The sequence below is a fragment of the Streptomyces sp. WAC03905 genome (assembly GCF_057371075.1).
The window spans coordinates 167,076-223,035 of the sequence record NZ_JBXYDZ010000003.1 but is presented as its reverse complement, the minus strand read 5'-3'; the positions used below and the strand labels follow the sequence as shown (position 1 = coordinate 223,035).

Annotated in this window: 48 protein-coding genes and 2 pseudogenes (2 of these 50 only partly in view); 27 read left to right on the top strand and 23 right to left on the bottom strand. The window is 72.7% G+C overall.

The features are described from left to right. A protein-coding gene (locus AC2RP6_RS03940) for a serine hydrolase domain-containing protein (protein WP_486444840.1) crosses the window boundary here: on the top strand, window positions 1–928 show its 3' portion. Its footprint begins 182 nt before the window's first position; the window shows 928 of its 1,110 coding nt (coding positions 183–1,110); its start codon lies beyond the left edge, outside the window; the stop codon is at window positions 926–928. Window positions 929–994: 66 nt separating this feature from the next. On the opposite strand, the gene AC2RP6_RS03935 is transcribed toward AC2RP6_RS03940, so the two are convergent. Beyond that, complete coding sequence (locus AC2RP6_RS03935) at window positions 995–4,468, bottom strand: M28 family peptidase (protein WP_486450218.1); 3,474 nt, start codon at window positions 4,466–4,468, stop codon at window positions 995–997. Between the two features lie 183 nt (window positions 4,469–4,651). Between AC2RP6_RS03935 and AC2RP6_RS03930 the strand changes: the two genes are divergently transcribed. Then, window positions 4,652–5,611, top strand: coding sequence for a LysR family transcriptional regulator (locus AC2RP6_RS03930; protein ID WP_486444839.1), 960 nt, complete (start codon window positions 4,652–4,654; stop codon window positions 5,609–5,611). 29 nt (window positions 5,612–5,640) lie between these two features. Here AC2RP6_RS03930 and AC2RP6_RS03925 read toward each other — a convergent pair whose 3' ends face one another. The 5 genes from AC2RP6_RS03925 to AC2RP6_RS03905 form a co-directional block, all read right to left on the bottom strand. After that, the gene (locus tag AC2RP6_RS03925; protein ID WP_486444838.1) at window positions 5,641–6,471 is read right to left on the bottom strand and encodes a class I SAM-dependent methyltransferase; all 831 of its coding nucleotides are present in this window, start codon (window positions 6,469–6,471) and stop codon (window positions 5,641–5,643) included. 108 nt (window positions 6,472–6,579) lie between these two features. After that, window positions 6,580–6,810, bottom strand: coding sequence for an antitoxin MazE7 (locus AC2RP6_RS03920; protein WP_486444837.1), 231 nt, complete (start codon window positions 6,808–6,810; stop codon window positions 6,580–6,582). Between the two features lie 87 nt (window positions 6,811–6,897). Further along, on the bottom strand, window positions 6,898–8,133 hold the full coding sequence (locus tag AC2RP6_RS03915; protein ID WP_486444836.1) for a mannosyltransferase family protein: 1,236 nt from the start codon (window positions 8,131–8,133) through the stop codon (window positions 6,898–6,900). 150 nt (window positions 8,134–8,283) lie between these two features. Next, window positions 8,284–8,763 carry a hypothetical protein gene (locus tag AC2RP6_RS03910; protein ID WP_486444835.1) on the bottom strand — a complete coding sequence of 160 codons (480 nt, stop codon included), beginning with the start codon at window positions 8,761–8,763 and terminating at the stop codon, window positions 8,284–8,286. Continuing rightward, window positions 8,756–9,292, bottom strand: a complete 537-nt coding sequence (locus AC2RP6_RS03905; RefSeq protein WP_486444834.1) for a SigE family RNA polymerase sigma factor — start codon at window positions 9,290–9,292, stop codon at window positions 8,756–8,758. Before AC2RP6_RS03905 ends, AC2RP6_RS03910 begins: the two co-directional genes overlap by 8 nt. Before the next feature lie 426 nt (window positions 9,293–9,718). Between AC2RP6_RS03905 and AC2RP6_RS03900 the strand changes: the two genes are divergently transcribed. From AC2RP6_RS03900 to AC2RP6_RS03890, 3 genes are all read left to right on the top strand, one after another. Continuing rightward, the gene (locus tag AC2RP6_RS03900; protein WP_030036890.1) at window positions 9,719–9,922 is read left to right on the top strand and encodes a cold-shock protein; all 204 of its coding nucleotides are present in this window, start codon (window positions 9,719–9,721) and stop codon (window positions 9,920–9,922) included. A gap of 393 nt (window positions 9,923–10,315) precedes the next feature. Beyond that, entirely contained in the window at window positions 10,316–11,677 is a 1,362-nt protein-coding gene (locus AC2RP6_RS03895; RefSeq protein WP_486444833.1) for a hypothetical protein, read from the top strand. A 257-nt stretch (window positions 11,678–11,934) separates the two neighbouring features. Continuing rightward, on the top strand, window positions 11,935–12,627 hold the full coding sequence (locus tag AC2RP6_RS03890) for a ribonuclease H family protein (protein ID WP_486444832.1): 693 nt from the start codon (window positions 11,935–11,937) through the stop codon (window positions 12,625–12,627). On the opposite strand, the gene AC2RP6_RS03885 is transcribed toward AC2RP6_RS03890, so the two are convergent. Then, the gene (locus AC2RP6_RS03885; protein WP_486444831.1) at window positions 12,624–13,427 is read right to left on the bottom strand and encodes a beta-glucanase; all 804 of its coding nucleotides are present in this window, start codon (window positions 13,425–13,427) and stop codon (window positions 12,624–12,626) included. The two genes, AC2RP6_RS03890 and AC2RP6_RS03885, sit on opposite strands and share 4 nt — an antisense overlap. A gap of 202 nt (window positions 13,428–13,629) precedes the next feature. Between AC2RP6_RS03885 and AC2RP6_RS03880 the strand changes: the two genes are divergently transcribed. From AC2RP6_RS03880 to AC2RP6_RS03865, 4 genes are all read left to right on the top strand, one after another. Then, window positions 13,630–14,073, top strand: coding sequence for a GNAT family N-acetyltransferase (locus AC2RP6_RS03880; RefSeq protein ID WP_486444830.1), 444 nt, complete (start codon window positions 13,630–13,632; stop codon window positions 14,071–14,073). Window positions 14,074–14,322: 249 nt separating this feature from the next. Continuing rightward, complete coding sequence (locus AC2RP6_RS03875) at window positions 14,323–14,976, top strand: hypothetical protein (RefSeq protein WP_486444829.1); 654 nt, start codon at window positions 14,323–14,325, stop codon at window positions 14,974–14,976. Further along, complete coding sequence (locus tag AC2RP6_RS03870; RefSeq protein WP_486444828.1) at window positions 14,976–17,135, top strand: bifunctional serine/threonine-protein kinase/ABC transporter substrate-binding protein; 2,160 nt, start codon at window positions 14,976–14,978, stop codon at window positions 17,133–17,135. Before AC2RP6_RS03875 ends, AC2RP6_RS03870 begins: the two co-directional genes overlap by 1 nt. A gap of 6 nt (window positions 17,136–17,141) precedes the next feature. Further along, entirely contained in the window at window positions 17,142–19,295 is a 2,154-nt protein-coding gene (locus AC2RP6_RS03865; RefSeq protein ID WP_486444827.1) for a bifunctional serine/threonine-protein kinase/ABC transporter substrate-binding protein, read from the top strand. A gap of 5 nt (window positions 19,296–19,300) precedes the next feature. Here the strand turns inward: AC2RP6_RS03865 and AC2RP6_RS03860 are convergent, their stop codons facing one another. Further along, entirely contained in the window at window positions 19,301–19,921 is a 621-nt protein-coding gene (locus tag AC2RP6_RS03860; protein WP_486444826.1) for an L-threonylcarbamoyladenylate synthase, read from the bottom strand. 185 nt (window positions 19,922–20,106) lie between these two features. Between AC2RP6_RS03860 and AC2RP6_RS03855 the strand changes: the two genes are divergently transcribed. The 5 genes from AC2RP6_RS03855 to AC2RP6_RS03835 all read left to right on the top strand — a co-directional run bounded on the left by AC2RP6_RS03855 (window position 20,107) and on the right by AC2RP6_RS03835 (window position 25,611). After that, the gene (locus tag AC2RP6_RS03855) at window positions 20,107–22,239 is read left to right on the top strand and encodes a SpoIIE family protein phosphatase (protein WP_486444825.1); all 2,133 of its coding nucleotides are present in this window, start codon (window positions 20,107–20,109) and stop codon (window positions 22,237–22,239) included. Window positions 22,240–22,282: 43 nt separating this feature from the next. Then, window positions 22,283–23,518, top strand: coding sequence for a serine hydrolase domain-containing protein (locus AC2RP6_RS03850; RefSeq protein ID WP_486444824.1), 1,236 nt, complete (start codon window positions 22,283–22,285; stop codon window positions 23,516–23,518). A 35-nt stretch (window positions 23,519–23,553) separates the two neighbouring features. Next, entirely contained in the window at window positions 23,554–24,078 is a 525-nt protein-coding gene (locus tag AC2RP6_RS03845) for a GNAT family N-acetyltransferase (RefSeq protein ID WP_486444823.1), read from the top strand. A 78-nt stretch (window positions 24,079–24,156) separates the two neighbouring features. Beyond that, complete coding sequence (locus AC2RP6_RS03840; protein ID WP_486444822.1) at window positions 24,157–24,555, top strand: Cif family virulence factor; 399 nt, start codon at window positions 24,157–24,159, stop codon at window positions 24,553–24,555. Window positions 24,556–24,720: 165 nt separating this feature from the next. Then, complete coding sequence (locus tag AC2RP6_RS03835; protein ID WP_486450217.1) at window positions 24,721–25,611, top strand: aminoglycoside phosphotransferase family protein; 891 nt, start codon at window positions 24,721–24,723, stop codon at window positions 25,609–25,611. Window positions 25,612–25,639: 28 nt separating this feature from the next. On the opposite strand, the gene AC2RP6_RS03830 is transcribed toward AC2RP6_RS03835, so the two are convergent. Then, window positions 25,640–26,254 carry a sigma-70 family RNA polymerase sigma factor gene (locus AC2RP6_RS03830; protein WP_486444821.1) on the bottom strand — a complete coding sequence of 205 codons (615 nt, stop codon included), beginning with the start codon at window positions 26,252–26,254 and terminating at the stop codon, window positions 25,640–25,642. A gap of 77 nt (window positions 26,255–26,331) precedes the next feature. Between AC2RP6_RS03830 and AC2RP6_RS03825 the strand changes: the two genes are divergently transcribed. Then, window positions 26,332–27,165 (top strand): alpha/beta fold hydrolase, encoded by an 834-nt coding sequence (locus AC2RP6_RS03825; RefSeq protein ID WP_486444820.1) that lies wholly within the window; start codon window positions 26,332–26,334, stop codon window positions 27,163–27,165. A gap of 145 nt (window positions 27,166–27,310) precedes the next feature. Here the strand turns inward: AC2RP6_RS03825 and AC2RP6_RS03820 are convergent, their stop codons facing one another. Both AC2RP6_RS03820 and AC2RP6_RS03815 read right to left on the bottom strand, forming a co-directional pair. Then, window positions 27,311–28,495, bottom strand: a complete 1,185-nt coding sequence (locus tag AC2RP6_RS03820; RefSeq protein WP_486444819.1) for a cytochrome P450 — start codon at window positions 28,493–28,495, stop codon at window positions 27,311–27,313. Beyond that, entirely contained in the window at window positions 28,485–29,192 is a 708-nt protein-coding gene (locus tag AC2RP6_RS03815) for a cyclodityrosine synthase (protein WP_486444818.1), read from the bottom strand. The genes AC2RP6_RS03820 and AC2RP6_RS03815 overlap by 11 nt, the downstream gene beginning before the upstream one ends. A gap of 341 nt (window positions 29,193–29,533) precedes the next feature. Between AC2RP6_RS03815 and AC2RP6_RS03810 the strand changes: the two genes are divergently transcribed. Then, a complete protein-coding gene (locus AC2RP6_RS03810; protein WP_486444817.1) occupies window positions 29,534–30,490 on the top strand; it encodes a TAXI family TRAP transporter solute-binding subunit in 957 nt (318 codons plus the stop codon). Here AC2RP6_RS03810 and AC2RP6_RS03805 read toward each other — a convergent pair. From AC2RP6_RS03805 to AC2RP6_RS03790, 4 genes and pseudogenes are all read right to left on the bottom strand, one after another. Beyond that, complete coding sequence (locus tag AC2RP6_RS03805; protein WP_486444816.1) at window positions 30,469–31,860, bottom strand: HAMP domain-containing sensor histidine kinase; 1,392 nt, start codon at window positions 31,858–31,860, stop codon at window positions 30,469–30,471. The two genes, AC2RP6_RS03810 and AC2RP6_RS03805, sit on opposite strands and share 22 nt — an antisense overlap. After that, a complete protein-coding gene (locus AC2RP6_RS03800; RefSeq protein ID WP_486444815.1) occupies window positions 31,857–32,531 on the bottom strand; it encodes a response regulator transcription factor in 675 nt (224 codons plus the stop codon). The genes AC2RP6_RS03805 and AC2RP6_RS03800 overlap by 4 nt, the downstream gene beginning before the upstream one ends. 64 nt (window positions 32,532–32,595) lie before the next feature. Further along, window positions 32,596–34,035, bottom strand: a complete 1,440-nt coding sequence (locus AC2RP6_RS03795) for an MFS transporter (RefSeq protein ID WP_486444814.1) — start codon at window positions 34,033–34,035, stop codon at window positions 32,596–32,598. Window positions 34,036–34,302: 267 nt separating this feature from the next. After that, window positions 34,303–34,424, bottom strand: a pseudogene (locus tag AC2RP6_RS03790) (Hsp20/alpha crystallin family protein); the annotation flags it as partial. 123 nt (window positions 34,425–34,547) lie between these two features. On the opposite strand from AC2RP6_RS03790, the gene AC2RP6_RS03785 reads away from it, so the two are divergent. The 4 genes and pseudogenes from AC2RP6_RS03785 to AC2RP6_RS03770 form a co-directional block, all read left to right on the top strand. After that, a complete protein-coding gene (locus AC2RP6_RS03785) occupies window positions 34,548–35,198 on the top strand; it encodes a type III effector protein (protein ID WP_486444813.1) in 651 nt (216 codons plus the stop codon). 103 nt (window positions 35,199–35,301) lie between these two features. Beyond that, window positions 35,302–37,221 (top strand): molecular chaperone HtpG, encoded by a 1,920-nt coding sequence (gene htpG / locus AC2RP6_RS03780; RefSeq protein ID WP_486444812.1) that lies wholly within the window; start codon window positions 35,302–35,304, stop codon window positions 37,219–37,221. A 372-nt stretch (window positions 37,222–37,593) separates the two neighbouring features. Next, a complete protein-coding gene (locus AC2RP6_RS03775) occupies window positions 37,594–38,934 on the top strand; it encodes a phytase (protein WP_486444811.1) in 1,341 nt (446 codons plus the stop codon). Window positions 38,935–39,094: 160 nt separating this feature from the next. Next, window positions 39,095–39,148 (top strand): annotated as a pseudogene (locus AC2RP6_RS03770) (hypothetical protein); the annotation flags it as partial. Between the two features lie 228 nt (window positions 39,149–39,376). Here the strand turns inward: AC2RP6_RS03770 and katG are convergent. Further along, on the bottom strand, window positions 39,377–41,593 hold the full coding sequence (gene katG / locus AC2RP6_RS03765; protein WP_486444810.1) for a catalase/peroxidase HPI: 2,217 nt from the start codon (window positions 41,591–41,593) through the stop codon (window positions 39,377–39,379). A 215-nt stretch (window positions 41,594–41,808) separates the two neighbouring features. On the opposite strand from katG, the gene AC2RP6_RS03760 reads away from it, so the two are divergent. The 3 genes from AC2RP6_RS03760 to AC2RP6_RS03750 all read left to right on the top strand — a co-directional run bounded on the left by AC2RP6_RS03760 (window position 41,809) and on the right by AC2RP6_RS03750 (window position 43,260). Beyond that, entirely contained in the window at window positions 41,809–42,219 is a 411-nt protein-coding gene (locus tag AC2RP6_RS03760) for a Fur family transcriptional regulator (protein WP_486444809.1), read from the top strand. 148 nt (window positions 42,220–42,367) lie between these two features. After that, on the top strand, window positions 42,368–42,802 hold the full coding sequence (locus AC2RP6_RS03755; protein WP_486444808.1) for an STAS domain-containing protein: 435 nt from the start codon (window positions 42,368–42,370) through the stop codon (window positions 42,800–42,802). Window positions 42,803–42,816: 14 nt separating this feature from the next. Then, the gene (locus AC2RP6_RS03750) at window positions 42,817–43,260 is read left to right on the top strand and encodes an ATP-binding protein (RefSeq protein WP_486444807.1); all 444 of its coding nucleotides are present in this window, start codon (window positions 42,817–42,819) and stop codon (window positions 43,258–43,260) included. 54 nt (window positions 43,261–43,314) lie between these two features. On the opposite strand, the gene AC2RP6_RS03745 is transcribed toward AC2RP6_RS03750, so the two are convergent. From AC2RP6_RS03745 to AC2RP6_RS03730, 4 genes are all read right to left on the bottom strand, one after another. After that, on the bottom strand, window positions 43,315–44,208 hold the full coding sequence (locus AC2RP6_RS03745; protein ID WP_486444806.1) for a SigB/SigF/SigG family RNA polymerase sigma factor: 894 nt from the start codon (window positions 44,206–44,208) through the stop codon (window positions 43,315–43,317). A 119-nt stretch (window positions 44,209–44,327) separates the two neighbouring features. Beyond that, window positions 44,328–45,056, bottom strand: a complete 729-nt coding sequence (locus AC2RP6_RS03740) for a metallophosphoesterase family protein (protein WP_486444805.1) — start codon at window positions 45,054–45,056, stop codon at window positions 44,328–44,330. Next, entirely contained in the window at window positions 45,053–45,307 is a 255-nt protein-coding gene (locus tag AC2RP6_RS03735) for a hypothetical protein (protein ID WP_486444804.1), read from the bottom strand. Before AC2RP6_RS03735 ends, AC2RP6_RS03740 begins: the two co-directional genes overlap by 4 nt. After that, entirely contained in the window at window positions 45,304–45,894 is a 591-nt protein-coding gene (locus tag AC2RP6_RS03730; RefSeq protein WP_486444803.1) for a nucleotidyltransferase family protein, read from the bottom strand. The genes AC2RP6_RS03735 and AC2RP6_RS03730 overlap by 4 nt, the downstream gene beginning before the upstream one ends. Window positions 45,895–46,157: 263 nt before the next feature. Between AC2RP6_RS03730 and AC2RP6_RS03725 the strand changes: the two genes are divergently transcribed. The 4 genes from AC2RP6_RS03725 to AC2RP6_RS03710 all read left to right on the top strand — a co-directional run bounded on the left by AC2RP6_RS03725 (window position 46,158) and on the right by AC2RP6_RS03710 (window position 52,987). Beyond that, complete coding sequence (locus AC2RP6_RS03725) at window positions 46,158–46,838, top strand: HAD family hydrolase (RefSeq protein WP_486444802.1); 681 nt, start codon at window positions 46,158–46,160, stop codon at window positions 46,836–46,838. Between the two features lie 60 nt (window positions 46,839–46,898). After that, window positions 46,899–47,393, top strand: coding sequence for a DUF6328 family protein (locus AC2RP6_RS03720; RefSeq protein WP_486444801.1), 495 nt, complete (start codon window positions 46,899–46,901; stop codon window positions 47,391–47,393). Between the two features lie 217 nt (window positions 47,394–47,610). Then, entirely contained in the window at window positions 47,611–51,567 is a 3,957-nt protein-coding gene (locus tag AC2RP6_RS03715) for a Pls/PosA family non-ribosomal peptide synthetase (RefSeq protein ID WP_486444800.1), read from the top strand. A gap of 97 nt (window positions 51,568–51,664) precedes the next feature. Next, window positions 51,665–52,987 carry a M1 family metallopeptidase gene (locus AC2RP6_RS03710; RefSeq protein WP_486444799.1) on the top strand — a complete coding sequence of 441 codons (1,323 nt, stop codon included), beginning with the start codon at window positions 51,665–51,667 and terminating at the stop codon, window positions 52,985–52,987. A 74-nt stretch (window positions 52,988–53,061) separates the two neighbouring features. On the opposite strand, the gene AC2RP6_RS03705 is transcribed toward AC2RP6_RS03710, so the two are convergent. From AC2RP6_RS03705 to AC2RP6_RS03695, 3 genes are all read right to left on the bottom strand, one after another. Then, window positions 53,062–54,714, bottom strand: a complete 1,653-nt coding sequence (locus AC2RP6_RS03705; RefSeq protein ID WP_486444798.1) for a hypothetical protein — start codon at window positions 54,712–54,714, stop codon at window positions 53,062–53,064. A gap of 103 nt (window positions 54,715–54,817) precedes the next feature. Next, window positions 54,818–55,378, bottom strand: coding sequence for a hypothetical protein (locus AC2RP6_RS03700; RefSeq protein WP_486444797.1), 561 nt, complete (start codon window positions 55,376–55,378; stop codon window positions 54,818–54,820). Between the two features lie 31 nt (window positions 55,379–55,409). Beyond that, window positions 55,410–55,960: the end of a serine/threonine-protein kinase gene (locus tag AC2RP6_RS03695; RefSeq protein WP_486444796.1), read on the bottom strand. 1,348 nt of this gene lie beyond the right edge of the window; only the last 551 of its 1,899 coding nucleotides appear in the window; its start codon lies off the right edge, out of view; it ends in the stop codon at window positions 55,410–55,412.

Here is a 55,960-nt window from a genome sequence, read left to right as displayed (position 1 = left end):
GCAGTACCGCATCGGGAGCACCACCAAGACCTTCACGGCCACCCTCGCCCTGCTGCTCGCAGCCGAGCGCAAGCTCTCCCTGGACGACACCGTCGAGCACTGGCTCCCCGGCCTGGTCGAGGGCAACGGCAACGACGCGGGCGCGATCACCGTCCGGCACCTGCTCGGCATGACCAGCGGGCTCTTCAACTACTCCGTGGACGAGGGGCTGCTGTCCCGCCACTACGGCCCGGCCTTCCTGGAGCACCGCTACGACCGCTTCAGCCCCGAGCAGCTGGTGGCGACCGCCACCGCCCACGCCCCGGACTTCGCACCGGGCGAGGGCTGGACGTACAGCAACACCGGCTACGTCCTGATCGGCCTCATCATCGAGCGGGCGACCGGCCGGACCTTCGCCCACCAGGTGGAGCAGCGCATCGCCCGCCCGCTGGAGCTGACCGGCACCTACGTGCCGGGTCCCGCCGAGCACGGGCTGCGCGGACCGCACGCCCGGCTCTACAGCAAGAACTTCCTCACCACGCCCGACGCCGAGATCCACGACGTGACCGAGCTGGACGCCAGCTTCGCCTGGTCGGCCGGCGGGATGGTGTCCACGGCCGGCGACCTGAACCGGTTCTTCGCCGAGCTGCTGGGCGGCCGGCTGCTGCCGCCCGCCCAGCAGGAGGAGATGTTCGCCGCCCGCCCGACGCCCGAGGGCAAGTGGATCCCCGGCGCCTCCTACGGCCTGGGCATGTCGTCGATGACGGTGTCCTCGGGCGCGACGGTCTGGGGCATGGGCGGCGCCATCAACGGCTCGTTCTGCTACACCTACGGCACCCGTGACGGCGAGCACCTCGTCGCCCAGAGCGTCAACGGCGACTGGGGCGACCCGATCGGTCTGTTCACGCAGGTCCTCGACGCCGAGTTCGCCGACGGGAGCCCCGTGTGAGGTCAGGCGTCCGGCCCGGCCCCGTGGGACGGGGGCCGGGCCGGACCCGGGCGGTTCAGGCGGGCATCAGCTCACCTGGAGGGTGACGTCGTCCACGACGAAGGAGGTCTGCAGGGACTGGTCCTCCACGCCGTTGAACTTCAGGGTGACGGTCTGACCGGCGTACGCCGACAGGTCGTAGGACTTCTCGACGTAGCCGGTGTTCGCGTCCAGGTTGGAGAAGGACGCCAGCGTCTGGCCCGCCACGGACACGGTGAACCGGTCGTAGACGACGTTCTCGTCCTCGTCCGTGTCGATGTGCAGGAAGAAGCCGAGGCGGTACGAGGCGCAGCCCGAGGGGACGGTCAGCGTCTGGGAGGCGCTGTCCGTGTGGGTGGACCCGTACCCGGCGAGCCAGGCCTTGTAGCTGCCGCCGTGCGGGGCCTGACCGGACTGGTTGGTGATGACGCCCGCGGTGGCGCTCCACGGGCTGGAGCCGTTCTCGAAGCCGCCGTTGACCACCACCTGGCGCGGGGTGCAGGAGCCGCCGCCGGTGACGGTGAGGGTGTACGTGGTGGTGTGGCTGACGGTGCCGGAGCCGGTGATGGTGAGGGTGTATGTGCCGGGGGCGGTGCTCGCCCCGACCTGTACGGACAGGGCGGAGGAGCTGCCGGACTGGACGGAGGACGGGCTCAGCGTCGCCGTCACGCCGTTCGGCGCGCCGGAGACGGAGAGCGCGACGGTCTGGGCCGCGCCGCTCACGGTCGCGGTGTTCACCGTCGCCGAGGCGGAGCCGCCGGGGGCCGCGCTGCCCGCGGACGGGTTGACGGCGACGGAGAAGTCCTGCGCCGGTGTCTCACCGCCGACGGCCTGCTTCCAGACGGCGTAGGCGACGCCGTCGGCGCTGCGGTTCAGCACGGTGGCGTTGATGTTGTTCGTCGTGTCGCAGGAGCTGTGGTAGCAGGGGTCGTACGCGGCGTTCGCGGTGCCGCCCCACTTCGAGGCCTGCGCCGAGGTCTTGCGGGCGCTGGCTCCGGCCGCGTAGCCGGAGGTGGGGATGCCGCCCTGCTGGAAGGAGTAGTCGTCGCTGCGGCCCTGGCCCTCGGTGTTCTCCTCCGGTGCCAGGTTCAGCGAGGTCCAGTACGCCTTGAGGGGCGCGGCGGTGGCGGAGTTGAGGTTGTTGATGAAGTAGCCGCCGTTGGTCGAGCCGACCATGTCGAAGTTGTAGTAGCCCTTGATCGCCGCGCGCTGGGCGCTGCTGAGCTGGTTGACGTAGAACTCGGAGCCGTTGAGGCCCTGCTCCTCGTCGGTCCACCAGGCGAAGCGCACGTGCTTGGTCATCGTCGGGTTCTTCTGGGCGAGGACGAGGGCGTTCTCCAGCAGGGTCGCGGAGCCCGAACCGTTGTCGTTGATGCCGGGGCCGGCGGAGACGCCGTCCAGGTGGGCGCCGAACATGACGGTCTGGTCGGCGGGGCCGCCCGGCCAGTCGGCGATCAGGTTGTTGGAGGGGTAGGTGCACGTGGTGCAGTTCTGCTCGGTGACCGTGTACCCGGCGGCCTGGAGCTTGCCCTTCACGTAGGCCAGCGACTGGGTGTAGCCGGCGCTGCCCGCGCGGCGGTGGCCGCCGTTCTGGCCGGCGATGGTGTTGAACTGCGCCAGGTGCGCCTGCACCTTGGCGACGTCGATGTCCGGCGGGTCGTTGCCCGGCTGGGTCCCGCCGACGTTCAGCGTGTAGTCGACGGTGTGGGACAGGGTCGTGCCCTGGCCCTTGACGACGACGGTGGACGTGCCGGGCGCGGCGTTGGACGTGGCGGTCAGGGTCAGCACGGAGGACTGGCCGGACTGCACGGTCGCCGGGTTGAAGGAGGCGCTCACCCCGGCGGGCAGGCCCGAGGCGGTCAGCGTCACCGACTGGGCGGTGCCGGTGGTGACGGTGGTGCCGACGGTGGTGGTGACCGTACCGCCCTGCTGGACGGTGCCCGAGGACGGGCTCAGCGACATCGAGAAGTCGTTGTTCTGGCCGCTCGGGGTGCAGGTCGGGTCGGCGCTCTGGGCGGGCACGCTGATGCCGTCCCAGGCCGCCTTGGTCCTGGTGAAGAGGTCACAGGTGGCGTCCAGCGACTTGGCCGCGTTGAGCGTCGCCGTACGGTACTTCTTGTACGACATGCTGCTGGTCTTGAGCAGCATGCCGCCGTAGAAGATCTTGCCCGCGTTCTGCACGCCGACACCGGTGAGCGAGGTGCCGTTGCAGGTACTGCTGTTGGGCTTGCCGCCGCCGGGGCTCGTGCCCTCGGCCAGCAGGTAGAACCAGTGGTTCAGGGGTCCGGCGGCCGCGTGGACCTCCGTGCCGGGTATCGCGGAGCTGTAGCAGGCCGGGTCGTTGTTGACGGCCGGCGGGTTGTACATGTTGCGGATCGGGCCGCGCCCCTGGAGGTTGATCACCTCGCCGACGGTGTAGTCCGGGGTGTCGTACGGGGCCGGTTCGTTGGCGAAGGCCTCGGTCAGCGCGCCGAAGATGTCGCCGGTGGCCTCGCCCAGCCCGGACTCCTGGCCGCTGGTGCCGCCGGGGGTGTTGGAGTCGATGGCGTGCCCGTACTCGTGGGCCACCACGTCGATGCCGGCGATCCACTCGTTGGCGCTGTTGCGCCCGATGGTGACCGAGCTGCCGTCCCAGTAGGCGTTGAGGTCGCTGAGGCCGACCTTGGCGGGGAAGCTGCGGCCGTTGCCGCTGACGCCGTTGCGGCCCAGCCACTGCGAGAGCATGTCCCACTGCTTCTGCGCGGCGAACATCAGGTCGACGCAGCCGGTCTCCTTGCTCGTGGGGTTGCCGGTGCCCCAGGAGTCGGAGGACTTGGTGAAGACCGTGCCCGTGCTGTAGTCGGCGCAGCTCAGGCCGGTGCGGTTCGGGTCCCGCAGGGTGTAGGTGGAGCCCGAGTTGGTGGTGTCGATGGTGATCGGGCCGGGACCGTTCCACTTGCTGTTGCCGGTGCCCGCCACCACGTCGTCGTAGCTGTCGACGAAGGCGCCGGTTCGCGCGTCGACGAAGACGTGGAGCTTGCTGGGCGCACTCCGGGTACGGCCGCTCAGCACGGTCTCCCAGGCCAGCACCGGCTTGTCGTCCTTGAGCCGGACGACGAGCCGGCTGCTCTCGACCTTGTCGACCGCGGCGAGTTTCGTCCGCGACGTGGCCTCGGCGTCCTTCGCGGACACCGACGGCCGGGTCGCGACGTCGATGCGGACGGAGGAGGCCGATTGGAGGGCGCGGACCTTCCCGGCGCCGTCCGCGAGGACGACCGCGTCGCCGCCGACGACCGGCAGACCGCGGTAGCTGCGCTCGTACGACACCGAATAGAGGTCCTTCACCCAGGGGGTGACGAGTCGTCGCTCGTACTGCTCCTGCGAGGAGTTGACCAGGGAGTCGAGACCGCTGTCGACGGCCTGGTCGGCGGCCGCGACCGCGCGTGCGGCGGGGGTGTCCTGCTGGGACGGTCCGGGCTGCGCCTGCTGCGCTGCCGATGCCGTCCCGGCCAGGGCGCCGGCGAGGCTCGCGGTCAGCGCCATCGCTGCCACGGCCGCCGTCCATCTGGTGGGCTGCAACGTCCACTCCGATCGTGGGGGGTGCGGGGATGAGTGGGTGTTCGTTCGCGGCCGAGTATGAGCGTGGACATGACGAGAATGGGACATCTCGGCAGGCATAAGGTCCGCGTTATGGTGCGGTCGCGGCGGCCTGCGTACGCTGCCCGGATGCAGCTGGAGTTGAGGCATCTGCAAGCCGTCCTCCGGATAGCGGAGGCGGGCAGTCTGGGGGGCGCGGCGCGGCGGCTGGGAGTCTCGCAGCCGGCCCTGTCCGCCCAGCTGAGGCGCATCGAACGGGTCACCGGGGGCGACCTGTTCGTACGGGGACGCGGCGGCGTGGAGCCCACGGCGCTGGGGCAGTTCGTCCTGGCGAAGGCGCGGCGCGTACTGAGCGAGATGGACGCCCTGGGAGCGGAGGCGCGCGCCATCTCCGCCGGCGGCCCGCTGCGCCTCGGCTGCATCCTGCTCGTGCTGCTCGACGGTCTCCTGGCTCAGACGGACCTGTCGATGTCGGGCCGGGAGATCGCCGTGGACCTGGAGGACTCGGTCACCGCTCTGGCCCGGATGCTCGGCGCGGGACGCTACGACGCGATCGTCTACGGCGAGGTCAACGACCACGAAGTGCCGTTACCGGAGGGGACTTTGGCCAGGACGCTGATTCCGAAGGAGCCGTTCGGGATCCGGCTGTCCGCGCGGCATCCGCTGGCCGGCCTGGACCGTGTCGACCTGGCCGACCTCGCGGGGGAGTCGTGGATGACCCCCGTGGAGGACGACGACGGCGGTCCCGAGGCCCTGGTCGCGGCCTGCGCGGCGGCCGGGTTCAGCCCCTCACTGCGTTACCGGATCACCGACCGCAAGATGCACTACGACCTGGTCGCGGCCGGCCGGGCGGTCTCGCTGTGCCAGCCGACGGCCCCGACGGCGGAGGGTACGGTGATGCGCCCGCTCGTCGGCAGCCCCATCACCGGACGCATCCGCCTCGCCTGGAACCGCTCTGCCCTCTCGGCCGGGCAGGCGGGCCGGCTCTACGGCGCGGCGGCCCGCGCCTACCTGGCCAACGTCGACAACAACCGCTTCCACCGCGAGTGGTGGGACGCGCACCCGGAGGTGCACCCGGTCATCGACTGACCGGCCGGGTGCCCCGGGCCGGGGTGCCGTCAGCCGCGGCGGTGGGCGGTCAGCAGCAGGTACTCCCACTCCATGACGCCGTCCGTGGTGTGCTCGGCGGCGAGGGCGTCGAGCGCCGCGTCCAGGGCCGCGACCTTCTCCGGATCGTCGCCCACCGCGCGGTACACGGCGATGGTCGGCCCGTAGCAGGCCTTGAAGAACTCCCGGAAGTCCGAAGGGTTCTTGAACATGGTCACGGGGATCGTCCGGCGGCGCGCGACCACGTCGGTGACCGCGTCGCCGAGCAGCTCGTGGACGTACTCCTCGCTGCCCCACAGCGGCGGCGGCTGCACCCCGGGCGGGGGCGGCGGGGCGTACGGCTTCATCGTGGCGAACAGCCGGCCGACGAACCCCTCGGGCGTCCAGTTGACCAGCCCGACCGTCCCGCCCGCCCGGCAGACGCGCAGCATCTCCTCGGCGGCGGTGCGGTGGTGCGGGGCGAACATGATGCCGATGCAGGACATGACCACGTCGAACTCGCCGTCGGCGAAGGGCAGGTCCTCCGCGTCGGCCTCCTGCCACTCCAGCCGCGCGCCCTGTACGGCGGCCAGGTGACGTCCGACCTCCAGCAGTTCGGGGGTCAGGTCGGTCGCGACGACGTCCGCGCCCGCCTGCGCCGCCGGGATGGCGGCGTTGCCGGACCCAGCGGCGATGTCGAGGACCCGGTCACCGATCTGGATCCCGCACTCCTTCACCAGCAGGGGGCCCAGCCGGGAGACGACGTGGGAGGCCACGGACGGGTAGTCGCCCATGGCCCACATCGCCCGGTGCTTGGCCTTCAGGGTGCGGTCGGCCTGCCGCGCCTCGCTCGCATCGGTCATGACAGCCGTCCTCCAGCGCTCGAAGCGGTCCTTCCCCGAGCCTAGGGACGTTCGCGCGGACCGGCTCGTCGGCGGAGCCACCCGGGTGGCTCCGCCGCGTCGGCCGGGTCAGCCACGGTCCGTGGGGCCGCCGAAGTCACGCGCGAAGCCCTCGCGGAAACCGGGGCGGTCCAGCGCGTCCTCGAAGGCCCGGGCGGCGCGTGCGAGCGCCGTCGCGTTCTCCTGGGCGGCGGTGAGTTCGGCGAGGTACGCGCGCAGGCTCAGTCCGCGGTCGGCGGCGAGCGCGGCGAGCCGGTCGCGCACGTCGGTGTCGACCTCGACGGTGGTGGTGTCGGCCATCCTCCGAGTATGCGCGTCCGGCGCCCGCCCGTGGGCCCGTTCGCTCCCGCCCGCCCCCCCGCACCCGCCCTCTCCCGGCTGTCCGGGCTATCCGGCCCAGCGTCCGGTGAGAAAGGTGACGGCCACCGTCGTGCACAGCGGCCCCGCGACGTACAGGTAGGCGCTGCGCACCCGGGGGCGGCGCATGCTCCAGCCCGCCAGGGCGATCCACAGCGGCCACCAGAGCAGGGTGGAACGGGGTACCGAGGTGTACCAGTAGGACGTACCCAGGGCCCACAGGGTGAGGGCGATGTACAGGGCCTCCGGCCAGCGGCGGCCCCGTACCAGCACGGCCAGGAGGACCAGGCCGGTCACCATGGCCAGCAGCTCCGCCTGCGACATCAGCGCGTAGCCCGTGGGCTGGGTGTGCCCGAAGGCGGCCGTCCAGGTGTGCGACCAGGCCTCCCACGGCAGGTGGAAATCCCGGTACCAGCCCCGCTCCTGGGAGTGCTTCCAGGCCATCCAGTCACCGGTCCGGCTGTGCAGGTACCAGCTGTGCAGCACGGGTGCGAGGGCCGGCAGGAACAGCCAGGGGGCGGACCGCCAGGCGGCCCGGGTGCGGGCCGTCAGGAAGAAGTGGAGGGCGAGCGCGGCGGCGAGGAACAGGCCCGTGACCCGCACCGAGCAGGCCAGGCAGGCCAGGACCGAGGCCGCGGCCCAGTTCCGGCGCTGTGCCGCCAGCCAGGCGGGCAGGGCCAGGGCCAGGAAGAGCGCCTCGGTGTAGCCGGCGGCGAGGAACACCGCACACGGCGAGACCAGCAGGAAGGTCACCGCGCGCCGGCCCGCCTCCTGGTCGCCCAGCAGACCGCGGGCGATGCGGGCCAGGGCCACGACGGCGACGCCCCCGGCGATGAAGGAGACCAGGGCCCCGGACGCGGCCCAGGACGGGACGACCGTGTGCACGGCGCGCAGGACGAGGGGGAAACCGGGCAGGAAGGCCTCCCTGTTGTCCCAGCCGATCGTCCAGGGCCCGGCCCCGTCGGGGAAGTAGCCGTCCTCGGCTATGCGGAGGTAGAACGTCCAGTCCCATTGCTGCCATGGCGCGAGCAGAGACGGGGGCCGGCGGCTCTCCCCGTCCGGCGGGAACAGCATGCCGACGGCGCAGGCGGTGGACCAGATGCCGACGCGCGTCACCAGGTACAGCCACAGCACCTCCCGGTCGGCCGGGCCGGGCCACCGCGGGGCGGGGAACGTCCGGCGGGGCCGAGGAGAGGCGGGACGGCCCGCGGGGGCGGGCCGCGAGCGGGGGGTCGGGGACGGCCGAGGCGGGGACGAAACGGGCATAAGAGATCTCCTGGGCCGTCTGAGGGTGTGCGGAACCGCCGGCCGGGGAGAGCCGGGGCCGGTGCCCGCGGGCGGCGGGTACGGGCTGTGGTGCGGGCTGTGGTGAAGGCGGGCGGGGAGTGCCGGGCCGGTGCGGCGGGCGGGACGCCGCTACGGAGGCGGCTGCGTCGTCGCCGTGGGCGCGCCCGGGTACCTCGTTCCCTGGGGCGGGCGGGGGCTCATCGTCCCGGTGGGGTCGGGGTCACCCGTGCCCGCGGTCGCGGAGGGCGGCGGACTCAGGGCCGTGGCGGTGCTGCCCGCCGTCGAGGTGCTCTGCGCCGTCGACGTGCTCTGAGCGGAGGGCGCAGGGGAGGTCGGGGCGGAGGTCGGCAGGCCGGACGGGGCGACCGGAGAGGGGGTCGTCGCCGGGAGCGTCGGCCGGCCGGAGTCCTGCGGCAGGAACGCGGCCAGCGCCGCGCCGGATCCGCCGAGGAGCAGGCAGCAGGCGGCGGCGATGCCCACGATGCGGCGCCGTCGGACCACGTCGCCGCGCTCTTCGATCGCGGCGACGGGCGGAAGGGTGCTCGCGGACTGTCCGGCGGCGGCCGCGGCGCGGAAGGCCGACCGCAGCGGGTCGTGGGACTCAGGCATCGGGAGCCTCCTCGGTGCGCGGATCCTGCAGGTGACGGGAGAGGGCGGCGCGGCCGCGGGAGAGGTGCGTCTTGACCGTGCTCGCGGACAGCGAGGTCTCGGCGGCGATCTGTTCGACGGTCAGGTCGCACAGATAGTGCAGCGCCATCGTGCGGCGCTGCTTCAGGGGCAGTTGCCGCAGCGCCCCGACGAGGGCCACGGCCTCGGGTCCGGGCCCCTCCACGTGCGGCGCGGGAGCGGTGCGCCGCCAGGCCTCGGCGCTGCGTCGGCGCACCCGCCAGCGGCTGACCGCGAGCCGCCACGCGACGGTACGGATCCAGGCCTCGGGGCGGCCGTCCCGGTCCAGCTGGCGCCGGTGGCCCCAGCCGCGGACGAAGGCCTCCTGCACCACGTCCTGCGCCTCGTGGTGGTCACCGAGCATCACGTACAGCTGTCCTGTGAGCCTTCCCGCCGCTTGTGCGTAGAACGCTTCGAACTCCTCGACGGTCAAAAATCGCTCCCGAATCCATGTGTCCCTCTCACCGGGCATACGCCCGGCGCACCGCGTCCGGTCGACATCGGACGACAGGAAATTCTGTGACTGCGGTCACATGGGACCCGGGCGACTCGTCGTCGCGTCGGTCGCGGTGGGCCCGGAACGGCGGAAGGGCCCGGTTCCACCAGGATCCGGGCCCTTCCGAGCGCGGCGTCCGGGGGACCCCCCTTCGGCGGATTTTCCGGTGAGGGCCGCCCGGCAAGTCCGTACAAGGGCGAATTCCCGCCGCGCAGGCGTGATCATTCCCCCTGGTGACCGTGCGTGCAGGCGTGTACCTTCTCCGGTAGCTGTCGTGGTTCCAAGTGCCTTGCCCGCGCCTTCTGGTGTGGGCAGTTTTGCTGTGTTGTGCCGTAGGACCAGGGCGATCACCTCCGTCCTCCACGCCGTGTGGGGGACGTACGTCAACGGGAAGGCATGAACATGGCTACGGGAACCGTGAAGTGGTTCAACTCCGAGAAGGGCTTCGGCTTCATCGCCCAGGACGGTGGCGGCCCGGACGTCTTCGCCCACTACTCGGCGATCAACGCCACGGGCTACCGTGAGCTCCAGGAGGGTCAGGCCGTGACCTTCGACATCACCCAGGGCCAGAAGGGCCCGCAGGCGGAGAACATCACCCCCGCCTGATCCCCGGCCGGCCCGGGCTGCTGTCCGGACCCCGGAGAACCGTTTCCTCCCCTGGTGTGAACCGGGGGAGTGGACGATCAGGGCCGTGCGGCACCGCCGCACGGCCCTGATGCGTGCACGGCCCGGGAGGCCCGCCGGCGCGAGCTCCCCGATCCGCACGGCCGCGCCGACGACGCCGAGCGCGACCGTCGCGACCCCCGACGCCGCCAGCACGCACCGGCAGCCCTGACCGGGCCGGGGCGCTGCTCTCCTGCTCGGGTCGGCAAAGGCTGAAAGCGGGTGACCGAGGCGGGTGAGGCATCGGAGTGGCGCTGCGTGTACCGGGGGCGTGTCGTGAGCGGGGCAGCCTGGTGGCGCCTATCTTGCTCGTGATCCCTCGGATGTGGAGATGAGATGAGAATCGTTTCAAGAGCAGGCGGCGCCTGCGCTCTCCTTGCGCTGGGCCTCGTCATCGTACCGAGCACCGCACAGGCCGACGCTTCCACGCTGCCCGCCGCGCTCGCCTGTGATGCTGAGGTTCTCAAGGACGCCATCGATGCCGCCAACGCCGTCGGCGGCGGCACCATTCGCTTGGCTCCCCGCTGCACCTACACCCTCACGGCCGTGGACAACACCGGCCCCAGCGGCGATGCCAACGGCCTGCCGTTGATCACCACTCCGATCGCTCTTGTCGGCGGCCGAGGCACGGTCATCGAACGCTCCGCTGCCGCCCCCAGGTTTCGCATCTTCGAAGTCACCGGCCCGGCAGGTGCCCTCACCCTGGAGGGCATCGGTCGCGACCGGGAACACGGTAACGGCCGGGACCACCGTGATGACGGCCATGGGTCCGCCACCGCGCTCCAGAGCGGCACGGACCGCAAAGACCGCCGGAGCTGCCGGGACGGATCGGAGCTGACCATCCGAGGCGGCAGCAGCACGGACGACGGGGGCGCCGTCTTCGTCGCGGCCGGCCAGAGGCTGGCTCTCGAATGTGCCGCACTCACCGGCAACCACGCTGACGACGACGGCGGTGCCATCTTCAATGAAGGCATCACCACAAGCCGCAGCAGCACCTTCAGCGGTAACACCGCCGACGGCGACGGCGGCGCCGTCCACAACACCGGGCGGCTGGACATCGGCGTCTCGGAACTCGCCCGCAACAGAGCCGCCGTCGGGGGCGCCATCCGCAACGACAGCGGCGGTTCGGTGAAGCTCGCCAAGAGTGTGATCAGCCGCAACTCCACCACCAGCGGCAGCGGCGGCGGCGTCTTCTCATCCGGAACGCTGGACGTCGAGGACAGCAGCGTCACCCACAACATGTCGGCGAATGACGGCGGCGGCATCTTCCACAACCCCGGCACTCTGTCCCTGCGCATGAGCACCATCAGCGACAACACCACGGCCGACGACGGCGGCGGTCTCGATCTCAATGGCAACGCCGTGATCGAGGACAGCAAGATCACGAACAACAGGTCCGGTGACGACGGGGGCGGCATGTTCATCCCCTCCGGCGGCAATCATGTCGCGGTCCGTGACTCAAAGATCCTCCGCAACCGGGCCGTAGGCAGTGACAGCCAGGGGGGCGGCATCATCCTCTTCAGCGGCAGCTTCCTCACCCTCACGGACACCGACGTGCAGAACAACACCGCCGTGCTGCCCGCCGGCGGCATCCAGAACAGCGGCACGGTCACTCCTTACGGCAGAGTCCGCGTCACCGGCAACCAACCCACCAACTGCCAAGGGAGTTCGGTGCCCGTCCCCGGCTGCCTGGGCTGACGCGCCCCGCCGAGCCGAGCCGGTCGGCACGCGCACGCCACGTACACGGGCGACTCGGGGGCAAGAGCCCGTCCCGCAGTGGCCCTGCCATGGCAGGGCCACTGCCATGTCCGGCCAGACCCATCGAAGCGTGCCCGCAGTGAAGACGGCGCTGGGGAGCGCGCATGCGGCGAGCGCGTTGCCCACGGAGCAGGCCCGAACGGCCGGGAGGACGGACCGGGGGCGGTGCGGCCCCGCGCATGAGGCATGATCGGGGGATGTCTGATCGCATCATTGCCGCCTGTGACGGAGCGGCGAAGGGTAACCCCGGGCCCGCCGGCTGGGGATGGGTCATCGCCGACGCCGAAGGACGCCCGGAGCGCTGGGAGGCCGGTCCGCTGGGCCGGGCCACCAACAACATCGGCGAGCTGACCGCCCTCCAGCGGCTGCTGGAGGCGCTGGCGCCCGGTACGTCCGTCGAGGTGCGGATGGATTCGCAGTACGCGATGAAGGCCGTCACGCAGTGGCTGCCCGGCTGGAAGCGCAACGGCTGGAAGACCTCTTCCGGCCAGCCCGTCGCCAACCGCGAACTCGTCGAGGAGATCGACCGGCTGCTGGCCGACCGCGACGTGACGTTCCGGTACGTCCCCGCGCACCGCGAGGACGGCGACCACCTGAACGCGATCGCCGACCAGGCCGCCAGCGATGCCGCCCTGCGGCAGGAGGCCGCGGGCACGGCCCTCGGTCACGCCGACATGCCCGTCCCGGCGCCCGCCGCGCCCGCCCGGAGCAAGTCCGGTACGGCGAAGAAGCGAGCGGCGTCCGCCGGTTCCGCGACGGCCCGGGCCGGCCGGGCCATCAAGGCGAAGTTCCCGGGCAGCTGCCCCTGCGGCAAGCCGTACGCGGCCGGCGACATGATCGCCAAGAACGGCGCCCGCTGGGGCCACGAGAGCTGCGCGACCACCCCCTAGGGGCGGATGACGCGGAGGTAGGCCACCTCGTAGGACATCTCGGAGACGTCCCGGTCGGGGGCCGGGTGGTAGCGGCCGGCGCACACCGAGAGGTTGACGATGAGGTAGGCGCGCCAGCGGCGTCCCACCCCGCGGCGGTCGGCGAAGACCTGCTTGCCGTTGACCCACCACACCACCGACCGGGAGCCGAACTCCACCTTGAGATCCACCCAGCGCCCGGGGCCGATCGCCGCGTCGCGGTGGTAGCGGGAGCCGCCCTTGACGTGGTTGGACAGTTCGAGGAGGTCGGGGTTGTCCGGGTGGTACTCGAAGACGTCGATCTCGTTGTCGCCGTCCAGCCAGGTCCAGATCGCGGGCCACGCGCCCATTTCTGCGGGCAGGCGGACCCGGGACTCCAGGATGTCCCCGGTCCGCACCATGAACCCTTCGTCGCTGCCCTCGGTGGTCAACAGGCCGGCGTTCCACTTGCCGTCGGGGCGGCGGGCCGCCCGGAAGGTGCCGCTGCGGCTGAAGGAGGCGTCGGGCACCAGGTAGTCGAGCTTGTTGTCGCCGGAGTTGGTGGGGCCGCCGTTCGGATAGGCCCAGGAACGGCCCGCGACCCACTGGCGGGTCGAGCCGAAGTCGGCCGTGAAGACCGGGGCGCGGGCGCTCGCCCGGCCGGTGGCGTCACGTTCGGGAGCGGACGCGGATGCGGAAGCCGCGGCGGAGTCGGATGCGGAAGCGGAAGCGGATGCGGAGGTCGCAGGGGAGGTGGGGCGTCCGAAGAGCCGTCGGATCCGGTCGAGAACCTGAGTGAGCACATCGCTCCTTCCCGAGAACGCGAGCCCTTGCAGCATGCCCGCCTGCCCGCCGATACATACCGGTCCACCGGTTTGTATTTCGACCTCGCCGACGTGTAATAATCCCGGTGCGGTTTCGGCTATTACTTGCGAGCCTGGGTCCTCCGGCGGCGCCACGCCTGCGGGCCGCCGACTCGAAGAGCAGAGAGGGAGTTGCGGGGGTATGTGGACGTGTGAGCGGGTCATCGGCGCCGACCTCGACGTCGAGGAGGTGCTCGGCGTCTACCGCGCCTCCACCCTCGCCGAGCGGCGCCCCGTGCACGACGTCGAGCGGTTCGCCCGCATGCTGGCCGGAGCCAACCTGGTCGTCGTCGCCCGCGACGAGGACGGAGCCCTCATCGGCATCGCCCGCTCCCTCACCGACGGCGCCTACTCCACCTACCTCGCCGACCTGGCCGTCGACGTCGCCCACCAGGGCCGCGGCGTGGGCCGCGAGCTCATCCGGGTCACCCGGGAGGCGGCCCCCGAGGCCAAGGTGGTCCTGCTCTCCGCGCCGGCCGCGGTCGACTACTACCCGCACGTCGGCTTCACCCGCCACGACTCCGCCTGGACGATGGACCGCCTGTCCCCGAACTCCGGTTCGCCCTCCAACAACGTTTGCCCATAACCCAGTTGCGCACCTCCACGGCGCGGTACCATCCGTGCCGTGGGGGGAACTGTGACACGACGTGATGTCGCGCTGCGCGCCTGCGGCTGCGCGGCGGCGGGCTTGTTCTTCATGGCCACGGCCGGGTGCACGGCCGACGGAGCAGCCGGGGGTGCGGCGACGAGCCGTGCCCCGGCCGCGTCATCACCATCACCCGCCTCACCCGCACCGCCTCCGTCCACCGCCCCGCCCTCGCCCGGCGCCTCACCCGTGTCCCTCGTACCGGAGCTGGACGAGTCCAAGCAGCCGAGGACGGCCGCCGAGGCCCGGGCCCTCCTGGCCCGGATCGTCATCACCGAGGACGCCTTCGGCCCGGACGTCGTGCGCCAGGCGCCCTTCGAGAGCCGGCCCGGCCGCTGGCCCGTACTCGACGAGCAGTGCGTGTGGCAGACCGGTGACCTGCCGCCGGACGTACTCGCCACCAACACCCGCTACTTCGAGATCCCGGCGGGGAACGGCCACGGCCGCGTCCGGATCAACGCCACGGTGACCGTCCACCACGACCGCGCGGAATCGGGCTGGGAGACGGCCCGCGCCATGGAAGAGGTCGTGCGCTGCCCCGACCAGAAGCTGCGCGAGGGCGAGGACCTCAAGGGGCTGCTGGGGACCGCGAACCACCAGGGCGAGCAGATGAACAACTGGAGCGAGGACGCCTTCAGCGAGTTCGGCACGTACGTCGGCCCCGAGGGCGGCGAGCCCCAGCGCTACTTCTGGTACCAGGCGCAGTTCGGCCCCGTCACGGTGGCCATCGCCGGCAAGGGGGCCGAGGGCTTCAAGCAGGAGACCCTCACCCAGCTCGTCGTGCAGGGCAACAGCCGCATGATCGCGCAGGCCAAGCAGGCCCTCGGAAAGGCGGCCGGCTGATGGAGCAGCTGCACCCCTCGGACCCGTCCCGGATCGGCGGCCACCGCCTCCTCGGACGGCTCGGCGCCGGCGGCATGGGCGTCGTCTACCTCGGCCGCACCGACGACGGCGGGCTCGCCGCGGTCAAGGTCATCCGCGCCGAGTACGCCGAAGAGGCCGACTTCCGGGCCCGGTTCCGCCGCGAGGCCGCGATCGCCGCCCAGGTCGACACCCCGTGGGCCGTCCGGATCACCGGCGCCGACCCCGACGCCCGCGAACCATGGCTGGCCACCGCCTTCGTCGCCGGGCCCTCCCTGGCCGAGGCCGTCTCCGCCCACGGCCCGCTCCCGCTGAGGGCCGTACGCATCCTCGGCAAGGCCCTGGCCCGAGCCCTCCAGGTGATGCACGCGCAGGGCCTGGTCCACCGCGACGTCAAACCCGGCAACGTACTCCTCGGCATGGACCGGCCCCGGCTGATCGACTTCGGCATCGCCCGCGGCGGCGAGCACACCGCCCTGACCTCGGCCGACGCCGTCCTCGGCACGCCCGGCTTCATTCCGCCCGAACAGGCCGAGGGCGGCCCCGCGGAACCGTCCGGCGACGTCTTCTCCCTCGGCTGCCTGCTCGCCTACGCCGCCACCGGGCGGCTTCCTTTCGGTGCCGGGACCGTGGAGGCCGTGCTCTACCGCACCGTCCACGACGAGCCCGACCTCGGCCCCGAACTCCTGGCCGACCCCGAACTCACCGCCCTGCTGCGGACCTGCCTCGCCAAGCACCCCGACGTCCGCCCCACCGCCGCCGGACTTGACGAGGCCCTCACCGAGGACGCCCCGGGCGAAGGCACCGACTGGCTGCCCGACCCCGTCGTCGCCACCATCGCCGAACGGGCCGCCGCCCTGCTGGCCCTGCCCGGCATCGAGGAGACCGTCGCCGACCCGAAGGCCGCCCCCGCACCCGGCGGCACCGGCGCGGCGCCGTCCCGCAGGCGGATCCTCGGCCTCGCCGCCGGCGCCGTGCTCGCGGTCGGCGGCGGCACCGCCGCCTGGTGGGCCCTGCGCGAGGACGACGACCCCGAAGGCAGACCGGCAGCCGCTGCCCGGCCCTGGGTGATCGGCGTGCAGGCCGACCTCTCCGGGCCGCAGAAAGCCGCCGGACTCGCCCAGGAACGCGGGGTGCGGCTCGCCGTCGACGCCTTCAACGCCCGCAAGGACAAGCCGTTCTCGCTCACCGTCGTCACCGCCGACGACGCGGGCGCGGCCGACCGCGCCCCGGCCGCCGCCACCGGCCTCATCGCGAACCCGGACGTGCTCGCCGTCATCGGCCCGACCGGCAACGCCACGGTCACTCCCTGCCTGGAGCTGTACGGAGAGGCTGCGCTGCCGCTGCTCACCGTCTCGGCCCTGGCGAGCGCCTTCAGCGTCGCCGACCGCCGCAGCTTCTTCCAGCTCGGCCCCGTCTCCTTCGTCCAGGGCTCGGCCCTCAACAAGGCGCTGGCCCGCCAGCAGGGGATGACCAGGCTGGGCGTCCTGTGCGACCGGGACGGCGACGGAGAGGGCTGGCAGGCGATCCTGCACGCGAGCCGCACCATCGCCGGCTTCGTCCCCGGAGCCACCGTCTACCCGCGGGTCGTCCCGCGCGGCACCCGGGACCTGGCCCCGGTCGTCACCGACATGCTGGCGCACGGCGTCGACGCCTTCTTCTACTCCGGCACCCCGCAGGGCGCGGCCAGGACCGCCACCCTCCTCGCCGCCGCCGGCTACCGTGGGCACCGGACCGCCGACTACGTCTCCATGGGACCCGACTTCCTCGCCGCGGCGGGCCCGGCGGCCGAGGGCTGGCAGTTCGTCGCCCCGTACACCGGCCCCGACGCCCCGGAGACCGCCGAGCTGGCCCGCGCGCACCAGGCCGCCTACGGCACCGCACCGGACGTCTGGACGGCGGAGGCCTACGACGCGGCCGGCCTCGTCATCGACCGGCTCGTCACGGCGGCCCGCGGCGGCGGCCACCCGGCCCGCGCCGCACTGCTGACCGCCCTCGCCCAGAGCACCTTCCGTGGCCTGACCAGGGAGTACGCCTTCGGCGAGGACCGGATGGTGAAGGGCAACACCTACTTCCTCCACCGGGTGGAAGGCGGCCGGATCCGCTACGTGGGCCCGGCCGCCGACCCCGCGGCGGGATAGCGGCCCATGCGCCCCCTCCTCCCCGCCGATCCGGCCGCGATCGGCGGGAACCGGCTGCTGGGCCGCCTCGGCTCGGGCGGCATGGGCACCGTTTACCTGGGCCGTTCCCCCGAGGGCGTCCTCGTCGCCGTCAAGGTGATCCGCGCCGACCACGCGGCGGACCCCGCCTTCCGGACGCGGTTCCGCCGCGAGGCGCAGGCTGCCGGCGGGCTGACCGGACGCTGGGTCGTCCCGGTGATCGCCGCCGATCCCGAGGCCCGTGAACCGTGGCTGGCCACCCCGTTCGTCCCCGGTCCCTCACTGGCCGAAGCGGTGGGCGGGTACGGTCCGCTGCCCGCCCGGACCGTACGGATCCTGGGTACACGCCTCGCCGAGGCCCTGACCGAGGTGCACACGGCCGGGCTGATCCACCGCGACGTCAAGCCCGGCAACGTCCTGCTGGCACCCGACGGGCCGCGCCTGATCGACTTCGGGATCGCGCGGGCGGCCGGCGCGACCACGCTCACGGCCGTGGACGCCGTCGTCGGCACCCCCGGCTACCTGGCCCCCGAGCTGGCCCGCGCGGGCGGCCCGCTCGCCGGCCCGGCCAGCGACGTGTTCTCCCTCGGCTGCGTGCTGGCGTACGCGGCGACCGGAAGCGGCCCGTTCGGCGGCGGGCACGCGGCCGCGGTGGTCTTCCGTACCGTCCACGAGGAGCCGGAACTCGGCTCGCTGCCCCCGGAGTTGCGGGAGGCGGTCGGCGGCTGCCTGGCGAAGGAACCGGCCGGCCGGCCGACCCTCGCCGAGCTCGCCGCCCTCCTCGGGTCCGACCCGGCCACGGCGGGTTCCGCGGCGACCGCGGACTGGCTGCCCGCCCCCCTGCCGAGGATCATCGCCGAACGCTCCACCCGGGCCCTGGACCTGCCCGCGCCCGAACCGACCCGCATCGACGCTCCGGCGCCCGCCCGCCCCTTCACCCGCCGACGGCTGCTCGCGGCCGGCGGAGCCCTGGTCGCCGCCGCCGCGCCGATCGCCTGGGTCACCACCCGGGGGTCGGGCGGCCGCGGGGCACCGCCCGGCGGCACCGCCCGGGACCTGCCGGTCCTGACCCTCGGTCTGCAGGCCGACCTGACCGGTCCCGGCCGGGCGACCGGCCAGGCGCACGAGCGCGGCATGCGGCTGGCCGTGGACCGGCACAACGCCCGGGCCGACGCCGCCTTCCGGCTGGCCCTGCGCGTCGCCGACGACGGCGGTGACGCGCAGCGCGCCGCACAGGCCGTCAAGGAGCTGGCCGCCGATCCGGCCGTGCTCGCCCTCGTCGGCCCCACCTGGGACGCGGCCCTGCCGGAGCTGGCCGGCGCCTGCCTCGCCGCGGACCTCGCCCTGGTGCTCGTGTCGGTGAACAGCCCGGAGAACGCCACGACGCTCTGGCGCACGGTGTGCGCCACCCGCCCGAGCGACGAGGGCCTCGGCCTCCCGGCCCTGCACTACCTTTCCCAGGTGCGGATCTCGCGCCGCACGGCGGTCGTGGAGGACGCCGAGGGATCACCGCCGTGGCAGGTCACCAGGGTGTTCCAGCAGAGCCCCCCGGCACGGGGCACGGTGAGCGTCCACCGCGTCCCCGAGGGCGCCCCCGACTTCGCGGACACCGTACGCGCCCTGACCGAGGCCCGCGCCGAGGGCGTGGTGTACGTCGGCGCCTCGCCGCGGCGCGCCGCCGAACTGGCCCGCGCGCTGACCGACGCCGGCTTCCCGGGACCGCGCGTCGGCCTCCAGCACGCCATGGAACCGACGTTCCTCACCGCGGCCGGCCCGGCGGCCGAGGGCTGGGTGTTCAGCACCCTCTACACCGACCCCCTGGCCACGCAGGCCGCCGCGGAATTCGTCGCGGCCCACCGGAGCGCGTACGGTGAACCGCCCGCCCGCTGGGCCACCGAGGCGTACGACGCGGTGGGCCTGCTGGCCACCGCCCTGACCGGGCTGGAGGGGGAGGGGCGCGACCGGGCGGGACTCTCCCGCCGGATCTTCCGCACGACCTACCAGGGCCTCGCCAAGACCGTCGCCTTCGACTCGGGGACCCATGCCCTGTCCGGAGACTCCCTCGCCCACCTCTACCAGAGCGAGAAGGGAGCGTTCCGGTACCTGGGCCACTACGCGGACGTGGCGCGCGCCCGTCCGTGAGCGGCCTACTCGAACCGTGACACGTCCCCGGCGCCCCGGCGCACGATCTCGACGTCACCGCCGGAGAAGTCGATCACCGTGGTCGGTTCGGTGCCGCAGTCACCCGAATCCAGGACGGCGTCCACTTCGTGGTCGAGCCGCTCCTTGATCTCCCAGCCCTGCGTCATCGGCTCCGCCTCGTCCGGCAGCAGCAGCGTGCTGGACAGCAGCGGCTCGCCCAGCTCCGCGAGCAGGGCCTGGGTGACCACGTGGTCGGGGATCCGGACGCCCACGGTCTTCTTCTTCGGGTGCAGCAGCTGGCGCGGCACCTCCGAGGTCGCCGGCAGGATGAAGGTGTAACTCCCGGGCGTGGCCGCCTTGATGGCCCGGAACACGTTGTTGTCGATCTGCACGAACTGCCCCAGCTGGGCGAAGTTCTGGCACACCAGGGTGAAGTGGTGACGGTCGTCGAGGTTGCGGATCGAGCGGATCCGGCCGATGCCGTCCCGGTTGCCCAGCTGGCATCCCAGCGCGAAGCAGGAGTCCGTGGGGTACGCGACGAGCTTGCCCGAGCGGATCATGTCGACCACGTTGTCGATGGTGCGCCGCTGGGGGTTCTCGGGGTGCACGTCGAAGTATTTCGCCATTCGCCGAGCCTACGCCGTCCCGGCGGGGCCCGGTCACGGCCGCTCGGGACGCTTCCCGGCGGTTTCGGGGGGACGATGAGAGGTAACCGTGCGCCTCGGACCGGCCCGGACCGCCCCGGACAGGGGCCGGAGCGGCCCGGGGCGGGTGGCCGCGGGGCCGACGGTGCCGGAAGGGAGCATCGCCGATGGGTGCGATCGACGGGTCGGGGGGCAACGGGAGGCGGCCCGCCGCGGCCGGGCTCGCCCCGCCGAGCGGGCTGCTCGACGTACTGAACGTGGCCGCCGTCGTCCTCGACGCCGAAGGCCGGGTCGCCCTGTGGAGCCCGCAGGCCGAGCAGCTGTTCGGCTGGACCGCGGCCGAGGCCCTGGGCCGGCCCGCGGCACGGCTGCTCGCCGCGCCCCAGCACGTGGGCCTGGTGTCGGAGCTGTTCGCCCGCGTCATGGGCGGCGCCGGTGACTGGGCGGGCGCCTTCCCCGTACGGCACAAGGACGGCAGCACCCGCCTGGTGGAGTTCCGCAACATGCGGCTGCTCGACGAACGCGGCGACCTCTACGCCCTGGGCATCGCCACCGACCGCACCACACTGCGGCAGCTGGAACGCGACCTCGCCCTGTCCGCCCGCCTGGTGGCCCAGTCCCCGATCGGCCTCGCGGTCCTGGACACCGAGCTGCGCTACGTCCTGGTCAACCCCACGCTGGAGCGGATCAACGGGCTGCCCGCCTCCGAGCACATCGGCCGCGGCGTCCGGGAGGCGCTGTCCTTCCTCGACGACACCGAAGCCGCCGAATCGGCGATGCGGCAGGTCCTGGCCACCGGAACGCCGCTGCTGGAGCAGTTCACGGCCGGCCGCACCCACGGCGGTCACCGCGCCGAACACGCCTGGTCGGTGTCCTACTACCGGCTGGAGGACGCCACCGGCCGGGTCCTGGGCCTGGCCACGTCCGTCGTGGACGTCACCCAGAGTCACCAGGCGGCCCTGGAGATCGCCCGCAGCCGCCGCCGCCTCGCCCTGATCGCCGACGCCACCGTCCGCATCGGCACCACCCTCGACCTCGACCAGACCGCACGCGAGCTCGCCGACGTCGTCGTGCCCGAGCTCGCGGACATCGCCGCCGTCGACATCCTCGACTCGGTCCTCGAAGGCCGGCCCACCCTCAGGTCCTCGGCCCACGAGCCCGCGGTGTTCCGCGCCCTCGCCGTCGCCGCCGCCTACCCGAGCGAAGCCGTCCGCGCCGCGGACCCCCCGGGCGACATCGCCCGCTACGCCGCCGACCGGCTGGTCACCCAGTCCGTGACCACCGGCCACCCCGTCCTCGTCGCCCATGTGCAGGCCCGCGACATCTCCCGGATCGCCCGCGACAGCAATGCCGCCTCCCTCCTGAGCCGCGCCGGGCTGCGCTCCTACCTCGCCGTGCCGCTCATCGCGCGCGGCGAGGTGCTCGGCGCCCTCGACCTCAAACGCACCCGCAACCCCCTGCCCTTCAACGACGACGACATCGTGCTGGCCGGCGAACTGGCCGCGCGCGCCGCCGTCTGCATCGACAACGCCCGCTGGTACCGCAACGCGCACCACACCGCCCTCGCGCTCCAGCACCACCTGCTGCCCCACCATCCGCCGCCGACCCCCGGCCTGGAGGTCGCCTCCCGCTACCGCCCGGCGGCCGCCAGCAGCGAGATCGGCGGCGACTGGTTCGACGCCATCGCGGGACCGGACGACACCACCGTCCTCGTCATCGGAGACGTCATGGGCAGCGGGATCAACGCCGCGGCCAGCATGGGACAGTTGCGCACCGCGACCCGCACCCTCGCCGAACTCGCCCTCGACCCGCCCCAGGTGCTCCAGCAGCTGGACCGCACCACCGCCGCCCTCGAAGAGACCATCGCCACCTGCGTGTACGTCGTCCACGACCCGCACCGCGCGCAGTGCCGCATCGCCGTCGCCGGCCACCTGCCTCCCGTGCTCATCCGCTCCGGCCGGGCACCCCGGCTGCTCGACCTGCCCACCGGCGCACCCCTGGGCGTGGGCGGCATCCCCTTCGAGGCCACCACGGTAGCCATGGCGCCGGGGGACCAACTGGTCCTCTACACCGACGGCTTGGTGGAGACCCGGAACCAGCCCATCGACGAGCGGCTCGACCTCCTCCTGGAGCTGCTCGCCGACACCGGGCGCCCACTGGAGGAGACCTGCGACCGGCTCCTGGACTCCCTGCGCCGCCCCGACGACCACGACGACGTCGCCCTGGTCATCGCCCGCGCCCGCTCCCTGACACCGGACGACGGCTCGCCTCGCGGCCCCACCGGTACGGGCCTACGCTGACCGTGCATGCCCTGCCCTGGTCCCCGTACCGCAGGAGGCATTGGTGAACAGGACGCATTCACGGCTCCGCCGGGCCTGCGCGGCCACCGCCGCGGCGGGCCTCCTCCTCACCGGGGCCGTCACGGCCACCGCGTACGGGGCGGCGCCGACCCCCGGACCGTCCGCCCCCGCCACACCCTCCCCGGACACGGGCGGGGAGTTCAAGCAGCTCACCCCGGCCGTCGCGCGCCAACTGGACGCGGCGGTCCGGCAGGTCATGCGCGAGGCCGGGGTGCCCGGCGTGATCGTGGGCCTGTGGGCACCGGGCAAGGGCAGCTACGTCAAGGCCTTCGGCGTCGCCGACAAGGCGACGGGCGCGCCCATGCGGACCGACTTCAACACGCGCATCGGCAGCCAGACCAAGACGTTCACGGTGACGGCCCTCCTCCAGCTGGTCGACCAGGGCAGGGTCGGCCTCGACGACCCCATCGGCGACTATGTCTCCGGGGTGCCGAACGGCGACCGCATCACGCTGCGCGAACTGGCCGGCATGCGCAGCGGGCTGTTCAACTACAGCGAGGACCCGGCCTTCGACAAGGCGTTCACCACCGACCCCGACCGCCGTTTCACCCCGCAGGAGTTGCTCGGCTACTCCTTCACGCACCCGGTGCAGTTCGCGCCGAACGCGCAGTTCCAGTACTCGAACACCAACCTGGTCCTGCTCGGCCTCGTGATCGAGAAGGTCACCGGCCGGCCGCTCGCCGAGGTCATCGACAAGGACGTGGTGGCGCGGGCCGGACTGGACCGCACCTTCTTCCCGACCGGCGCGGAGTTCCCCCAGCCGCACGCGCAGGGCTACACCGACCAGACCGCCACCGGCAAGGTCGAGGTGGCGACCGACTGGGACCCGTCCTGGGCCTGGGCGGCCGGGGCGATGATCTCGGACCTGCAGAACCTGCGCAGCTGGGCACGCACCCTCGCCACCGGCACGCTGCTGACGCCCGCCACCCAGGCCCAGCGCCTGAAGACCACCTCGGTCGGCATCCCCGGCGCCGGCTACGGCCTGGGCCTCTTCAACGTCCAGGGCTGGATCGGCCACAACGGCTCGCTCCCGGGCTACGAGAGCCTCGGCGTCTACCTCCCCCAGGCACAGGCGACCATGGTCGTCATCCTGAACACCGACATCCTGCACGACGGCCAGGAACCCAGCACGCTCTTCGGCGAGGCGATCACCAGCATCGTGAGCCCCGGCCACGTGTACCCCGGCCACAAGCCGTCCGAGCCGAAGAAGACGGGCTGACCTGGTCGGACGGTCCGACTGCTAGGGTCCGTAGCATGCCCGAGCTCATCGCCCCCACCCCCCGCCTGCACGGCTCCTGGTCGGCCGCGCAGGAGGAATGGGGGCCCGACGCCCACATGGACGGCGCGGGCCTGGGCTCCGACGACGACGTCGACAGCCCGGAGGGCTTCGCCGCCTGGACGCGGAAGCTGCGCCGCCACGCGGACCGCTCGGTGCCCGTCGACCACGGCCGTGTCCACGCGACGTACTGGTGGATCGCGGAGGGCGACACCTACCTGGGCGCCATAGACCTGCGCCACTACCTCAACGGCTTCCTCCTCGACGCCGGCGGCCACATCGGCTACGGCATCCGCCCCTCGGCGCGCAGGCGCGGCCTGGCGGGCTGGGCCCTGACCCAGGTCCTCCACGAGGCCCGGGTCATGGGCATGGACCGGGTCCTGCTGACCTGCGACCCCGGCAACGAAGGGTCCGTCCGCACCATCGAGCGCGCCGGCGGCGTCCTGGAGGACGTGCGCGACACCCTCATCGGGCCCAAGCGGCGCTACTGGATCACCCTCTGACGGGGCCTGCGGATCCGCCCGCCCGGCGGTGCTCCGGATGATTGCGGCCGGCGCGCCCGTCGCACTAGTGTCGCGTTCATGTCCAAGGCCGAGATCGACAGGGTGACCGCCGAGTTCTTCGGATGCTTCGACAACCGGGGCGACAAGGCCGCCGACGTGGACCGGATCCCCACGCTCGCGCTGCCCGGCGCGGTGATCGTCATGACCGGCCCGAAGTACACGGCCTACACCGTGGACGAGTTCGTCGAACCCCGCCGGGAACTCCTCTCCGGCGGCCGGCTGGTGGAGTTCTCCGAGTGGGAGACCTCCGAACGCACCGAGATCGAGGGCGACATCGCCTCCCGGTTCGGCGAGTACCGCAAGTCGGGGGTCCTGGACGGCGAACCGTTCGAGGGCGGCGGCACCAAGACCATCCAGTTCGTGCGCACCCCCGAAGGCTGGCGGATCGCGGCGTTCTCCTGGTACGACCGGCCCTGACCCGGCGGCCTCCCCGCCCCGCCCTCCTCGGGGCCGCCGCGTCCGTCGCACCGGAGCTCGACCGTGCCGAGCCGGTCCGCGACGCCGAAGACCCGGGCCGGGCCGGGAAACCGGTTGACCGAGCCGCCGCCGACGGGTCGGATGGCCCTCGTGAGCACTGCACGGATGCACCCCGGTCAGTACCCCGTCGACGAAGGCCTCGTACGGCGGTTGCTCGCCGGACAGTTCCCCCGGTGGGCGGGGATGGAGGTGGAGAGGTTCCCGTCCGGCGGCACGGTCAACGCCATCTACCGGCTCGGCGAGGGCATGGTCGTCCGGCTGCCCCTGTACGAGGGCGGGGCCCAGGACGTGGCGACGGAGGGGTACTGGCTGCCCCGCCTCGCCGACCGGCTGCCGACGGCCGTCCCGCAGGTGCTGGGGGAGGGCGGGCCCGGCGAGGGCTACCCCTGGCGGTGGTCGGTCCACCGGTGGCTGCCGGGGGAGAACCCGGAGCCGGGCACGCTGGACGGGTCCGTCGCCGCGGCCCTCGCACGGGACCTGGCCGCCTTCGTCGTGGCGATGCGGGGCATCACCCTGCCGGGGGCGCCACGGGCCCACCGCGGCGGGCCGCCGGCCCTGCTGGACGGGCCGACCCGGGCGGCGATCGCGGACCTGCGGCTGATCCCGGAGGAAGGAGTGGACTGCGACGCCCTGACGGCCGTGTGGGAGGACGCGCTGCGGGCCCCCGAGTGGGACGGACCGCCGGTGTGGGTGCACGGCGACCTCATGCCGAGCAACGTCCTGGTGGACGGCGGCCGGCTGACCGCGGTCATCGACTTCGGGTGCACGGGGGTGGGGGACCCGGCCTGCGACCTGTTCCCGGCGTGGAACCTGCTGCCCGCCGCCGCCCGAGGGGTGTTCCGCGACGCGCTCGGCGTGGACGACGCGACCTGGATCCGCGGCCGTGGACGCTCGCTCTCGCAGGCCGTGATCGCGCTGCCCTACTACCGGACGACGAATCCGGTGATGGCACGCAACGCCCGGCACGTGATCCGCGAGCTGCTGGCGGAGGACTGACCCGGCCCGACGGCCCGTGCCGTCGGGGTCAGGCCGAGCCCCGGAGGCGGTCGCGCTGGAGTTGGCGGGCGACGGCGCGGCGGACCGACGCCGGGGGTGACCCGACGGCGGCCGGCTCGGAGTCGACGTCCATGGCGCGGCTGATCTCGTCGTACGCCGCCCGGCAGGCTGCGGGCAGCGCGGATGCCCCCCGCCGCAGATCCTCTTCGAGGAGGCGGCGTAGCTCGTCGGTGCTCTCCGGAGTGAACTGCCTGCGCCCTCTGGCGAGGGCACCCACGAAGCGCGTGCAGCGTGCGGCGTCCAGGGTGTCGGCGACCTCCTCCGCCAGCGCCCACAGGCGTCCTTGCAGCCATGCGGTGTCGCGCTGGTCGAGAGCGAGCCCGAGGGGCGACGCCGGTTCGTCGGAGGTGAAACGCGTGACCTGCTTGGACACGGCCGGCTGGCTCATGCCCGTGATCCGGGCGATCGTGTCCTGGGTCCAGCCGAAGCCGGTGAACAGCCGGATCATCTCGGCGCGCAGCCTGCGCATCTCCTCGCCGGCGCGGATCACCTCGTTCATGCCGGCGAGCATCCGCGTCGCCTGCTCCTCGGTCAGTGCACCGGGCGCGTGCACGCGGTGTCCCGTCTCGCCGTCATCTCTCACCTCTCGGTTATACACCGGGGAACCCCCTCGCCATAACCAGGTTGTACAACCTGGTTATAGCTGCCAGGATCCGCGGCATGGCCCCCTTCACGTTCACCGCGCCCGACGGAACCCTCCTCGCCTGCCGTACCCATGGCAACGGCCGGCCGGTCCTGTGCATCCCCGGCGGACCCGCGGACTCCGCCTACCTCGGCGACCTCGGCGGCCTCTCCGCCCACCGCCGTCTGGTCGTCCTCGACCTGCGGGGCACCGGCCGCTCCGCGGTGCCGCACGACACCTCGTCCTACCGCAGTGACCGCCTCGTCGACGACATCGAAGCCCTGCGCGAACATCTGGGCCTGGACCGGATCGACCTGCTCGCCCACTCCGCCGGGGCCAATCCCGCCACGCAGTACGCGGCCCGGTACCCGCACCGCATCGGCAGGCTCGCCCTGATCACGCCCGGTACCCGGGCCGTCGGTACCGTGGTCACGGGGGACACCCGGCGGGAACTCGCCCGGCTGCGCGCGCTAGAGCCGTGGTTCCCGGCGGCGTTCGCCGCGCTGGAGGAGCTCATCGCGGGCGCCCACGGCGACCGCGACGCCATCGCCCCCTTCTTCTACGGCCGTTGGGACGCCGAGGCGCGGCGTCACCACGCGGAGGGCCGGCCGGACAATCCGGCGGCCGTCGCCCACTTCGCAGCCGAGGGCGCCTTCGATCCGGAGGCCACCCGCGCCGGTCTCGCCGCCCTCCGGGCCCCCACCCTCCTGCTCGCCGGGGAGTTCGACCTCAACAGCCCGCCCCGCGCGGTCACCGCGTGCGCCGAGCTGTTCCCCGACGCCACCCTCGTCGTGCAGCCGGGAGCCGGTCACTACCCGTGGCTGGACGACCCCGGCCGGTTCGTGGCGGCCACCGCGGCCTTCCTGGGGTGACGCGCCACGGGCCCCGCGGCCGACAGGTCGTCGCCCGAACGCCGCCGCCCGTGCGCCCCCCGTGCGCACGGCGACGACCCCGGCCGGATTCCCCCCGGCCGGGGCCGTCCTCAGCGTCCGGACGCGCCGCCGCGCGCCGGTGGCGCTACCAGAGGACGGGGAGCCGCTCCGGCAGGCGCTTCATGAACCGGGTGCGCCAGACGAGCTGGTCGAACGGCACGGCCAGCTGCAGGTTGGGCATCTTCTCCAGCAGCACCTCGATGGCGATCTCCGTGTGCCGCTTGCCGAGCGCGGTGGCCGGGCAGTAGTGCGGCCCGCCGCCGAAGGAGAGGTGCGTACCGGCGTTCGCGCGGTCGATGTCGAAGACGTGCGGGTCGGAGTAGACGGCCGGGTCGGTGTTGGCCGCCTCGACCAGGACGAGCAGCAGCTCGCCCTTCTTGACCTCCACGTCGCCGAGGGTGACGTCCTCCAGCGCCAGCCGCGGCAGTCCGTCGGCGATCGACAGGTTGACGCGCAGCAGTTCGTCCACGGCGGACGGGATCTTCTCCGGGGCCTTGCGCAGCTGCTCCCACACGTCCGGGTTCTGCAGGAGCGAGACGATCGCCATGGTCAGGAAGCCCATGGTCGAGATGACCCCGGCGCCGAACAGGGTGACGCCGACGGTCGCCAGCATCTCGTCCGTCAGGTGCGCGTATTCGGGGTCCTCGCGCAGCGCGGCGAGTTCGGCCATCAGCCCGACGGTCGCCGGGTCGTCGAGGCGCTCCACCATGTAGGCCATGTCGCGGTCCCAGTTGAGCTTGGCGCCCGTGACCGGGCAGGCCGAGTTCATGAACGCGATGTCCAGGCTGGCGGCCAGGCGCGGGGCGTCGGACTCCGGGATGCCGAGGATGCGGCAGTGGAGGTTCTCCGCGTACGGGTTGGTGAAGGCACCGCGCAGGTCCACCGGCGCGCCACTGCGCAGGATGCCGTCGACGAGGGTGTTCGCCTGGTCGCGCATCCAGCCCGTGAGGTTGTCGGTCTTCGGGTTGATCGCCTTGAGCACGGCCTTGCGCAGGCCGGCGCCGGTGATGTTGCCCATGTTGTTGACGACCTCGGGCGGGATCGTGAGCGCGTACTGGCGCGGTGCCCCCGGGGCGGAGGTGTCCTTCAGGCTGAAGCGCGGGTCTTCGAGGACCTGCTTGCACAGCGAATAGGACGAGACGAGCCACGCCTCGTCACCGGCTATCGTGCGGACGCGCTTGACCGGCTCGTCCCGCAACTGCGCGACCTCGGGCGGGAGTCGGTCGCCGCGCGCGGAGAACGGGAAATCGAGGAGGGTGTCAGCGGTCATCGGAGTCTCCTTCGGCGGGGGTGATGATGGCGTGGCCCTGGTTGCGTGAGGCGCGAAGCCCCGAGCCGCGCGAGTAGAGCAGTTCCGCCATGGGCAGGAGCTGGTGGTAGCAGTTGAGGGAGGACGGCACGCCCAGGATGGCGGGCGTGTCCAGGAACAGCGGCGCCTCGGCGCAGACGTATTCCAGGCAGACCTCGCGCTGGCGGGTCGTGGCGGCCTTCCCGCCCAGCACCTTCGAGGAAAGGAAGGCGTCGACGAGGGAGTTGCAGGTCTCGCGGAACTCCGGGTCGATGTCGAGCAGGTTGTTCAGGTGGTTGTGGAGCGTCCGGTACGCCGGGATGTCGGTGAGGGAGGACATCGGGCGGGCCCGGAGGCGGACGCCGGTGGGGTCGGCCTCCGCGGCGGCGTTGTTGACCTTGGCGCGGACACCGCGGAGGTTCTTCACCGCCTTGCGGCGCGCTTCGTCCTCGCCGTATCCGAGGGCCTCGTACATCTCGGCGACGTGCATGTCGGTGTAAATGAGGTCGACCTGCGCGAAGTTGCGCATGCCCCACTGGGCGAGGTCGTTGACCCGCTGGGCCGAGAAGTAGCTGTTGCCCGGCGAGATGCCTATGACGGCGTGATCACCTTCGGTGTGGATCACCTGGCAGTGCGGGGTGTACGGACGGACTGTGAAGACTTCGGTTGCTGTCGTCAACAGGGGTCGGGTCCTTTGCGCCGCAAGTCCCGTGGGGCCCTGTGCCCCGGGTGTGGCGGCGACGTGATGGAAGGTACCCGAACTCTGAGCGACGTTCCATGTCTTCTGGGTAGTAACTCATCTGGCGGACAGAGCAGTTGACCTGGGCATCTTTCGCCGGTCCGGAGGCGGGTCCCGACCCCGCCCACCTGCTGCTCGTCCGGTCCGGGGGTGCGCGCGCCCCGAGGGACGGATCCGTTCCGTTCCGTACCGTGAGGGTTCATCAGGACGTCACACGCCGCACGCGTACCGCATCATGGTGCCCCCCCCCGCACACTCGACGAGACCCCCGGAGGCCGCCAGTGGACCGACCGTCGCGCCGCGCCGTGCTGGGCGCCGGGCTCGCGGCCGGGATCGGCGCCCTCGCGGCGTCGCTCGGCGGCTGCTCGGGGGACTTCGGCCCCGTACGGCGGCTACGGCTCGCGACGGGACCCGAGGGCGGCCCGTACAACGCCTTCGGCAAGGCCCTGGCGACGGCCGTCGGCGCGAGCGACCTGCCGCTGGAGATCGTCCCCGTGAGCACCGCGGCGAGCGTGAACAACCTGCGGGGCCTCGACGAGGGCTCCGCGGAGCTGGCCCTGGCCATGGCGGACTCCGCCGAGGACGCGGTGCTCGGGCGCGACAGCTTCGCCAGGCCCGCCGCCGTGACGGCACTGGCCCGCGTCTACGTCAACTACACCCACCTCGTCGTCCCGGCCGACGGCCCGGTCCGCACCGTGGCCGACCTCGCCGGACGCCCCGTCGCGGCCGGTGCGACGGGATCGGGCGTACGGGTGGTCGCCCAGCGGGTCCTGCGGGCGGCCGGGCCGGCCGACGAACGGCCCCTCGGCCTGGCCGCGTCGGTGACCGCCCTGCGCGAGGGCACGGTCGACGCACTGTTCTGGTCCGGCGGCGTCCCCACCCCGGCCCTGGCCGCGCTGGCCCGCGAACTCCCCCTGCGGTTCCTGCCGCTGGACGCCTACGTGGCCCCGCTGCGCGAGCGCCACGCCCCCGTCTACACCGCGGTGACCCTGCCCGCCGGGGTCTACGGACTGCGGGAGCCGGTGGGCACCATCGGTGTCGGCAACTACCTGCTGGCCCGCACCGATGTCGAGCCGGACGTCGTACGGGGCCTGCTGCGGGTCGTCTTCGGCCAGTGGCGCGACCTCCTGCGCGAGGTGACGGCCGGCGCCCGCCTGGAGCCCCGCTTCGCCATCTCGACGGGCCGGGTCCCCCTCCACCCGGGCGCGTCCGCGTACTACCGCTCGGTGTACGGCTGACCGCCCGCCGGCGGCAGGCGGAAGTGTGCCGTCAGGCCGTGGGGAGTGGTGGCGCTGAGGTCGAGGGTGCCGCCGCTGATGCGGGCGATCTCGTCGGCGATGGCCAGGCCCAGACCGCTGCCGGGGACGTTCTGGTGGTCCGGGGAGCGGGTGAAGCGTCGCAGCAGCATGCCGAGCTGCTCCTGCGGGACGCCCGGGCCGTTGTCCGCGACGCGCACGACCGCGCCGCCGTCCGGCCGGCGCGAGACGCCGACCTCGACCCGGCCACCGCGCGGCACGAACTTGACCGCGTTGTCGAGGAGCGCGTCCAGGATCCGGCCGGCGGCGTCGGGCAGGGCGTCGGCCCACAGGCCCTCCGGGAGGCCGTCCGCCGTCAGGTGCAGGCCCGCGGCACCGAAGACCGGGGCCCAGGCCGTCACCCGGTCCCGCACCGACCGTGACACGTCCTGGCGGGTCAGTTCGGCCGGGCCGGATTCCACGCGGGCCAGGGCCAGCAGCCCGTCGAGCAGTTCCTCCAGCCGTTCCGCCTCGTCCAGGGCGCGGGCGTGCTCGGCGAGGCCGGGCCCGGGGGTGACGTGCGGCTCGACGTTCTCCAGCTGCAGCACCAGGGTGGCCAGCGGATTGCGCAGCTGGTGGGAGGCGTCGGCGACGAAGTCGCGCTGGCGGCCGATGGAGTCGGCCACGGCCTCCGCCATGGTGTTGAAGTGCTGCCGCAGCCGGCGCAGTTCGGGCGGACCGGTGTCCGAGCCGGCCCGGGCCCGGAGGCTGCCCGCGGCCAGCCGTTCCACGGCCCGGTCCAGGTCGAGCACCGGACGCATCAGCCAGCGGGCGATCCCCGCAGCGACCAGGGCGGCCGCCGCGAAGGAGGCGAGCGCCCCGGCGGCGACGAGCGCCCAGCGGACCGTGACGTCCCGGCGTGCGGCGCCGGTGGGGACCGCCAGCAGCACCGCCCCGCTGACCCGCTCGTCGCGGCCCACCGGCTCGGCGAGCACGACACTGCCCGGCCCCCAGGGCCGCAGGGTCGGCAGCCGGTCGGTGGAGCGGCCGGTGAGGGCGCGCCCGCGGGCCTCGGCCGCCCCCGCGCCGGGAGCGGGACCGGCGCGCAGCAGCGTCGCGCCCGCCGTGTCGACGACGACCACGCCGGCCCCGTACAGGTCGGCGTACCGGCCGATCTCGGCCGCCAGTTCGGCCCGGTCGGCATCGGTGCGCATGCGCTCCGCGAGATCGGCGAAGCGCACCGCCTCCGAGCGCCGCTGCAGCAGCAGGTGCTCGGTCCGCCCGCGCGCGTACCCCTCGGCCAGGGGGAGGCAGAGCAGGAGCGCCGCGACGCCCATCAGGACGGTCAGTACGGCGAGGAGCCTGCGCCTCACCGGTCCCCGCCGAGCTGGTAGCCGTACCCGCGCACGGTGCGCACCAGCCCGGAGCGGCCCGTCTTGGCACGGATGCCCGCCACGTGGACGTCCAGCGAGCGTGACGCGGCGAGGAAGGCGTCGCCCCAGATCCGGTCCAGGATCTCCTCGCGGGAGTGCACCTCGTCCGGCCGGGCGGCCAGAAAGGCGAGGACGTCGAACTCCCTCCGGGTCAGCCGGACTTCGGCACCCGCGACGGTGACCGTACGGGCGGCGGGGTCCACCTCCACGTCACCGCGGCGCACCGCCGCCGCGCCCGGAGCGGGGCGGTCGGCGTGTGCGTCCGTACGCCGCCGTACGCTGTCGATACGGGCCATCAGCTCGGCCATCCGGAACGGTTTGACGACGTAGTCGTCGGCGCCCGCCCGCAGCCCCTGCACGATGTCGCGTTCCTCGCAGCGCGCCGTGACCACGATCAGCGGCGCACCGCACACGGTCCGCAGCCGGCGCAACAGCTCTATCCCGTCCAGGTCGGGCAGCCCCAGGTCGAGCAGCACGAACTCCGCCTCGCGGGTGTGGCGCAGCGCGTCCAGGGCCCGCGCGACCCGGCGGACGGTGTGCCCCCGCTGGGCGAGGGCGGTGCCGAGCGCCTGGGCCATCCGGTCGTCGTCCTCGACGAGGAGCGCGTGCATGGGGTGCCTCCTCGCGGCGGGGCGTGCGGCCCGCGCGACCGCCGCCCCAGGCTACCGTCGGCGTTCAGCGGGAGGCTTCGGCGGGAGCCGCTGCCGATTTCCCCCGGTCGGCGTCGCGGTCCGAGCCCGCGCCGCCACCCTCGTCGGCGTCGGCCTCCGCGCGGCTGAGGGCGGCGTGGCGGGTGTCCGGCATCAGGACGTAGGTCACGAGGGAGACCAGCGCGCAGCCGGAGACGTACCAGAAGAACATGGACTCGTGACCACTGTTCTTGAACCAGAGCGCCACGTACTCGGCCGTCCCGCCGAAGAGGGCGTTGGCGAGGGCGTACGGCAGGGCCACGCCCAGGGCGCGCACCCTGGTGGGGAACAGTTCGGCCTTGACCGCGGCGTTGATGGACGTGTAGCCGGTGATGATCACCAGGGCGAGCAGCGACAGGCCGAGGGTGGACCAGTACGAGGACGCCGAACCCAGGGCGGTCATGATCGGGTACGTGCCGACGGTGCAGCCCACCGCGAAGGTGATCAGCAGCGGCCGGCGGCCGATCCGGTCGGACAGCATGCCGGCGAAGGGCTGGAGCACGGCGAAGAGGGTCAGTGCGGTGAAGCTGACCAGGGTGGCCGTCGTCTTCGGCATGCCCGCGCTGCCGACCAGGTACTTGGTCAGGTAGGTGGTGTAGGTGTAGTAGGCCACGGTGCCGCCGAGGGTCAGGGCCATGACCAGACCGGCCTGCCGCCGGTACTGCCAGAGGGCCTTGAGCGTGCCGCGCGCGCTGTCGTCGTGCGCGTCCTCTCCGGACGCCGCCTCCTCCTGGAAGGCGTCGGTCTCCTGGAGCCGGCGTCGCAGCCAGAAGACGACCACCGCGAACAGCGCCCCGAGCACGAAGGGGATCCGCCATCCCCAGCTCTCCAGCTGCGCCGTGGTGAGGGTGTGCTGCATCGTGATCAGGATGCCGAGGCCCAGCAACTGGCCGCAGGTCATGGAGACGTACTGGAAGGACGAGCCGAGCCCGCGGCGGTCGCGGGCCGAGGCCTCGGTCAGGTAGGTGGCGCTGGCGGCGTACTCGCCGCCGATGCTCATCCCCTGGAGCAGGCGGGCCAGCAGCAGCACCAGCGCGCCGAAGTAGCCGGCCTGGCCGTAGGTCGGGGCGACGGCGATCAGCAGCGCCGCGACGGACATCATCGTGACGGTGAGCGTGAGCGCACTCTTGCGGCCGTGCCGGTCGGCGGCGCGGCCGAGGATCCAGCCGCCCACGGGACGCATCAGGAAGCCGACGGCGAAGATCCCCGCGGTGTTCATCAGCTGCGTGGTCGGGTTGTCGCCGGGGAAGAAGGAGTCGGCGAAGTAGATGGCGAAGCTGGCGTAGACGAACCAGTCGTACCACTCGACGAGGTTGCCGAGCGAGCCGCCGACCAGCGCGAGACGGCGCTTCCCGCGCTCGTCCACGGGCGGCGGGGCCGGGGTGCGTCCGGGCGGGGATCCTGGGGCGACGGAGGACCGGGACATGGCGGCTCCAGAGAGAAGTCCCTGAGGGGAGAGGGGAGAACGGCCCCGACGGCGGGGGAGTGCCCAGAGCATGCGGCCCGCGTGGGACCCGGACAACCTCCGCCGCGCAGATCTAACGTTCCGTTAAGAGATGGTCTCGATCTGGTGGATGACCCCAATGAACTGATCAACGTCGACGACCCCGCATGGCCGATCCTTCTTCAGGAGCCGGCCGGCACCGACGTACCAGTTGAGGTGCTGCTCGGTGACGCCGCCTGCGGGGCCTGTGTTCCGCTCGACGTCGATGTCGAGCGCGTCCGCGGTCACGCCGGGGACATCGAAGGCCACTGGGCCCTCAGCTGATGCGCCATCCAGTCCGGCTCGCGCAAGCGGGCAGTGCGCATCAGCATCCTGTACAGCTCCAGCGGGTTCGAACGGCTGCTGCCGATGTGCTGCACAACCACGTGTAACATGTCATCCAATGGATGACCGAAGTACCGTCGTCAACCTGATGACAATTGGGGGAGGTGCCCGTGACCGCAGACCACCAACCACTCGCGCCCGGCACCGGGGCCCACAGTCCCGCGTCCTTCATGGCCGCCTCGGCAGCCCTGGCCGCCATGGACGAGGTCCTGCGCGGTGCCCAGAACGACATGCCCGACACCGCCGGGCCCGCCCCCGAGCAGGCTCTGGCCTCCCTGATGCTGCTGCGGCAGGTGCGAGAGCAGCTCGCCGGCTGGGAGACCGGTCTGATCGAAACCGCTCGCGACGCGGGCGCCAGCTGGGCCGACCTTGCCCACCCCCTCGGTGTCGCCAGCCGCCAAGCCGCCGAGCGCCGCTACCTGCGCGGCCGGCCGGGCCCCGCCGGCACCACCGCAGAGCAACGCGTGCAGGCCACCCGTCAGCGCCGCGCGGCTGACCGCACCGCCGCCACCTGGGCCCGCGCTCATGCAGCCGACCTGCGACGCCTTGCCGGACAGATCACCGCCCTCGCCCACCTCACGCCCGAAGCGCGCTCAGCCCAGGCCGCCCTCCACGCCGCTCTGGGAGCCGCGGACGCCTCCGATCTCCTCAGCCCCCTGGTCGGCATGCGTCCCTACCTCGACGCCCGCCACACCGGTCTGATCGACGCCCTCGACGCCCTCGAAGCCCACCGCACGACGACGGCCTCTGGCGAAGACTGACCCACGCAGAGCTATCACCCGCACGCGGTACCCCGACTGCGCGTCACTCCGACGGCGCCGCCGGACCCCGTCCATATCTGACCTTCCGTTGAAAGGATCGACCATGGCCAGCAGCGTTGAGACGCTGGAGTTCCAGGCCGAGACCCGCCAGTTGCTCCGGCTGGTGATTCACTCGATCTACTCGAACAAGGACATCTTCCTGCGCGAGCTGATCTCGAACGCGTCCGATGCCCTGGACAAGCTGAGGCTGGCCTCACTGACTGATGCCGGCCTCACCGATAACGCCCCCGCGGACCTGCACATCTCGCTGGAGGTCGACAAGGACGCCCGTACCTTGACCGTCCGCGACAACGGCATCGGCATGACCCGAGACGATCTCGTCGAGCTGATCGGCACCATCGCCAAGTCCGGCACGGCCAGCCTGCTGGAGAAGATCAAGGAGTCCAAGGACGCCGCCACGACGGAAAGTCTGATCGGTCAGTTCGGCGTCGGCTTCTATTCGGCGTTCATGGTCGCCGACAAGGTCACCGTGTGCACCCGGCGGGCCGGTACCGACTCCGGCACCCAGTGGGAGTCCGACGGCGAGGGCTCGTACACCATCCAGGCCGCCGACGACCTCCCCGTCGGCACCTCGGTCACCCTGCACCTCAAGCCCGCCGACAGCGAGGACGGACTCGCCGACTACCTCTCCGAATCGAAGATCCGACAGATCGTCAAGCGCTACTCGGACTTCATCCGCTGGCCGATCCGCATGGCCACCGACCGGACCGATGCCGACGGCGAAACCACCTCCGACCTCGACACGCTCAACTCGATGAAGGCGCTGTGGGCCCGGCACCGCAGCGAGGTGACCGAGGACGAGTACAACGAGTTCTACCAGCGGATCAGCCACGACTGGCTGCCCCCGGCCGAGACCATCCACATGCGCGCCGAAGGCACCTTCGAATACGAGGCGTTGCTGTTCGTCCCCGCACAGGCCCCCTTCGACCTGTACTCCCGCGAGTCCAAGTCAGGCGTGCAGCTGTACGTCAAGCGGGTGTTCATCATGGACGACTGCGAAGCGCTCATGCCCAACTACCTGCGCTTCGTCAAGGGCGTCGTGGACGCCCATGACCTGTCGCTGAACGTCTCCCGCGAGCTCCTCCAGCACGACCGCCAGATCCAAGGCGTACGCCGACGCCTGGTCAAGAAGGTCCTCGGTGCACTCAAGGACATGCAGGCCAAGGACGCCGAGAGCTACACGAAGGTCTGGGCCCAGTTCGGCCGGGCACTGAAGGAGGGCCTGCTCGAGGACACGGACAACACCGAGGCGCTGCTGGAACTGGTGTCGGCAGCTTCCACCCATGACCCGGAGAAGACCACCACGCTGCGCGAGTACGTCGAGCGCATGAAGGACGGCCAGGACACCATCTACTACCTGACCGGCGAAACCCGAGCCATGGTGGAGAACTCTCCCCACATGGAAGCCTTCGCCGCCAAGGGCTACGAGGTGCTCATCCTCACTGACCCCATCGACGAGGTATGGGTGGACCAGGTCCCAGCCTTCCACGGCCATCGTCTGCAGTCCATCGCCAAAGGCCAGGTCGACCTCGACGACACCGCCGACGGCGACAAGGAAACCGACACCGACAAAGCCCAGCGCGAGCAGGACTTCGCCGCCCTGCTGCCATGGCTGACCACCACCTTGTCCGACCACGTCAAGCAGGTACGCCTGTCCTCACGCCTGACCACCTCGGCAGCCTGCATCGTCGGCGACGCCCACGACGTGACACCCACCCTGGAAAAGATGTACCGGGCCATGGGCCAGCAGATGCCCACCGTCAAAAGGATCCTGGAACTCAACCCCACACACCCCCTGATCACCGCACTGCGTACCGCACACCACGCAGACGCCGACGCCCCCGCTCTGACGGAGGTCGCCGAGCTGATCTACGGCAGCGCGCTGCTCGCCGAAGGAGGCGACCTGCCCGATCCGGCCCGCTTCACCCGGCTGCTCACCGACCACTTGACCCGTACCCTGTAACCACGACAGCAGCCCAGCCCGGACGAGGAGCCGGCTCCTCGCGCGCGGCGAGGAGCATGGCCCTGGGCGCCCCACCCGACATGGTGGTGTCGGCGCTGGGCAGCAGGCAGGCGGCGGGAGGCGCGGTCACCGGCGAACCGGCCGTTCGCACGGCGGCTCGGACCCGTTCTCCTTGGAGGTCATCTCATGTGGCGAGTCTGCGGTGGAGCCGGGCGGTCACCGGAGTTCACGGCTCGGTCATGTCCACGACATGCAGGCTCCATGGTCGTCACCCGCGCGTGGCCCACGGTGGGGTCGGCCCGGCCGCGGAGCACCCGTGGGACCCGACCCGGCGGCCGGGCCGCACCCGTGACCCCGTGACCAGGAGGCAAGATGACCGCGATCTCGAGAAGGCGGACGACGGCCGTCGGCGTGGCCGCCGCCGTGGCCCTGGGCGTGATCGCCGTACCGGCGCACGCCCGCGCGGACCGCGGCGCCCCGCCGGCACTGCCCCAGGTGCCCGCCTCCGTCGAGACGCCCTCCCTCTTCGACGACGAGGCCGGCGGCAACGCCAACGCCGACGACCCCGCGATCTGGCGCAACGCCGAGGACCCCGACCGCAGTCTGGTCATCGCCACCGCCAAGGAGGGCGGGCTGCGCGTGTACGACCTGGACGGGCGCCAGGTGCAGTCGCTCCCGGCCCCGCCGCCGCCGCGGGCGGGCGACGCCCCCGGCCGGTTCAACAACGTCGACCTGATCACCGGCCTGCGCTTCCCCGACGGCCGCCACGACGTGGCCGTCGTCTCCGACCGGGGCCGCGACCAGCTGCGCGTCTACCGGATCGACGCCCGGCGCACCGGGGCCCCGCTGGTCGACGTCACCGACGAGGGCGCCGCCCCGCTCGTCTTCTCGACCGGCCCGGACGAGGTCGCCGACCAGCGGACCGCCTACGGCCTGGCCGCCTGGACCGACCGCCGCAGCGGCCGCTCCTTCGCCGTCACCAGCCGCCGCCACGAGACCGCCCTCGCCCTGCTCGAACTCCGGCCCGACGCCCGGGGGAAGGTCGGCTACCGCACCGTCCGCACCACCACGCTGCCCGCCACCTTCGCGCTGCCCGACGGCAGGTCCTGGACGCCCTGCGGCGAGCCGGGCGACCGGCCCCAGGTCGAGGGCATGGTCATCGATCCCGACACCGGGGACCTCTACGCGGGCCAGGAGGACGTCGGCATCTGGAAGCTCGACGCCGACCTGCGTTCCCCCGCCCGACTGATCGAGAAGGTCCGCTCCTTCGGCGTGCCCGGCACCTGGAACCCGCAGACCGAGGAGTGCGACGCGGGCGCCGACCCCGGCTTCGGCGGCCGGCACCTCACCGCCGACGTGGAGGGCCTGACCATCTGGCGCGACCCCGAACACCCGCGCCGCGACGGCTACCTGCTCGCCTCCAGCCAGGGTGACGACACCTTCGCCGTTTTCGACCGCGAGCGCGGTGACGCCTACGTCCGAGGCTTCCGCGTCACCGCGGGCGGCGGGGCCGGAGCGCCCGACGGATCGCAGGAGTGCGACGGAGCCGCCGTCACGAGCGCCCCGCTGGGCCGGAGGTTCCCGAACGGCCTCCTCGTCGTGCAGGACGGGGCCAACACCCCCGTGACCACCGGAGCCGACGGGGAAGCCCGTACCGACACCGACTTCAAGTTCGTGGACCTGGGCCGCCTCCGGCGCGCCGTACGCCTGTGACCGGGGCCGGGCGGCCGCACGGAGCCGCGGCCGCCCGGCTCGCAGAGGATCGCCACCGCGCACGACGGAATCTTCTCCGTGCCCGAATCCGAGCGGTCCCACCGCTGCCAACTGCGCACCCCGCCTCACCTGGCTGGGCTTCGGCAACATCGCCCCCGGAGTGCGGCCGGCGCCGGCCCGGCTCCTCGACGACGCACACGACATGCTCGTACGGCTCGGACTCGGCTCGTACGTGCACCTGTTCGCCGCCGACTACGCCGCGTTCAGCGACCTGCCCGCCACCGTCAGTTCGTGGTGGGACTTCCCCGCGATCGAGGAGCGGTACGCCGGATTCACCGACGCGTACGGCCCCGTCGCCGCGGCCCTGACGCAGCGCGGTGACCGCCGGACGCGGCCGGGCGGGCCGGCGCCTTCCGGCACCGACCCGCCCGGAGCGACGGGATCAGACGAGGTCGAACCGGTCCAGGTTCATCACCTTGTCCCACGCGGCGACGAAGTCCCGGGCGAACTTCTCCTTCGCGTCGTCGCTCGCGTAGACCTCCGCCAGCGCCCGCAGCTCGGAGTTGGAGCCGAAGACCAGGTCGGCGCGGGTGCCGGTCCACTTGACCTCGCCGGTGACGCCGTCACGAGCCTCGAAGGTGTCCGCGTCCCCGTTGGCCGACGTCCAGGTCGTCCCCAGGTCGAGGAGGTTGACGAAGAAGTCGTTCGTCAGCGTGCCCGGGCGGTCCGTGAGGACGCCGTGCGCGGTGTCGGCGTGATTGGCGCCGAGGACGCGCAGGCCGCCGACGAGGACGGTCAGCTCGGGGGCGCTCAGGCCCAGCAGGTTCGCGCGGTCCAGCAGCAGGTACTCGGCGGGCAGGCGGTTGCCCTTGCCGAGGTAGTTGCGGAAGCCGTCGGCGGTGGGCTCCAGGGCGGCGAAGGACTCGGCGTCGGTGTGCTCCTCCGTCGCGTCCACGCGACCCGGGGTGAAGGGCACCGCGATGTCGTGGCCGGCGTCCCGGGCGGCCTTCTCCACGGCCGCGACGCCGCCGAGGACGATCAGGTCGGCCAGCGAAACCTGCTTGGCGCCGGTGTTGAACTCCGCCCGGACGCCCTCCAGGACCCGCAGGACCTGTGCCAGCTCGTCGGGCTCGTTGACCTCCCAGCCGATCTGCGGCTGAAGTCGTACGCGCGCACCGTTGGCGCCGCCCCGCTTGTCGCTGCTGCGGAAGGTCGAGGCCGACGCCCACGCGGTCGAGACCAGCTGGGAGACGGTCAGGCCGGAGGCGAGCACCGCCTCCTTGAGGGCCGCGGTGTCGGCGGCGTCCAGGGTCCCGCCCTGTGCCTCGGGCAGCGGGTCCTGCCACAGCAGGGTCTCCGCCGGCACCTCGGCGCCGAGGTAGAGCGACTTCGGTCCCATGTCGCGGTGGGTCAGCTTGAACCAGGCACGGGCGAAGGCGTCGGCGAACTCCGCGGGGTTCTCGTAGAACCGGCGCGAGATCTGCTCGTAGACCGGGTCGAAGCGCAGGGACAGGTCGGTGGTGAGCATCGTCGGAAGGTGCTTCTTCGACGCGTCGTAGGCGTCCGGGATGATCGCTTCCGCGTTCTTGGCCACCCACTGGTGGGCGCCGGCCGGGCTCGTCGTCAGCTCGTACTCGTACTCGAAGAGGTTCTTGAAGAAGCCGTTGCCCCACTGGGTGGGCGTGGTGGTCCAGGTGACCTCCAGACCACTGGTGATCGCGTCGGCCCCCTTGCCGGTGCGGTACGAGTTGGCCCAGCCCAGGCCCTGCGCCTCGATCGGGGCGGCCTCCGGGTCGGCCCCGACGCTCTCGGCCGGGCCGGCGCCGTGGGTCTTGCCGAAGGTGTGGCCGCCCGCGATCAGGGCCACCGTCTCCTCGTCGTTCATCGCCATCCGGCGGAACGTCTCACGGATGTCGCGCGCCGCGGCGATCGGGTCCGGGTTGCCGTTGGGCCCTTCCGGGTTGACGTAGATCAGACCCATCTGGACCGCGCCGAGCGGGTTCTCCAGCTCACGGTCGCCCGTGTAGCGCTGGTCGTCGAGCCACGTGGTCTCGGGGCCCCAGTACACGTCCTCGTCCGGCTCCCACACGTCGGCGCGGCCACCGCCGAAGCCGAAGGTCCCGAAGCCCATCTGCTCCAGGGCCACGTTGCCGGTGAGGATCATCAGGTCGGCCCAGGACAGGCTCTGGCCGTACTTCTTCTTGACCGGCCACAGCAGACGGCGGGCCTTGTCGAGGTTGCCGTTGTCCGGCCAGCTGTTCAGGGGCGCGAAGCGCTGCTGGCCGGCGCCGGCGCCGCCGCGTCCGTCACTGATCCGGTAGGTGCCGGCGCTGTGCCACGCCATGCGGACCATGAAGGGGCCGTAGTGGCCGAAGTCGGCGGGCCACCAGTCCTGGGAGGTGGTCAGGACCTCCGCGATGTCCTGCTTCACCGCGGACAGGTCGAGGGCCTGGAAGGCCGCGGCGTAGTCGAACTCCTCGCCCAGCGGGTTGGCCACCGCGGGGTTCTTGGCCAGGATCTTCAGGTTCAGCCGTTCGGGCCACCATTGGCGGTTTCCGCCACCCTGGGTGGGGTGTGCGGCCCGCTCGTGCGCGACGGGACAGCCACCTCCGCCCTGGGCCTTGGCGTCCGTGACGATCGCGTCGTGGTTCTCAGACATGGGAATCCTTCCGTACCAGGGGGATCGCGTGCTCAGATCGCGGTGCTCAGGATCGATTGCGGTGGAACATTTCCCGCCTCTTGGTTATCAACGGAACCGATCCTACGATGGACCCAGTCCAAGTCAAGATGAGCACCAAGCCCATATTCGATCGGATCCGGGAAGCCGGCCGGCGCACGCCGCAGGCACCCGCGGAACCTGATGGGGGAACCGGTATGAGTGACCTGCTGGAGCGGCTGCGGGCGCGCGGCTGGAGGCTGACGTCCCAGCGGCGGGTCGTCGCCGAGGTCCTCGACGGAGACCACGTGCACCTGACCGCCGACGAGGTGCACGCCCGCGCGGTCCGGCGACTGCCCGAGATCTCCCGGGCGACCGTCTACAACGCCCTCGGCGAGCTCGTCGCCCTCGGAGAGGTCGTCGAGGTCACCACCGACGGTCGGGCGAAGCGCTACGACCCCAACGCCCACCGTCCCCACCAGCACCTGGTCTGCTCCGGCTGCGGCCTCATCCGCGACGTCCGCCCGGACGGCGACCCCCTGTCCGGGCTGCCGACGGCCCAGCGCTTCGGGTTCGCCGTCGCCGGGGCCGAGATCACCTACCGCGGCCTGTGCCCGGACTGCGCCTGACCCGGGGCCCTTGGTCCGGGGCCCGCCCCCTGGATTGACGTCCCGGATGCAGGGGTAGGCGCCGTGCAGAACCGGGCGAAGCGACGCCGGAACGACCTCGGCGGACGCGGCCGACCACCGGTCGCGGTGCGCGGAGGGCAGCAGGACGATGGCCTTCACGATGGCCTTCACGATGGCCTTCACGTACCTGCGCACTGGGAAGAGGTGGTTCCCTATGGCCCCGCCGGCGAACGGTGAGCGATTCGCCGTGGAGGTGCGGTCCGAGGGCGACGTACTCGTCTTCGCCCTGACCGGAGAGCTGGACCACGACACGGCCGAGCCCCTGCGCGCCGCGCTCGCCGCAGCCGTCGACGGCGGCGCCCGCAGGCTGCTGGTGGACTTCTCCGAGCTGCGGTTCTGCGATTCCACGGGCCTGAACGTGCTCCTGCACAGCCGGCTCTCGCTGCGTGAGGAGGGCGGCAGCATCGCGCTGGCCGGGCTCCGCCCGCCCGTGGCACGGATGTTCCGGATCACCGGTGCGGACGGGATCTTCGCCGTACACCCCGACGTGGCGCACGCGCTGGCCGAGCCACGGCACGCGTGAGGGAGGAGCGCGCCATGGAGCCACGGCCGCTCGACCGGAGGCGGAGCCTCCTGCTGACGGGCATGACCGACGTCGTCACCCGGTGCCGTGACTTCACTCGTGACGCCCTGACCGACTGGAAGTGGATGCCGGGCGCCCGGGACGACGCGGAGGACGTCCTGCTGCTGGTCTCCGAGGTGGTGGCCAACGCCTGCCTGCACGCGGGCGGCCCCCGCACCCTGCTGCTGGAATGCACGGACGACCGGCTGCGCGTCGAGGTCACCGACGGCGATCCCGCCGCCCCCGCTCCGCGCTCACGTCCGGACCCCGCCCGCCCCGGCGGCTACGGGCTGCTCATCGTCGAACGGATCGCCCGGCGCTGGGGCACGCTGCCCCTCGCGGACGGAAAGTGCGTGTGGGCGGAGATCGATTCGCCACCGCGGTCCCCGGACGTCCGGGGACCGCAGCCCGTCTCCTGAAGAGCCCCCGCCCGGGTTCCCCCGTCGGCGGCGCCCGGGGCCCGTGGACCCCTCCTAGACGGTGTCGTCCTCCTGCGTCCGCTCCTCGTCGTGCTCGGCGTCCTCCAGCATCCCGGCGCGCAGCTTCGTCATGATGCGGCTGAGCAGCCTGGACACGTGCATCTGCGAGATGCCGAGGCGCTCGCCGATCTGCGACTGGGTGAGTTCGTCACCGAAGCGCAGCTGGAGGACCAGCCGGTCGCGCTCACCGAGCGCGGTCAGGAGCGGCTTGAGCGTCTCCAGGTCCTCGATGCGCTGGTACGCCTCCTCCTCGGTGCCCAGGGAACGGGGCAGGGAGCCGCCGTCCGAGTCCTGGCCGACAGAGGTGCTCAGCGATTCCGCGACGTAGCAGTTGGCGGCCTGCCGGCCTTCGGCCAGGGCGTCGTCGCTGACCCCCAGGTGCTCCGCGAGTTCGTGGTCGGTCGGTCGGCGGCCGAGGTCCTGCTCCATCGCGTCACAGGACTTCGCCATGTCCAGGCGCAGCTCCTGCAGGCGCCGCGGGACCTTCACCGACCAGCTGGTGTCCCGGAAGAAGCGCTTCATCTCGCCGGTGATCGTCGGCACGGCGAAGGTGGCGAATTCGACCCCGCGCTCCACGTCGTACCGGTTGATGGCCTTGATCAGGCCGATCGTGCCGACCTGGACGATGTCCTCGAAGGGCTCGCTGCGGTTGCGGAAGCGCCGGGCGGCGTACTTCACCAGGCTCAGGTTGAGCTCCACCAGCGTGTTGCGGACGTAGGAGTACTCCGCGGTGCCCTCGGCCAGGGAACGCAGGCGGTGGAACAGCGCGACGGACAGGCTCCGGGCATCGTCCGTGCTGACGGACAGGGGGTTCTCGGGAATCTCGATGGTGTCCACCAGGGGCCCGGTATGGACGGGGTCCGCGGTGTCGCGGGGCAGGGGAGTCATCAGTTTCCTCCGACGGGTCGGGGGGCTGCGCGAGACGCAGCGGGGCCGTCGTGGGTTTCCCGTTCGGTTATATACCCGATCGTGGCGCCCTGACCCTTCCGACGCCTCCCGGGCGGTGATCAGGGCGTGGGGGAGAGGTGGTAAACGGCGAAGGCGCGGTCGATGACGGGCATGGCCACGTTGCGCACGCGCACCCCGCCGCCCGTCATCCCGTGTTCCGTGCCCAGATGGGCGTGCCCGTGCACCGCGAGGTCCGCCCCGGCCCCGTCGATGGCCTCCGCCAGCAGATAGCTGCCGAGGAAGGGATAGATCTCCAGCGGTTCCCCCGCCAGGGTGTCCGGCACGGGAGAGAAGTGCGTGAGGGCCACCCGGAGCCCGCTGCCCCGGTCCCGCAGCTCGCGCAGGGTCCGCCCGAGCCCGTCCGCGCACGCCCGCGAATAGCGGATGAAGGCCTTCATCTCCGGTTCCCCGAACTCCGTGGCGCTGCGGCCCGCGAACCCCCCGCCGAAGCCCTTCGTCCCGGCGACCCCCACGGTGACGCCCCGGATCTCGAAGGTGACACAGTCCCCCTCCAGGACGTGGACGCCCTCCGCGGCCAGCTCACGGGCGACGAGGTCCGGCTGGTCGCTCTGGTAGTCGTGGTTGCCGAGGACGGCGACCACCGGTACGGGCAGGGCGGCGACCTCGGCGGCCACGACCCGGGCCTCCTCCGGGGTGCCGTGCCGGGTGAGGTCGCCCGCGAGCAGCAGCAGGTCCGCGCAGTCACCGAGCGTGTCGAAGGCGGGCCGCAGGGAGCCGGCGCTGTCGGGTCCGAGGTGGATGTCCCCGACCGCCGCGATGCGGATCACGACAGCACCTCCGCCGGCCCGGGCGGTCCGACCCGGTGGACGGTCAGGTCCTCGTGCCAGGGCACGCCCTGCAGCTCCTCCTCGGCGATCCGCAGTACGGCCTCCCGGGAACCGGCGTCGGTGACCACGCCCCAGACCATCACCCACGCGCCGCGCGCCTCCACGCGTACGCCCAGCTCGGCGATGTCCTCGCGGGCCAGACGGTCGCGCAGGTGCTCGACGCGGTAATCGAGGTTCTCCACGGACGTCATGAGGTCGTCCCCTTTCCCCGGTCGATGACCCGGAGCCGGTCGAGGAGGTACAGGAAGGCGTCCGGCAGCGGGGAGTCCCGGTGGACGCGGTCCAGCCGCTCCCAGTCGATCTGCTCGCGCAGCATCCGGGCCATCGGCAGCAGGTCTCCGAGGTCGCAGTAGTGTTCGGACAGGGCGGCGAGCCGGCTGTCCATGAGGTCGGTGGGGGCCAGCACCGGCATCCACACCGAGTCCACCGACTTCACCGGCGCCCGCTCCAGCAGCTCCGTACTGACGGGCCGACGGGCGAGCTCGAAGATCAGGTCGATCTCCTCACCTCCCGAGCGGCCCTTGACCAGCCAGTCCTCCGCCGCCCGGCGCATCTCGATGCCGCCCTCCTCCAGCGCCTGGATCGCCGCGTCGGCGTCCTCGCGCCGCATGCAGAAGTCCGTGTCGTGCTGGAACCGCGCCGGGACCCCGTGGGCGAACGCGGCCACGCTGCCGGCCAGCGCGAAGGGCCGCCCGCACTGCTTCAGCAGCGCCGCCACGTGTTTGGTGACCTCCAGGATCGCCTGGGTGTGGTCCTTGGGCAGCTGGCCGTGGGCCATGGTGGGGGGCTTGAGGGCCTCTGGAGGAGGACCCCCGCCACACAGGTCGGCCGGAGGATTGTTCACGGAGGACCTCACTTGTTCGACTCGGCCGGACGGGCCGGGATCCGCGCGCTGACGGCAGGCGCTTACCCGTCCCGCGCCGCCGAAACCCCGTGTAGCCCGTACGAGTGATCGCGGGCGCCGGGGGTAGGCGCCGTACGAGGCGGGGGCCCCGGCGTTCCCGCACGGTCCCGCCCACCGACCCACAGGGAGGCCGAACGATGCACCGCGCTGCTCTGTTCGACGTCGACGGCACCCTTGCCGACACCAACCACCTGCACGTCACGTGCTGGTGGGAGGCGCTGCGGCAGGCAGGCCACGACGTGGCGATGCACGACATCCACCGCGCCATCGGCCTGCCGGGCGAGGACCTCCTCGGCCACCTGCTCGGGGAGGACCGCGACAGGAGCGGGGACGAGCGGCTCACCGCGGCGCACGACACCCTCTACGCCACCTGGTTCGACCGGCTCCCCGACCTCGACCGCGCCGCCGACCTGCTGCGCGCACTCGACCGCAGGGGCTGGCGGGTCGTCCTGGTCACCTCGGCCAGCGAGGCCGAGCTGACCGCGCTGCGGGGCGCCATCGGCGCCGACGACGCCATCACCGCCACCGCGAGCTCGGACGACGTCAGCGAGGGCAAGCCGGCCCCGGACCCCGTCCACCACGCCCTGGAACTCGCCGGGGCGGACGCGCGCGACGCGGTGTTCGTCGGCGACACCGTCTGGGACATGCAGGCCGCCACGCGGGCCGGTGTCGCCTGCGTGGGACTGCTCAGCGGCGGGATCCCCCGGCGGGACCTGGAGGAGGCCGGCGCGCGCGCCGTCTACCGGCACCCGGCCGACCTCCTGGCCCGCCTCGACGACAGCCCCTTCGCGGACGGGTCCGGCGAAGGTGGGAAGTAGTACTCCGGCAGGTGCACCGGGGCGGCGGCGCCCCGGGCCACACGAAAACAGGGAGAGAGCATGACCGGCACCACCGAGGGACGCGACGAGAGCCCCGAGGAGCGCGCCGACCGCCAGTGGCAGGAGTTGATCCAGGAGATCCGCGTCGCCCAGACGGGTGTGCAGATCCTCTTCGGTTTCCTCCTGACGGTGGTCTTCACGCCGCTCTTCCACCAGCTCCCCCAGACGGACCGGACCATCTACATCGTCACCATCGTGCTCGGCTCCCTGGCGACCGGCGCGCTCATCGGGCCCGTCGCCTTCCACCGCATAGTCTCCGGCCGGCAGATCAAGCCGGAGGCCGTCGCCTGGGCCTCGCGGCTCACCTTCGCCGGGCTCGTGCTGCTGCTGGCCACGTGCACGTCGGCGCTCTTCCTCGTCCTGCGGGTGGCCACCCACGACGCCCTGGTGCCGTGGCTCGTGGCCGGGGTGCTCGCCTGGTACCTCCTGTGCTGGTTCGCCCTGCCGCTGTGGGCGCGGATCCGCTACACGGTCGAGAACCGGACCGGGGCCTGACCGGGAGGCGAACGGGGACCGGGACCGCGAACCGAACACCTGCGGTCCCGGCCGGCCGCGAGAGCGTCGTCAACCGGCCACACCCGAAGCTTCAACGGGAAAATCCTTGACCGCGCACTAGGCTGGTGGGTTGTTCGGCGACAGACCGGAACAAAGAGGGTGAATCAGGTCTCAGCCGATGAACCGGACCACCAGCCGGAACGACACGCGAGGGCCGATGCCAGCCACACCCGACCGCACTGAACTCGCTCTCCTCGACGACCGCGGCCCCCACGACGCCCCGGACGGAGCAGCGCCGACGACCGAGGAGGCCGGCAAGGCGGCCCGCTTCCGCGCCGGGCCCGCCGCCCCGCCCCGCACCCTCGTCGACGTCCTCGAAGCCACCGTACGGGCGTATCCCGACGAACCGGCCCTCGACGACGGCTCCACCCGCCTCACCTACCGCGCCCTGGCCGCCGAGGTCGGCCGCGGCCGCCGGGCCCTCGCCGCCGCCGGGATCGGCGTGGGCGACCGGGTGGGCGTACGCGTCCCCTCCGGCACCAACGAGCTGTACGTGGCGATCCTCGCCGTCCTCACCGCGGGCGCCGCCTACGTGCCCGTCGACGCCGAGGACCCGGACGAACGGGCCGACCTCGTCTTCGGCGAAGCCGGCGTACGGGCGGTGGTGGGCGCCGGGCGGCACATCGAGGTCACCGGCCCCGGCGCCACCGGCACGGGTACCGGCGCCACCGGCGAGCGCTCCGCCCGCCCGGGCCCCGACGACGACGCGTGGATCATCTTCACCTCGGGCTCCACCGGCAAGCCCAAGGGCGTCGCCGTCACCCACCGCAGCGCCGCCGCCTTCGTCGACGCCGAAGCCGCGCTCTTCCTCGCCGAGGAACCCATCGGCCCGGGCGACCGGGTCATGGCCGGCCTGTCCGTCGCCTTCGACGCCTCCTGCGAGGAGATGTGGCTGGCCTGGCGCCACGGCGCCTGCCTCGTGCCCGTCCCGCGCAGCCTGGTCCGCAGCGGCGCCGACCTCGGCCCCTGGCTGGTCGAACAGGAGATCACCGTGGTTTCCACGGTCCCCACCCTGGCCGCCCTCTGGGAACCCGAGGCGCTCGGCGAGGTCCGGCTGCTCGTCTTCGGCGGCGAGGCCTGCCCGCCCGAGCTGACCCAGCGGCTGGTCACCGAGGGCCGTGAGGTCTGGAACACCTACGGCCCCACCGAGGCCACCGTTGTCGCCTGCGCCGCACTCCTGACCGGCGGGGACCCCGTCCGCATCGGCCTCCCGCTCAATGGATGGGAACTCGCCGTGGTCGACGGGGCCGGAGACCCGGTCCCGATGGGCGGCAGCGGCGAACTCGTCATCGGAGGCGTCGGCCTCGCCCGCTACCTCGACCCCGACAAGGACGCCGAGAAGTACGCCCCCCTCGACTCCCTCGGCTGGCAGCGCGCCTACCGCAGCGGCGACCTCGTCCGCGCGGAGCCCGAAGGACTCGTCTTCCTCGGCCGCGCCGACGAGCAGATCAAACTCGGCGGCCGCCGCATCGAACTCGGCGAGGTCGACGCCGCCCTCCAGGCCCTGCCGCTCGTGGCGGGCGCCGCGGCCGCCGTCCGCACCGCACGCAGCGGCAACCAGCTGCTCGTCGGCTACCTCGTCACCCAGGACGGCTGGGACCGCTCCGCGGCCGTCGAGCGCCTGCGCGCCGAGCTGCCCGCTGCCCTCGTGCCCCTCCTCGCCCCCGTCACCGAGCTGCCCACCCGCACCTCCGGCAAAGTGGACCGCGACGCGCTGCCCTGGCCGCTGCCCGACCTGGAGACCGCCGGACCCGCCGAAGAACTCCACGGCACCGAGGCCTGGCTCGCCGAGCAGTGGCGCGAGATCCTCGGCGCCGCCGTCACCAGCGCCACCGACGACTTCTTCGCGATCGGCGGCAACAGCATCGCCGCCGCCCAGCTCACCACCCGGCTGCGCACCCGCTACCCCGGCGCCGCCGTACTCGACATCTACCAGCAGCCCACCCTGCGCAAGCTCGCCCGCCGCCTGGAGAAGTCCGTACCGGACGAGGCCGAAGCCCGCCCCGTCGCACCCGTCCCGCTGCGCTCCCAGATCCTCCAGTGCCTCCTGCTCCTGCCGCTGCTCACCGTCCTCGGCCTGCGCTGGACCGTCGCACTGCTGGCCCTCGGCAACGTACTGCACCGGTTCGGGCCGTACCCGTGGGCGCCGACCGCTTCCTGGTGGCTCGTCGCCGCCGGAGCCCTGCTCCTCTTCAGCCCCCCGGGGCGCCTCGCCATCTCCGCCGGCGGCGCCCGCCTGCTCCTGCGCGGCGTCAAGGCCGGACGGTACCCGCGCGGCGGCAGCGTGCACCTCAGGCTCTGGACCGCCGAACGGCTCGCCGCCTACGCGGGCGCGACCTCCCTGACCGGATCCTGGCTGGAACGCTACGCCCGCGCCCTCGGCGCCAAGGTCGGCCCCGAGGTGGACCTGTACGCGCTGCCCCCCGTCACCGGCATGCTCAAGCTCGGCCGCGGCTGCGCCGTGGAGGCCGAGGTCGACCTCTCCGGGCACTGGCTCGACGGGGACCGGATCGAGATCGGCCCCGTGCGGATCGGGGCGGGCGCGGTCGTCGGCACCCGCAGCGTGCTCTTCCCCGGAGCCCGGATCGGCAAGCGGGCCGAGGTGGCCCCCGGCTCAGCCGTCGTCGGGACCGTCCCGACCGGCCAGCGCTGGGCCGGCGCGCCGGCCGCCAAGCTCGGCAAGGCCAAACGGAACTGGCCCGACGGACGCCCGCCGCGCGCGGTCCACTGGCGCGCCATGTACGGGGCCACCGGCTTCTGCCTCATGGTGCTGCCCGTCCTCGCCACCGTGCCGGCCCTGCTCGTGGTGAGCCGGTTCGTCCCAGCGGACGCCGGACTGGCCGCAGCGCTGCGCGGCGCCCTGGTCGCCGTGGTGCCCGCAGCGCTCGCCTTCGGCCTGGCCTACGCGCTGCTGCTGCTGGCCGCCGTACGCCTGCTGAGCATCGGCCTGCGCGCCGGGACCCACCCGACGCACAGCCGGACCGGCTGGCAGGCCTGGACCGTCACGCAGCTCATGGACCTCGCCCGCGAGACCCTCTTCCCGCTCTACGCCGGGCTGGTCACACCGGTCTGGCTGCGCCTGCTCGGCATGAAGATCGGCCGGGGGGCCGAGGTCTCCACCGTACTGGCGCTGCCCAGCCTCACCACCGTCGGCGAGGGCGCGTTCCTCGCCGACGACACCCTCACCGCCCCCTTCGAACTGGGCGGCGGCTGGGTGCGGATCGGGCACTCCGCGATCGGCCGACGGGCCTTCCTCGGCAACTCCGGCATGGCCGCCCCCGGCCGTACCGTCCCGGACGACGGGCTCGTCGGCGTACTGTCCGCCGCCCCGAAGAAGGCGAAGAAGGGCAGCTCCTACCTGGGCCTGCCCCCCGTCAAACTGCCCCGGTCCGCCGCTGCCTCCGACCACAGCCGCACGTACGAGCCGCCCGCGCACCTGCTGTGGGCCCGCGGCCTGGTGGAGCTGTGCCGGCTCCTGCCCGTCTTCTGCTCGGCGGCGCTGGCCGTGCTGACCGTGGCGGCCCTGTGCGCGCTGACCGCGTGGAGCGGCGTGGGCGCCGTCGGCGCCGCGCTGCTGTCCGGGGCCGTCCTGCTGGCCGCCGGAACGGCCGCGTGCTGCGTCGCGGTCACCGCGAAGTGGCTCCTGGTGGGCCGGCACCGGCCGGGCGAGCACCCGCTGTGGAGCGGCTTCGTCTGGCGCAACGAGCTCGCCGACACCTTCGTCGAAGTGCTCGCCGTGCCCTGGCTGGCCGGATCGGTCCCCGGTACCCCGCTGATGTCCCTGTGGCTGCGCGGGCTCGGCGCCCGGATCGGCCGCGGCGTGTGGTGCGAGAGCTACTGGCTGCCCGAGACCGACCTGGTCACGCTGGGCGACGGGGTCAGCGTGAACCGCGGCTGTGTGTTGCAGACGCACCTCTTCCACGACCGGATCTTGAGGACGGATACTGTGATCCTCCGCGAGGGCGCCACCCTGGGCCCGGGCGGAATCGTCCTGCCCGGCAGCACGGTCGGGGCGCGCAGCACCCTGGGCCCCGCCTCCCTCGTGATGGCCGGGGAGTCAGTACCCGACGACACCCGCTGGCTGGGGAACCCGATCGAGGCGTGGCGGTCCTGAGGAGTGGCGGCGCGCCGGCCGGGAAGGGAGCGGCGGCGGGCACGGCAGGGGCACACCAGCACGTCGTACGAGCACGGCGCAGGGAGCGGAAGCGGCAGTGAGCGGCCAGACCACAGAGGTATCGGACCCGTACTTTCCGGCCAACGGGGACGCCCGCTACCGCGTGCACCGGTACGAGATCGCCCTGGACTACCGGCCCGCCCCCAACCGGCTGGCCGGAACGGGCCGCCTCAGCGCGATCGCCGGCCGGGCGCCGCTCACCGAGTTCCACCTGAACCTGGCCGACTTCAAGATAGGCCGCGTCCTCGTCAACGGGCGGGCCCCGCAGTACACCCATCGCGGCGGCAGGCTCCGCATCCGGCCGGCCAAGCCGCTGCCGGCCGGAGCCGCCTTCACCGTCGACGTGCAGTGGTCGGGCAACCCCAAACCGGTGCGCAGCCCCTGGGGAGGCCTGGGATGGGAGGAACTGACCGACGGCGCCCTCGTGGCCAGCCAGCCCGTCGGCGCCCCCTCCTGGTACCCGTGCAACGACCGCCCCGCCGACAAGGCCTCGTACCAGATCTCCGTCAACACGCCGTCCGCCTACACGGTCGTGGCCGGCGGCCGGCTCCTGACCCGCACCACCCGCGCCAGCACCACCACCTGGGTGTACGAGCAGCCCGCCCCGACCTCCAGCTATCTGGTCGGCCTGTCCATCGGCATGTACCAGACGGTGCTCCTGGGCGACCCCGGGCTCGGCGGCGTGACACAGAGCGCCCACGTGCCCGCCCACCTGCTCCCGCGGTTCGCGCGGGACTTCGCCCGCCAGCCCGCCATGATGCAGCTCTTCGAGGAGCTCTTCGGCCCGTACCCCTTCGGTGAGTACGCGGTGGTCGTCGCCGACGAGGAATTGGACGTACCGGTCGAGGCGCAGGGGCTCTCCCTCTTCGGGGCCAACCACGTCGACGGCGTACGCGGCTCCGAGCGCCTCATCGCCCACGAGCTCGCCCACCAGTGGTTCGGCAACAGCGTCACCATCGCCGACTGGCGCCACATCTGGCTGAACGAGGGCTTCGCGAAGTACGCCGAATGGCTGTGGTCGGAGCGCTCCGGCGGCCGCACCGCGCACGAGCAGGCCGCCGCCGCGCACCGCTCGCTGACCGCCCGGCCGCAGGACCTGCGGCTGGTCGACCCGGGCCGCAAGCTGATGTTCGACGACCGCCTGTACCAGCGCGGCGGCCTCGCCGTCCACGCGATCCGCCGCGCCCTCGGCGACGAGGCCTTCTTCCGCATGCTGCGCGACTGGGCCACGGTGCACCGTCACGGCGTGGTCAGCACCGCCGCCTTCACCACCCATGCCGCCCGCTACACGAACGACCCGCTGGACGAGCTCTACTCGGCCTGGCTCTACGAGGCCGCCCTCCCGCCCCTGCCCGTGTAGGGCGGTCGCGGGAGGGCGGGCCGACACGGCGGCGCCCCGCCGGCGTGGTGTGCGCCGGCGGGGCGGTTCGCGGGTCAGTTCTTGGCGTAGAAACCGAACGTGTCGACGACCAGGTCGGTGGGCTGCCAGCCCATGTTCCAGAAGTCGATCAGGTTGTACGGGCCGGAGCTCGCCTGGACCAGGTTCGGGACGGTCTTGCCCTTCGTCCAGTTCAGGTTGGAGGAGTTCGGCGGGGTCGGGTCGCTCGCCCAGCCGCCCTCGTAGGCCGCCCAGGAGTTCGGGTCCGGGGAGACGGTCAGGAAGCCCGTGCCGACCGTGTTGGTGACGGTGGCGTTGGTGATGAGGGCGGTGACGTTCGGGTCCCCGTCCATGACCTCGCCGTAGATGTAGGCGCGGCCGTCGAGCGGGCCGTCCCACTCGCGGGTGTCGAACCAGCGCGAGGGCGTGGTGCGGATCAGAGCGGCCCCGCTGTCCGGGCTGTAGTAGCCGACGACGTCGACGACCACGTGGGTTCCGGCCCAGGCGCCGTTGCGGATGCTGATCTTTCCGTCCGCCCCGATGGGCACGATGACCGAGTTGGCGATGGTCTGGCCCGTCGTGAAGTTCACGTTCGAGGCCGTCGGGGCCGAACCGCCGGAGGGGTAGACGGTCAGGTGGCCGTCGTTCTTCGGTTCGGTGACGGTCACGTTGAGCGCGACGGCCTTGGCGCTCGCCGGGACGCCCCCGCGGCCGTGGATCTGCGTGCTGAAGCTGCTCTGGCCGGGGACCATGCCCCGGCCGGTGCCGAGGCCCTCGCGGGTGTCCACGACGCGGCTCGGGGTGAGCGAGGTGTAGCCGCTGGCGGCCGACTTGGAGAAGTAGCCGGTCACGTCGACGACGAGGTCGATCGCACCGTCGCCGCTGTTGTAGATGTTGACGAAGCCGTTGCTGCCGACCGACGCGATGACCATGTTCGGGACGGTCTGGCCCGGGGCGTAGTTGACGTTCGACGTGGTCGGCAGGGCGCCGCCGTCGGCGTACACGCGGACGTGCCCGGCCTTGGCGGGGTTGGTGACGGTGACGTTCAGGACCACGGCGGTCGCGTCGGCGGGGATCTGCGCGGCGCCGCCGACCCGGACCCGGGAGGTGCCGAAGGCGGGCACCTTGACGCGGGGCGCACCGGTGCCGTCGCGGGTGTCGAGCAGACGGGTCGGGGCGTGCGGGGTGAACTCGTTGCCCGCCGTCCGGATGACGGTCTGGTTGGTGCCGCGGACACTGCCGTCGCCGCTGTCGATCAGGCTGACCTTGACGGTGTAGACGCCGGCCTTGGTGTAGGTGTGGTACTCCGTCAGGTCGGTCGGGCCGTTGGCGCCCGCCTGGATCTCGGTGCCGTCGCCCCACTCGACGCGCACGCCGAGCGCGGTGCCGGGGTCGCTGGACACGGCCAGCTTCAGCTCCACGCCGTGGGCGCTGGTGGTGGTGGCTTCGAGGCCGACCGTCGGATCGACGGCAGCCGCGGCGTTGGCGCGCGGAGCGGACTTCGAGCCGCCCGCGGTGGCCGGGTGGACCGTCTTGGCCGCGGGGCTGGACGAGGTCTCGGACCGGTACGCCTCGGTCGTGTTCAGGTCGAGGTCGGGAACGGCCACCCCCGGACCGGTCGCCCCCTTCGCCCCCTCGGGACCCGCCGCGTCGGCGACCCCCGGTACGAGCGCGACACCGGCCGCGACGATCGCGGCGGTGGACAGCATGAGTCGGCGATTACGCACCGGCCCCCCATTTTCATTTTTGAACGTGATCAGGATTGTCGCGCTCAGAGTACATACGTTCGATGGTCGGCGCGAGGGGTTTCGATCACGGGGTCCGGGACGGCGCCGCAGCGGGGTCGAGCGTCGGGCCGGTGGTGGAGACGCCGGCGTCCAGGCAGGTCAGGGACATCACCACCATCGCCGGAAGACCTTGCGCGGGTTCCGGGGCCGGGTAGGTCGCCAGGACGGTCCAGTTGCCCTTCGTGAGGGTCAGCGTGCCACTGCCCATGTCGGGGCCGGCCTGCCAGCCGTACTCGGTACGGGCCCGGGCGAACGCCGCCTTGAGTGCGGAGTCCACGCTCTCCCGGGCGTGCTGGCCCGACAGCCGTTCGATGCACCGGCCGGGGGCGTTCGAGGGCTGCCGCGCCACCGTGACGCCCTCCGCCGCGAGGGCCGACGTCAGCTCCGACACCGCCGTGTCCGCGGGCAGCGGCGGACCCGAGAAGCGCGGGGGCAGCGGGCCGAGGTCCTGCAGCGCGGTGCCGCAGGCGGTGGCCGTCGCCATCAGTGCCGCCACGACCAGGGAGGTCGGGGCGGTGCGCCCCCGTTGCCGTCGCACGATGGTGTCCGCCCTCTCGGTTCGCCGTACGGTCGGCCAGTGTGCCATCCCGCCGATCTTGCCGAGCCACCGGCCGCCCTCACGGGCGCGTCGGGTCCGACACCCGACGCGACGCCCTCACCCCTGCTTCGTCCAGCGCTGGGACGCCTTCCCGCCGCACGTACTGGTCACCAGGCCGCTGGCCATGCCGAGGTCGAGGCAGCCGCCGCCGAGGTCGCTGCGGAGGGCGCCGTCCGGACCCGCGCGCCATGTCCGGCCGATGTCCTGGGCGCAGTCGCCGACGAAGACGGCCTGGCCGAGGCCGTTGGAGTAGAGGCAGCTCCCGCTCTGCTGGTTGACGAGCTTGAAGCTGCCGTCCGACCTGCTCCGGACGGTCCAGCGGGCGGAGCCGCTCGCACAGTCGCCGGAGTCCGAGGAGCCGAAGACCTGGGTGATGCACGCGCCGTTGTTGCCGTTGCGGTAGCGGTAGGTGCCGGAGTCCGGGGGCGAGGGGGGTTGTGCCGGAGCCTTGGTGGGCGCCGTCGAGGTGCCCCCGGCGGACGGGCGCGAGCCGCCGCCGTTGCCGCCGCCTCCGGTCGCGGAGCCGCCCGAGGCGCCCGAACCGGGCGGGGAGCCGCCCCCGGGACCGGT

What these genes read in the sequence shown, in the direction of transcription:
- AC2RP6_RS03930 (WP_486444839.1), top strand. Translation starts at nt 4,652, where the DNA reads ATGCAGCTGGAGTTGAGGCATCTGCAAGCCGTCCTCCGGATAGCGGAG.
- AC2RP6_RS03880 (WP_486444830.1), top strand. Translation starts at nt 13,630, where the DNA reads ATGTGGACGTGTGAGCGGGTCATCGGCGCCGACCTCGACGTCGAGGAG.
- AC2RP6_RS03935 (WP_486450218.1), bottom strand. Translation starts at nt 4,468, where the DNA reads ATGGCGCTGACCGCGAGCCTCGCCGGCGCCCTGGCCGGGACGGCATCG.
- AC2RP6_RS03760 (WP_486444809.1), top strand. Translation starts at nt 41,809, where the DNA reads ATGAGTGACCTGCTGGAGCGGCTGCGGGCGCGCGGCTGGAGGCTGACG.
- AC2RP6_RS03840 (WP_486444822.1), top strand. Translation starts at nt 24,157, where the DNA reads ATGTCCAAGGCCGAGATCGACAGGGTGACCGCCGAGTTCTTCGGATGC.
- AC2RP6_RS03720 (WP_486444801.1), top strand. Translation starts at nt 46,899, where the DNA reads ATGACCGGCACCACCGAGGGACGCGACGAGAGCCCCGAGGAGCGCGCC.
- AC2RP6_RS03745 (WP_486444806.1), bottom strand. Translation starts at nt 44,208, where the DNA reads ATGACTCCCCTGCCCCGCGACACCGCGGACCCCGTCCATACCGGGCCC.
- AC2RP6_RS03800 (WP_486444815.1), bottom strand. Translation starts at nt 32,531, where the DNA reads ATGCACGCGCTCCTCGTCGAGGACGACGACCGGATGGCCCAGGCGCTC.
- katG (WP_486444810.1), bottom strand. Translation starts at nt 41,593, where the DNA reads ATGTCTGAGAACCACGACGCGATCGTCACGGACGCCAAGGCCCAGGGC.
- AC2RP6_RS03795 (WP_486444814.1), bottom strand. Translation starts at nt 34,035, where the DNA reads ATGTCCCGGTCCTCCGTCGCCCCAGGATCCCCGCCCGGACGCACCCCG.
- AC2RP6_RS03730 (WP_486444803.1), bottom strand. Translation starts at nt 45,894, where the DNA reads ATGGCCCACGGCCAGCTGCCCAAGGACCACACCCAGGCGATCCTGGAG.
- AC2RP6_RS03910 (WP_486444835.1), bottom strand. Translation starts at nt 8,763, where the DNA reads ATGCCTGAGTCCCACGACCCGCTGCGGTCGGCCTTCCGCGCCGCGGCC.
- AC2RP6_RS03755 (WP_486444808.1), top strand. Translation starts at nt 42,368, where the DNA reads ATGGCCTTCACGATGGCCTTCACGATGGCCTTCACGTACCTGCGCACT.
- AC2RP6_RS03845 (WP_486444823.1), top strand. Translation starts at nt 23,554, where the DNA reads ATGCCCGAGCTCATCGCCCCCACCCCCCGCCTGCACGGCTCCTGGTCG.
- AC2RP6_RS03920 (WP_486444837.1), bottom strand. Translation starts at nt 6,810, where the DNA reads ATGGCCGACACCACCACCGTCGAGGTCGACACCGACGTGCGCGACCGG.
- AC2RP6_RS03820 (WP_486444819.1), bottom strand. Translation starts at nt 28,495, where the DNA reads ATGACCGCTGACACCCTCCTCGATTTCCCGTTCTCCGCGCGCGGCGAC.
- AC2RP6_RS03835 (WP_486450217.1), top strand. Translation starts at nt 24,721, where the DNA reads ATGCACCCCGGTCAGTACCCCGTCGACGAAGGCCTCGTACGGCGGTTG.
- AC2RP6_RS03865 (WP_486444827.1), top strand. Translation starts at nt 17,142, where the DNA reads ATGCGCCCCCTCCTCCCCGCCGATCCGGCCGCGATCGGCGGGAACCGG.
- AC2RP6_RS03870 (WP_486444828.1), top strand. Translation starts at nt 14,976, where the DNA reads ATGGAGCAGCTGCACCCCTCGGACCCGTCCCGGATCGGCGGCCACCGC.
- AC2RP6_RS03890 (WP_486444832.1), top strand. Translation starts at nt 11,935, where the DNA reads ATGTCTGATCGCATCATTGCCGCCTGTGACGGAGCGGCGAAGGGTAAC.
- AC2RP6_RS03735 (WP_486444804.1), bottom strand. Translation starts at nt 45,307, where the DNA reads ATGACGTCCGTGGAGAACCTCGATTACCGCGTCGAGCACCTGCGCGAC.
- AC2RP6_RS03725 (WP_486444802.1), top strand. Translation starts at nt 46,158, where the DNA reads ATGCACCGCGCTGCTCTGTTCGACGTCGACGGCACCCTTGCCGACACC.
- AC2RP6_RS03860 (WP_486444826.1), bottom strand. Translation starts at nt 19,921, where the DNA reads ATGGCGAAATACTTCGACGTGCACCCCGAGAACCCCCAGCGGCGCACC.
- AC2RP6_RS03715 (WP_486444800.1), top strand. Translation starts at nt 47,611, where the DNA reads ATGCCAGCCACACCCGACCGCACTGAACTCGCTCTCCTCGACGACCGC.
- AC2RP6_RS03855 (WP_486444825.1), top strand. Translation starts at nt 20,107, where the DNA reads ATGGGTGCGATCGACGGGTCGGGGGGCAACGGGAGGCGGCCCGCCGCG.
- AC2RP6_RS03775 (WP_486444811.1), top strand. Translation starts at nt 37,594, where the DNA reads ATGACCGCGATCTCGAGAAGGCGGACGACGGCCGTCGGCGTGGCCGCC.
- AC2RP6_RS03750 (WP_486444807.1), top strand. Translation starts at nt 42,817, where the DNA reads ATGGAGCCACGGCCGCTCGACCGGAGGCGGAGCCTCCTGCTGACGGGC.
- AC2RP6_RS03925 (WP_486444838.1), bottom strand. Translation starts at nt 6,471, where the DNA reads ATGACCGATGCGAGCGAGGCGCGGCAGGCCGACCGCACCCTGAAGGCC.
- AC2RP6_RS03705 (WP_486444798.1), bottom strand. Translation starts at nt 54,714, where the DNA reads ATGCTGTCCACCGCCGCGATCGTCGCGGCCGGTGTCGCGCTCGTACCG.
- AC2RP6_RS03915 (WP_486444836.1), bottom strand. Translation starts at nt 8,133, where the DNA reads ATGCCCGTTTCGTCCCCGCCTCGGCCGTCCCCGACCCCCCGCTCGCGG.
- AC2RP6_RS03825 (WP_486444820.1), top strand. Translation starts at nt 26,332, where the DNA reads ATGGCCCCCTTCACGTTCACCGCGCCCGACGGAACCCTCCTCGCCTGC.
- AC2RP6_RS03905 (WP_486444834.1), bottom strand. Translation starts at nt 9,292, where the DNA reads ATGCCCGGTGAGAGGGACACATGGATTCGGGAGCGATTTTTGACCGTC.
- AC2RP6_RS03895 (WP_486444833.1), top strand. Translation starts at nt 10,316, where the DNA reads ATGAGAATCGTTTCAAGAGCAGGCGGCGCCTGCGCTCTCCTTGCGCTG.
- AC2RP6_RS03900 (WP_030036890.1), top strand. Translation starts at nt 9,719, where the DNA reads ATGGCTACGGGAACCGTGAAGTGGTTCAACTCCGAGAAGGGCTTCGGC.
- AC2RP6_RS03700 (WP_486444797.1), bottom strand. Translation starts at nt 55,378, where the DNA reads ATGGCACACTGGCCGACCGTACGGCGAACCGAGAGGGCGGACACCATC.
- htpG (WP_486444812.1), top strand. Translation starts at nt 35,302, where the DNA reads ATGGCCAGCAGCGTTGAGACGCTGGAGTTCCAGGCCGAGACCCGCCAG.